Source organism: Streptomyces sp. BV286 (genome assembly GCF_019090165.1).
Lineage (GTDB): Bacteria > Actinomycetota > Actinomycetes > Streptomycetales > Streptomycetaceae > Streptomyces.
The window spans coordinates 1-57,671 of record NZ_JAHRIB010000133.1; the positions used below are offsets into that span (position 1 = coordinate 1).

General features: G+C 68.8%; 49 protein-coding genes, 1 tRNA gene and 2 pseudogenes. 23 read left to right on the forward strand and 29 right to left on the reverse strand.

The annotated features are described in order from the left end of the window. Positions 1-214: 214 nt before the first annotated feature. Together KUF83_RS18470 and KUF83_RS18475 are read right to left on the reverse strand one after the other, a co-directional pair. Entirely contained in the window at positions 215-1,327 is a 1,113-nt protein-coding gene (locus KUF83_RS18470) for an ABC transporter substrate-binding protein (protein WP_217455825.1), read from the reverse strand. 131 nt (positions 1,328-1,458) lie between these two features. Continuing rightward, complete coding sequence (locus tag KUF83_RS18475; RefSeq protein WP_217455826.1) at positions 1,459-1,809, reverse strand: hypothetical protein; 351 nt, start codon at positions 1,807-1,809, stop codon at positions 1,459-1,461. 164 nt (positions 1,810-1,973) lie between these two features. On the opposite strand from KUF83_RS18475, the gene KUF83_RS18480 reads away from it, so the two are divergent. From KUF83_RS18480 to KUF83_RS18490, 3 genes are all read left to right on the forward strand, one after another. Continuing rightward, a complete protein-coding gene (locus KUF83_RS18480; protein ID WP_217455827.1) occupies positions 1,974-2,423 on the forward strand; it encodes a spore-associated protein in 450 nt (149 codons plus the stop codon). A gap of 237 nt (positions 2,424-2,660) precedes the next feature. Continuing rightward, on the forward strand, positions 2,661-2,942 hold the full coding sequence (locus KUF83_RS18485; protein ID WP_374106099.1) for a DUF664 domain-containing protein: 282 nt from the start codon (positions 2,661-2,663) through the stop codon (positions 2,940-2,942). Positions 2,943-3,155: 213 nt separating this feature from the next. Further along, positions 3,156-3,470: a hypothetical protein gene (locus tag KUF83_RS18490; RefSeq protein WP_217455828.1), complete on the forward strand. Its 315-nt coding sequence runs from the start codon at positions 3,156-3,158 to the stop codon at positions 3,468-3,470. 245 nt (positions 3,471-3,715) lie between these two features. Here the strand turns inward: KUF83_RS18490 and KUF83_RS18495 are convergent, their stop codons facing one another. After that, entirely contained in the window at positions 3,716-4,405 is a 690-nt protein-coding gene (locus KUF83_RS18495) for a polysaccharide lyase family 7 protein (RefSeq protein WP_217455829.1), read from the reverse strand. Positions 4,406-4,785: 380 nt separating this feature from the next. Between KUF83_RS18495 and KUF83_RS18500 the strand changes: the two are divergent. After that, positions 4,786-7,048: pseudogene (locus KUF83_RS18500) on the forward strand (Tat pathway signal sequence domain protein). A 365-nt stretch (positions 7,049-7,413) separates the two neighbouring features. After that, complete coding sequence (locus KUF83_RS18505; RefSeq protein ID WP_217455830.1) at positions 7,414-8,688, forward strand: alginate lyase family protein; 1,275 nt, start codon at positions 7,414-7,416, stop codon at positions 8,686-8,688. A 115-nt stretch (positions 8,689-8,803) separates the two neighbouring features. Here KUF83_RS18505 and KUF83_RS18510 read toward each other — a convergent pair whose 3' ends face one another. Then, the gene (locus KUF83_RS18510) at positions 8,804-9,607 is read right to left on the reverse strand and encodes a phosphotransferase family protein (protein WP_217455831.1); all 804 of its coding nucleotides are present in this window, start codon (positions 9,605-9,607) and stop codon (positions 8,804-8,806) included. Positions 9,608-9,688: 81 nt separating this feature from the next. After that, positions 9,689-11,149 carry a PLP-dependent aminotransferase family protein gene (locus KUF83_RS18515; RefSeq protein ID WP_217455832.1) on the reverse strand — a complete coding sequence of 487 codons (1,461 nt, stop codon included), beginning with the start codon at positions 11,147-11,149 and terminating at the stop codon, positions 9,689-9,691. A gap of 46 nt (positions 11,150-11,195) precedes the next feature. Here KUF83_RS18515 and KUF83_RS18520 point away from each other — a divergent pair, with 46 nt between their 5' ends. Then, the gene (locus tag KUF83_RS18520) at positions 11,196-12,134 is read left to right on the forward strand and encodes an aldo/keto reductase (RefSeq protein WP_217455833.1); all 939 of its coding nucleotides are present in this window, start codon (positions 11,196-11,198) and stop codon (positions 12,132-12,134) included. Between the two features lie 658 nt (positions 12,135-12,792). Here the strand turns inward: KUF83_RS18520 and KUF83_RS18525 are convergent. Further along, positions 12,793-13,230, reverse strand: coding sequence for an Lrp/AsnC family transcriptional regulator (locus KUF83_RS18525; RefSeq protein ID WP_030049525.1), 438 nt, complete (start codon positions 13,228-13,230; stop codon positions 12,793-12,795). A 169-nt stretch (positions 13,231-13,399) separates the two neighbouring features. On the opposite strand from KUF83_RS18525, the gene KUF83_RS18530 reads away from it, so the two are divergent. From KUF83_RS18530 to KUF83_RS18545, 5 genes and pseudogenes are all read left to right on the forward strand, one after another. Further along, on the forward strand, positions 13,400-14,674 hold the full coding sequence (locus KUF83_RS18530) for an ArgE/DapE family deacylase (RefSeq protein ID WP_254644050.1): 1,275 nt from the start codon (positions 13,400-13,402) through the stop codon (positions 14,672-14,674). A 53-nt stretch (positions 14,675-14,727) separates the two neighbouring features. Next, positions 14,728-15,072 (forward strand): tetratricopeptide repeat protein, encoded by a 345-nt coding sequence (locus KUF83_RS18535; RefSeq protein WP_217455834.1) that lies wholly within the window; start codon positions 14,728-14,730, stop codon positions 15,070-15,072. A 256-nt stretch (positions 15,073-15,328) separates the two neighbouring features. Further along, the gene (locus KUF83_RS18540; RefSeq protein ID WP_217455835.1) at positions 15,329-16,768 is read left to right on the forward strand and encodes a glycoside hydrolase family 43 protein; all 1,440 of its coding nucleotides are present in this window, start codon (positions 15,329-15,331) and stop codon (positions 16,766-16,768) included. A 263-nt stretch (positions 16,769-17,031) separates the two neighbouring features. Continuing rightward, positions 17,032-17,241 (forward strand): annotated as a pseudogene (locus tag KUF83_RS42805) (Rieske 2Fe-2S domain-containing protein); the annotation flags it as partial. 69 nt (positions 17,242-17,310) lie between these two features. Further along, complete coding sequence (locus KUF83_RS18545) at positions 17,311-18,090, forward strand: hypothetical protein (protein ID WP_308403052.1); 780 nt, start codon at positions 17,311-17,313, stop codon at positions 18,088-18,090. Between the two features lie 51 nt (positions 18,091-18,141). On the opposite strand, the gene KUF83_RS18550 is transcribed toward KUF83_RS18545, so the two are convergent. After that, positions 18,142-18,969 carry an SAM-dependent methyltransferase gene (locus KUF83_RS18550; RefSeq protein ID WP_217455837.1) on the reverse strand — a complete coding sequence of 276 codons (828 nt, stop codon included), beginning with the start codon at positions 18,967-18,969 and terminating at the stop codon, positions 18,142-18,144. Between the two features lie 113 nt (positions 18,970-19,082). Continuing rightward, the gene (locus KUF83_RS18555) at positions 19,083-20,339 is read right to left on the reverse strand and encodes a hypothetical protein (protein ID WP_217455838.1); all 1,257 of its coding nucleotides are present in this window, start codon (positions 20,337-20,339) and stop codon (positions 19,083-19,085) included. Between the two features lie 443 nt (positions 20,340-20,782). Here KUF83_RS18555 and KUF83_RS18560 point away from each other — a divergent pair, with 443 nt between their 5' ends. Next, positions 20,783-21,172, forward strand: a complete 390-nt coding sequence (locus KUF83_RS18560) for a DUF6083 domain-containing protein (RefSeq protein WP_217455839.1) — start codon at positions 20,783-20,785, stop codon at positions 21,170-21,172. Between the two features lie 52 nt (positions 21,173-21,224). Here the strand turns inward: KUF83_RS18560 and KUF83_RS18565 are convergent, their stop codons facing one another. From KUF83_RS18565 to KUF83_RS18580, 4 genes are all read right to left on the reverse strand, one after another. Then, positions 21,225-21,860 (reverse strand): hypothetical protein, encoded by a 636-nt coding sequence (locus KUF83_RS18565; protein ID WP_217455840.1) that lies wholly within the window; start codon positions 21,858-21,860, stop codon positions 21,225-21,227. Between the two features lie 102 nt (positions 21,861-21,962). Then, positions 21,963-22,931 (reverse strand): alpha/beta fold hydrolase, encoded by a 969-nt coding sequence (locus KUF83_RS18570; RefSeq protein WP_217455841.1) that lies wholly within the window; start codon positions 22,929-22,931, stop codon positions 21,963-21,965. Then, entirely contained in the window at positions 22,931-23,164 is a 234-nt protein-coding gene (locus tag KUF83_RS18575) for an acyl carrier protein (RefSeq protein ID WP_217455842.1), read from the reverse strand. The genes KUF83_RS18570 and KUF83_RS18575 overlap by 1 nt, the downstream gene beginning before the upstream one ends. 36 nt (positions 23,165-23,200) lie before the next feature. Next, a complete protein-coding gene (locus tag KUF83_RS18580) occupies positions 23,201-24,241 on the reverse strand; it encodes a beta-ketoacyl-ACP synthase III (RefSeq protein ID WP_217455843.1) in 1,041 nt (346 codons plus the stop codon). Between the two features lie 268 nt (positions 24,242-24,509). Here KUF83_RS18580 and KUF83_RS18585 point away from each other — a divergent pair, with 268 nt between their 5' ends. Continuing rightward, entirely contained in the window at positions 24,510-25,799 is a 1,290-nt protein-coding gene (locus KUF83_RS18585) for a hypothetical protein (protein ID WP_217455844.1), read from the forward strand. A 149-nt stretch (positions 25,800-25,948) separates the two neighbouring features. Here the strand turns inward: KUF83_RS18585 and KUF83_RS18590 are convergent, their stop codons facing one another. Continuing rightward, on the reverse strand, positions 25,949-26,215 hold the full coding sequence (locus tag KUF83_RS18590) for a hypothetical protein (protein WP_217455845.1): 267 nt from the start codon (positions 26,213-26,215) through the stop codon (positions 25,949-25,951). A gap of 395 nt (positions 26,216-26,610) precedes the next feature. On the opposite strand from KUF83_RS18590, the gene KUF83_RS18595 reads away from it, so the two are divergent. Then, positions 26,611-27,990 carry a chloride channel protein gene (locus KUF83_RS18595; RefSeq protein WP_217455846.1) on the forward strand — a complete coding sequence of 460 codons (1,380 nt, stop codon included), beginning with the start codon at positions 26,611-26,613 and terminating at the stop codon, positions 27,988-27,990. Between the two features lie 43 nt (positions 27,991-28,033). Here the strand turns inward: KUF83_RS18595 and KUF83_RS18600 are convergent, their stop codons facing one another. After that, positions 28,034-28,882: a TetR/AcrR family transcriptional regulator gene (locus KUF83_RS18600; RefSeq protein ID WP_217455847.1), complete on the reverse strand. Its 849-nt coding sequence runs from the start codon at positions 28,880-28,882 to the stop codon at positions 28,034-28,036. 241 nt (positions 28,883-29,123) lie between these two features. Between KUF83_RS18600 and KUF83_RS18605 the strand changes: the two genes are divergently transcribed. Then, the gene (locus KUF83_RS18605) at positions 29,124-30,098 is read left to right on the forward strand and encodes an ADP-ribosylglycohydrolase family protein (protein WP_217455848.1); all 975 of its coding nucleotides are present in this window, start codon (positions 29,124-29,126) and stop codon (positions 30,096-30,098) included. Positions 30,099-30,291: 193 nt separating this feature from the next. Here the strand turns inward: KUF83_RS18605 and KUF83_RS18610 are convergent, their stop codons facing one another. Beyond that, the gene (locus KUF83_RS18610) at positions 30,292-30,696 is read right to left on the reverse strand and encodes a nuclear transport factor 2 family protein (RefSeq protein ID WP_217455849.1); all 405 of its coding nucleotides are present in this window, start codon (positions 30,694-30,696) and stop codon (positions 30,292-30,294) included. A gap of 142 nt (positions 30,697-30,838) precedes the next feature. Between KUF83_RS18610 and KUF83_RS18615 the strand changes: the two genes are divergently transcribed. After that, positions 30,839-31,306, forward strand: a complete 468-nt coding sequence (locus tag KUF83_RS18615; RefSeq protein WP_217455850.1) for an SRPBCC family protein — start codon at positions 30,839-30,841, stop codon at positions 31,304-31,306. 397 nt (positions 31,307-31,703) lie between these two features. Here the strand turns inward: KUF83_RS18615 and KUF83_RS18620 are convergent, their stop codons facing one another. Next, positions 31,704-31,997: a hypothetical protein gene (locus tag KUF83_RS18620; RefSeq protein WP_217455851.1), complete on the reverse strand. Its 294-nt coding sequence runs from the start codon at positions 31,995-31,997 to the stop codon at positions 31,704-31,706. Between the two features lie 459 nt (positions 31,998-32,456). Then, a complete protein-coding gene (locus KUF83_RS18625) occupies positions 32,457-33,146 on the reverse strand; it encodes a M15 family metallopeptidase (protein WP_217455852.1) in 690 nt (229 codons plus the stop codon). A 139-nt stretch (positions 33,147-33,285) separates the two neighbouring features. Between KUF83_RS18625 and KUF83_RS18630 the strand changes: the two genes are divergently transcribed. The 3 genes from KUF83_RS18630 (at position 33,286) to KUF83_RS18640 (ending at position 36,358) form a co-directional block, all read left to right on the forward strand. Beyond that, complete coding sequence (locus KUF83_RS18630; protein WP_217455853.1) at positions 33,286-33,741, forward strand: ankyrin repeat domain-containing protein; 456 nt, start codon at positions 33,286-33,288, stop codon at positions 33,739-33,741. Between the two features lie 480 nt (positions 33,742-34,221). After that, positions 34,222-35,652 (forward strand): rifampin monooxygenase, encoded by a 1,431-nt coding sequence (rox, locus tag KUF83_RS18635; protein ID WP_217455900.1) that lies wholly within the window; start codon positions 34,222-34,224, stop codon positions 35,650-35,652. 313 nt (positions 35,653-35,965) lie between these two features. Then, positions 35,966-36,358, forward strand: coding sequence for an SH3 domain-containing protein (locus tag KUF83_RS18640; RefSeq protein WP_217455854.1), 393 nt, complete (start codon positions 35,966-35,968; stop codon positions 36,356-36,358). A gap of 82 nt (positions 36,359-36,440) precedes the next feature. On the opposite strand, the gene KUF83_RS18645 is transcribed toward KUF83_RS18640, so the two are convergent. The 4 genes from KUF83_RS18645 to KUF83_RS18660 form a co-directional block, all read right to left on the reverse strand. Further along, entirely contained in the window at positions 36,441-37,091 is a 651-nt protein-coding gene (locus KUF83_RS18645; protein WP_217455855.1) for an MOSC domain-containing protein, read from the reverse strand. 98 nt (positions 37,092-37,189) lie between these two features. Continuing rightward, entirely contained in the window at positions 37,190-38,953 is a 1,764-nt protein-coding gene (locus KUF83_RS18650; protein WP_217455856.1) for an ABC-F family ATP-binding cassette domain-containing protein, read from the reverse strand. Between the two features lie 491 nt (positions 38,954-39,444). Continuing rightward, entirely contained in the window at positions 39,445-40,032 is a 588-nt protein-coding gene (locus tag KUF83_RS18655) for a carboxymuconolactone decarboxylase family protein (protein ID WP_217455857.1), read from the reverse strand. A 131-nt stretch (positions 40,033-40,163) separates the two neighbouring features. Further along, the gene (locus KUF83_RS18660) at positions 40,164-40,898 is read right to left on the reverse strand and encodes a haloacid dehalogenase type II (RefSeq protein ID WP_217455858.1); all 735 of its coding nucleotides are present in this window, start codon (positions 40,896-40,898) and stop codon (positions 40,164-40,166) included. 386 nt (positions 40,899-41,284) lie between these two features. On the opposite strand from KUF83_RS18660, the gene KUF83_RS18665 reads away from it, so the two are divergent. After that, positions 41,285-41,752 carry a hypothetical protein gene (locus KUF83_RS18665; RefSeq protein ID WP_217455859.1) on the forward strand — a complete coding sequence of 156 codons (468 nt, stop codon included), beginning with the start codon at positions 41,285-41,287 and terminating at the stop codon, positions 41,750-41,752. A 152-nt stretch (positions 41,753-41,904) separates the two neighbouring features. After that, a complete protein-coding gene (gene fxsT, locus KUF83_RS18670) occupies positions 41,905-44,109 on the forward strand; it encodes an FxSxx-COOH system tetratricopeptide repeat protein (RefSeq protein ID WP_217455860.1) in 2,205 nt (734 codons plus the stop codon). A gap of 63 nt (positions 44,110-44,172) precedes the next feature. Here fxsT and KUF83_RS18675 read toward each other — a convergent pair whose 3' ends face one another. The 5 genes from KUF83_RS18675 to KUF83_RS18695 all read right to left on the reverse strand — a co-directional run bounded on the left by KUF83_RS18675 (position 44,173) and on the right by KUF83_RS18695 (position 49,965). Then, positions 44,173-44,601, reverse strand: a complete 429-nt coding sequence (locus KUF83_RS18675) for a cupin domain-containing protein (RefSeq protein ID WP_217455901.1) — start codon at positions 44,599-44,601, stop codon at positions 44,173-44,175. A 332-nt stretch (positions 44,602-44,933) separates the two neighbouring features. Next, positions 44,934-46,295, reverse strand: coding sequence for an NAD(P)/FAD-dependent oxidoreductase (locus tag KUF83_RS18680; protein ID WP_217455861.1), 1,362 nt, complete (start codon positions 46,293-46,295; stop codon positions 44,934-44,936). Positions 46,296-46,579: 284 nt separating this feature from the next. Further along, positions 46,580-47,494, reverse strand: coding sequence for an SGNH/GDSL hydrolase family protein (locus KUF83_RS18685; RefSeq protein WP_217455862.1), 915 nt, complete (start codon positions 47,492-47,494; stop codon positions 46,580-46,582). A 361-nt stretch (positions 47,495-47,855) separates the two neighbouring features. Continuing rightward, positions 47,856-48,443 carry a tellurite resistance TerB family protein gene (locus tag KUF83_RS18690; protein ID WP_217455902.1) on the reverse strand — a complete coding sequence of 196 codons (588 nt, stop codon included), beginning with the start codon at positions 48,441-48,443 and terminating at the stop codon, positions 47,856-47,858. Positions 48,444-48,684: 241 nt separating this feature from the next. Continuing rightward, entirely contained in the window at positions 48,685-49,965 is a 1,281-nt protein-coding gene (locus KUF83_RS18695; protein WP_217455863.1) for an MFS transporter, read from the reverse strand. 1,103 nt (positions 49,966-51,068) lie between these two features. Here KUF83_RS18695 and KUF83_RS18700 point away from each other — a divergent pair. Continuing rightward, positions 51,069-51,722 carry a DNA-binding response regulator gene (locus KUF83_RS18700; RefSeq protein ID WP_308403048.1) on the forward strand — a complete coding sequence of 218 codons (654 nt, stop codon included), beginning with the start codon at positions 51,069-51,071 and terminating at the stop codon, positions 51,720-51,722. A gap of 99 nt (positions 51,723-51,821) precedes the next feature. Here the strand turns inward: KUF83_RS18700 and KUF83_RS18705 are convergent, their stop codons facing one another. The 3 genes from KUF83_RS18705 to KUF83_RS18715 all read right to left on the reverse strand — a co-directional run bounded on the left by KUF83_RS18705 (position 51,822) and on the right by KUF83_RS18715 (position 54,784). Beyond that, a complete protein-coding gene (locus KUF83_RS18705) occupies positions 51,822-53,522 on the reverse strand; it encodes an alpha-amylase family protein (protein WP_217455865.1) in 1,701 nt (566 codons plus the stop codon). Beyond that, the gene (locus tag KUF83_RS18710; RefSeq protein WP_217455866.1) at positions 53,513-54,517 is read right to left on the reverse strand and encodes a TIGR03885 family FMN-dependent LLM class oxidoreductase; all 1,005 of its coding nucleotides are present in this window, start codon (positions 54,515-54,517) and stop codon (positions 53,513-53,515) included. Before KUF83_RS18710 ends, KUF83_RS18705 begins: the two co-directional genes overlap by 10 nt. Positions 54,518-54,710: 193 nt before the next feature. After that, positions 54,711-54,784 (reverse strand) — tRNA-Met (locus tag KUF83_RS18715). 303 nt (positions 54,785-55,087) lie between these two features. On the opposite strand from KUF83_RS18715, the gene KUF83_RS18720 reads away from it, so the two are divergent. Continuing rightward, on the forward strand, positions 55,088-56,977 hold the full coding sequence (locus KUF83_RS18720; protein ID WP_217455867.1) for an ATP-binding cassette domain-containing protein: 1,890 nt from the start codon (positions 55,088-55,090) through the stop codon (positions 56,975-56,977). Positions 56,978-57,671 lie beyond the last annotated feature (694 nt).

Consider the following 57,671-nt stretch of genomic DNA (forward strand, 5'->3'; position numbering starts at 1 on the left):
TCTACCGGGTCATCACCGGAAACCGCCGCCGCAGCCACGCCTGACCCCACACCACCCCATCGGCTCCGCCCCACCCCAGGGCGGAGCCGATTCGCGTACCGCGAGCCATCAGCCCTCCCCGGACCCGCGTCCCGGCAGAGAGCCTCGGCTTCGGACAGATCCGGTTCAGGCGATCCGGTCGGACAGATCCGTTCGGTCGGATCTCCGTGCTGTCTCAGCCGGTGTGAAGGATTCGAAAGCGATCGGGCCGTACCGGATCACGATCAACGACCTGGACCGGCGCCGAGGCCCACTGCCAGACGTTGATGCCCGGCACGCGGGAGAACTGGATCCGGCCGCGGGTCCCCTCGACTGCGACGCGCGGCCAGGATTCGGCGGTGCGCGCCCGGTCCCCGCCGTGAGAACGCAGCACGTCAGCGAGAACGACAACCGTGTCATAGCCCTCGTAGGCGACGAAGGAGGGCGCGTCGGTCAGCCGCTCACGCAGAGCCGTCTCGACTCGTGCACCGAGAGGGCTGAGGCGCTCGGGCAAGTAGCGCAGGAACGGGATCGCGGCGCAGTCGTCGCCCAGCAACTCCGCCCATGTGGCGAACTCCGGTTGCCCCGCCGGCGCACCGATCAGAAGCTCGGCGAGGCGCTGGTCCCGGCGGACGGACCTGACGATGTCCACGGCCGGATCGGGGTGGCCCACCAGAAGGAGGAGGGCTGTCGCCCGATGGTCGACGAGTTCGTCGCACACGGCCGCAGGGGTGAGCTCGCTCATGTCGAGCTCGATGACGGTGCCGCCGCGTGGAATGAGGTGCTCCCGTAGTACGCGGGTCCCGGAAGCCCAGTACACACTCGGCTGGGTAGCTACGGCGATGCGGTTGTGGCCCGAGCCGAGGAGGAAGTCCGCGTAGATCTGCCACCCGTGGGACTGCGGCGGCGCGAGCCGCGCGACCCATTCCGTCGGCTGTTCGGTGAGAGCGTCGAGAACCGCGGACGAGCAGAGGAACGGCAGGCCGAGGGCGTCGGCCCTGCCGGCAGCGGCGCGAGCTACGACGCTGTGGTACTCCCCTGCCAAGGCGGCGACTCCCAGGCGGGCCAGTTCGTCCACCGCCTCAGTGGCCTTCCGCGGATCAGCCGCGGTGTCTCGTACCAGCAGTTCGAGTGGCCTTCCGGCGATGCCGCCGGTGTCGTTCACTTCGCCGACGGCCAGCTCGAGTCCGGCGAGCAGATGTCGGCCTGCCTGGACCCAGCCAGGCCGGGTGAGCGGGACGAGAGCGCCGATCCGGACCGCTGATCCGTCAGTCCGCTGCGTTTCAGGGGCCACTGGTGGCGTGTTCATGCGTGGGTGTCTCCCGTGTCGCGATCTGTCGGTCTCTCCTCCATCGGCCGGTTTCGCTCCGGCCGCGTGATGCCGTTCCCGCGTTCCCGCAGCCGTCGCAGGTGACACAGGATGCGATCGGACAGCGGAACTCAGAGCCAGCGCTGTGCGGCCTCGACGCTGTCCCCGCCACTGGTGTTGAACGCGATGGCGGCCTGGGGCGCATGGCGGCGGATCAGGTTCACGATCTGCTCGAAGAGCAGGAACAGTTGCTCGGCCTTGCGGATCCCGCCGCCGACGACCACGACATCCCATGGCCGTTCGGTCAGCGACGCAACCAGGGTCGGCTCAGCCGTTTCGTCGAACACGACCAGCGTCATGGCCGCGTCGATGCCGTGCTCACCGAACCGGGCCAGCTCCGCATCGAGGGCTCCGCGATGGGCCGCGCTGTCCACGCCGGGTATCGAGTGCGGGTCGTAACCGACCACAAGTGCAGAGGGCATACGGGCAACCTACCGCGCGGCCTCCGCGCAGCGGCGTTCAAATCCCCCTGCACGGACGGACGTTCAGGACTTCGCATCTTCTGCGGACGGTGCACAACCCTTCCGATGGTTCGCGTGTCACACCAAGCAGGAGCAACCAACTCCAAAGATCACAAGGGGGAAAAATGAGATCCAACCGTTCCGTTCTGACCGCCGCCGCCTTCGCCGCTCTGGCGATGGGCGCGACCACGGCCCTCGCGTCGCCCGCGTCAGCCGCACCCAACACCACCCCGCAGAAGGTCTGCGGAAGTGCCTACAAGACCGTGAACTCGGCTCCCATCGGCTCGCTCGGCACCGTCTACCTGACGTACAACTCCTCCAACGGCAAGAACTGTGTCGCGACCATCCGCAAGAACCCGGGCGCGGCCGTGGACATGTCCACCTGGATCTACATCCCGGACACGGGGGACTCCGCTGAGGACTACGGGCACTACACCTCGTACGCAGGTCCGGCCTACGTGTACGGCAAGGCTCTCTGCGTCAACTGGGGTGGCCACATCAACAACATCTACACCCAGGTGTCCGGCTCCAACTGCGCCGCCCTGAAGGAGAACCGGGTCACCTTCACCCGCTGAGCATCTCCTCCTGACCAGCGCACTCCCGCGCTGTGCTCACCCCTCGCCGGGCGCACGGGGCCGGCTGTCGTCGGCAGACCGTCCGCGGGTCCCGGTGACCGTACGGGAGTGCCACCGGTCCGGCTCGCCCTGGCAGACTCACTGAGTTCTGCCAGGGCGAGAGCGCGTGAGAGACCCCACTGCAGGGGAGCGTGAGAGTGCGGCAACTCCCCCGGGGACGAGCACGTCATCCATGGTCTGACGAGCGGCGACGAGGCCTGGAGGGTGGCACCGGAAGTGCCTGCCGTCGATGTACTCGACGGATACCGGCAGGAGACTCAGCTTGCCGACGCCGTCATCCGCAGCACCCCTGCCGGTGCCGGACTGGCCTGGTGGCCGCACGACCTGTTCGGCGAACCTCATCTGCACACCCTGCGCGACGTCCTGCTGCACGTCATCACCGAGACCGCCTGCCATGCCGGTCACCTCGACGCGGCACGAGAACTCATCGACGGACACCGCTGGCTGGTCCTGACCTGACGCTGCGAACCAGCCTCAGGTCGAGGCCGGCAACAGATGCGGCCGTCCCGCGGTCGCCGGGGCCCCACGGACACCTGCAGATCACTCGGCGGCCGCAAGCCACCCATCCAGCGCCGCGTGTACCTCGTTCGGGGGGTCCGTCCGGAGAGGACGGCTGCGACGCCCGGGGTGTCCTGTAGTTGTGGCCTCATGATCCGTACGAATGCTCACGCCATGCGTCCTTTTGCCCGGAAGGGGCGGGCTGCGGCCGCGCTCATCGCGGCTGCCGCGCTCGCCTCGCTCCTCACCGCGTCCACCGACGCCCACGCGTCGCAGGCCCAGGTCATGGGTACCGCACCGTCCTGCGTCAAACGAGACGTCATCAAGCACGAGAAGTACGTGAAGGTCACCAACACGTGCGACGAGGCGATGCACTTGAAGGTCGTCATCGACTGGGGCAACGACTCCCCCTGCCTGACCTACCAAAGGGGAGAATCGTGGGAGTGGAACTGGGGCCGCGGCTCCTACGGCAAGGTCGTCACCTGCTGACCCCGGCCGCCCGCATCGACCCTGCCGACCGGGCATGCGCGCGACGGGGCAACGGGGCCTGGCGCAGCACCCCTTGGCAGCCTTCCGGAAATTCCCTCCGGTGACGGAAGCGGCGGAGTGGACGGGCGACGGCCGGCGGGATGTGAGGAGAATTCGGTCGTGATCCCGCCTTCCGCCATGACCGGCCGAGCGATCGAACCGACCATCAGGCCGGGGCCGGGGCCGGCCGTCAGCGCGCAGTGCGCTCATCTCCTCCAGTAACGGATGTTGCGGAAACGGGCCTCGGCTCGGCCGGAACCATGGTTGTACACGCCGTTCTTGAAGTAGCGGGTGGCGGGACCCCGGTCGTCGACCGTCAGGACGAGGGAGTCGTCGAAGTAGACCCTGACGGTCCCGGTCCCGCTGCTCGCCTGGTGAGCGATCTTCACGTTGAACCAGGTGTCGTACGCACCCGTCTTGAGCACCGTGCCGTCATAGCGCCGCACGGTGCCACCGTTTGCTTTGTAGGCGTTGAGCATGATGTCGGTGGCGGGGGTGCCCGAAGGGTGAATGCCACGCAGGATCTGGACGAAGGACGCGTGGTCCGTGCCCGACGGAAGGTAGACGTCGGCGTCCCACATGCGGTTGCCCGTCGTGTAGTCGACCTTCCACCGCATCTCGGTACGCGGGTCGGTGGAGTTGCCCTCCTCGAACGGCTCGTCGGTGGCGTACACCCACATGCGGTGGACGCCGCCGCTGTAGCTGTGACGGTCGCTGAGGTCGAGGTTCCAGGGCTTCTGCCAGCTGTACGTGAAGGAGGTCTGCGTCCAGCCGTCGGTGGGATCGGCGGCCGGCGCAGTGGCCGCCGCGGAGGCTGACGGAGCCTGCGACAGGGCGAGCGCGGAGCTACCGCCCAGCAGGCCGGCCCCGGCTCGTAAAAGAGCTCTTCTGTTCATCCTGTGGTCCTTTCCGGTGCGGGAGTGGAGCTCGTTCGTGTCGGCCGCCATCTGGGGCCCGGCACCGGCGAAGCGCTGATCCGTCGGCGGTGCCGTAGGCCGGATACGGGTGCGCCCGCGGCGGTCAGGTGTCAGTCACCCGCCGCGCCTGGAGTGCCTGGAGGTGCCGAGCGCGAGTGCAGAGAACCTCAATACATCGGAGGAGTCAAGTGCTTCTGCAGAGCTGTCAATGCAAGGCAAGACGACCAGTCACGCCCGAACATTGGGCGAACAGGGCCCAATAAGACATCAGCCATGCCGTTGACAGGTACACGGAACGTCTTTAGGTTGCCGCGATACACCCGATGTATCCAACAACCCGTCAGGCCTGGAGGACGGCAATGACTTCACAGCAGGAGAAGCACTCGCCGCTGCCCCGCAGAGCCGTACTCGGCACCGCGTTGGGCGGAGCGGCAGCAGCCTTACCAGGGACCGCGTATGCCGACCAGTCGACACAGGATGCGCCGTCAACCAGCACCGCGACGGTGACCGGAGGCGGCAGACGCTCACGCCCCTGGAAGCTCCGCAACACCATGACCACCGACGGTGCCTGGGAACGGTTCCTGCGCGGCCAGGACCTCCTGTGGACCAGGTTGCCCACTCTCTGGTACGAAGCCCCGTTCCTCGGCGACGGACTGCTCGGCAGCATGATCTACAAGGAACCGGATGCCAACCAGATCCGGTTCACCGTCCAGCACGGCCATGTCCAGGACCATCGGCCCCAGTTCGGCAGCGGCTGGGGCACCTGCCGTCTTCCCGTGGGACACCTCACGCTCGAACCGGTCGGCACCATCACCGAGGTCGACTGGCGACTGAGCCTGTGGAACGCCGAACTCACCGGCACCATCACCACCACCGCGGGCACACTCACCCTCAGCGCCCTCGTCCACGACGCGGTCTTCGCCGCCCGCGCGACAGCGGACGGCGACGAACAGGCCACCTGGACGTTCCACCCCGAAGACGCCCTCAGCCCTCGGCACATCAGCGAGGCCCCGCCAGCCGGTTACACCGCGAATCCGCCCTGGACCACCCGCACCACCGACGACGGCACCGAGCAGGTGCTCCAGCCCCTCACCGGCGGCCAGACCGCCACCGCGTACCGTCGCACCGGCGACGAACTCCTGCTCAGCGTCGGGCACAGCCATCCCTCCGACACGGCCGCCGAGACCGCCTCGCTGCGCAGCCTCAAGCGCGCGACGTCATACCGCGCGCTCAGACGAAGGCACACCCGCTGGTGGCACGACTTCTACCGGAAGAGCTTCGTCTCCTTCCCCGACCAACGGCTGCAAAGCTTCCACTGGATCCAGCTCTACAAGGTCGCCTCCGCCAGCCGCGCGGGCGGCCCTGTCATGGCAACCTGCGGGCCATGGCTGGAGCGCACCCCCTGGCCCGCGCGCCACCACGCTGCGGCAGAACCAGGAACAGCTCATCGCCAACGTACCGGCCGCCTACCGCGCGGACAGCTCCGGTGTCGGCCGCAGCTCCGACATGTTCGCCAACCGCGGTGTCGGCAGGCCGGGTACCGGCCCCGAGGCCGGCAACCTCACCTGGGCCCTGCACAACGTGTGGTTGTCCTACCGGCACTCGATGGACGAGGCACTCCTGCGCGACACGCTCTTCCCGGTTCTGCGCCGGGCGATCAACTACTACCTGCACTTCCTCACCCCCGGCAGCGACGGCAGACTCCACCTTCCGAGCACGCTTTCGCCCGAATACCCAGTCGTGCCGCCGCAGGACACCAACTACGACCTGGCCCTGATCCGCTGGGGCTGCCAGACGCTCATCGACTCCGCCGCACGGCTCGGCATCGAAGACCAACTCATCCCACGCTGGCAGGAAGTACTGGCCAAACTGGCGCCGTATCCGGTTGACGACAACGGCTTCATGATCGGCGCCGACACCCCGTACGCACAGTCCCACCGGCACTACTCGCATCTGCTGATGGTGTACCCGCTGTACCTCGTCAACTGGGAGCAGCATGAACATCGCGAGCTGATCGCGAAGTCGGTGGCCCGCTGGCAGGCGCTGCCAAGTGCCCACCGGGGATACAGCTATACCGGGGCGGCTTCCATGTACGCGATGACCGGCGACGGCGACACCGCGATCACGTACCTGCGGAAACTCTTCGACCCCACCACCCGGTATCCATGCCGCCCCAACACGCACTACACGGAAGCCGGGCCCGTCATCGAGACCCCGCTGTCCGCCTCGCAGTCCCTGCACGACATGTTCTGTCAGAGCTGGGGCGGCGTGATCCGCGTCTTCCCAGCCGTGCCGTCGGCCTGGGCCGACCTCACCCTGCACGACTTCCGCACCCAGGGCGCCTTCCTGGTGAGCGCCGTGCGAAAGGCGGGGACGACCCGGTTCATCCGGATCAGGAGCCTGGCGGGCGAGCCGCTCGCACTCCGTCACGGACTCAGCGGACCCCTCACGGTGCTGCTGGACGACGGCACCCCTGCCCGCACCCGCGACCGGGGTGACGGCACCCTCGAGATCGACCTGCCTCGGGGCCGTGAGGTACTCGTCCACTCCGGCTCGCGCCCCGACCTCGGCATCGCACCCGTCGCGATCAGCGAGCCGGGCGGGGCCTGGGGCCTGCCGTAACGGCCGACCGTTCGCGCCCCCTCCCTCCGAGCCCGGGCCCACCACCACGGTGGCCCGGGCCTCGCCATCTTCAGCTCCCACAGCGACGCTGCAGCACCTCTTCTGCGCCCGGGACCGCGAGCCTCTTGTCAGTGCCCACGGGACGCTCGCCGTCGAGTTTGGCCATGCACGCCTCTTCCCGCTCCAGGATGGACGTGGCATGCTCACGGCCGACGCATTCATGAACCCTGTTCATCTACATGAATTCCAGTGTAGGAGCGAGTGCCGATGAGCCAAGCACTCCGCTAGTGGCAGCGACGGGCGGCTATCCCTGCCCGTCGCAAGGATCTCAACTCCGTGATTCACGTACATGATTGGAGTGCCCGATGAGTACTCGCTCGCGCCTGGGTGTCCTCCTGGCGGCCTTGGCCGTGATCACCGCCGCAGCAGTACCCCATGCCTCGGCGGAGGTGACGTACCCCGTGCCCGACGCTCCGCACACCACCGTCCTCGAAGGCAACCGTCTGCAGCAGGCGAAGCAGCGCCTCGACCGCGGCGACCCACAACTGCGCCGGGCCGCAAAGGTGTTGACCGCCCGCGCCGACCGATGGTTGAGCCAGGGCCCCTGGACGGTCGTCGACAAACCCAGGCCGGCACCGAGCGGCGACGTCCACGACTACCTGAGTCAAGCCCCGTACTGGTGGCCATCACAACCGCCGACGTCCGGCAATCCGTGGGGTTGCCCGTACGTCCAACGTGACGGACAGCGCAACCCCGAGGTCGACTCCGGTACCGATCGCCGGGACGTCGAGAAGGTCTTCGATTCCACGTACGACCTCTCCCTCGCCTGGTACTACACCGGCGACGAGCGGTACGCCGGAAAGGCCGGACAGATACTGCGCACCTGGTTCCTCGACCCCGCCACGAGGATGAACCCGCACCTGAACCACGCACAGTTCATCCCCTGCAAGTACGACGGCCGCGCCATCGGCATCATCGACTTCTCCCAGTCGTACACCGCCGTCCTCGACGCGCTCGCCATCCTGAACTCCGGCGCCCCCGGCTGGACCAGGACGGACCGCACCCGCATGGCGAAGTGGAACAAGGACTTTCTCAGCTGGCTCAGGTACAGCGACTTCGGCAAGCAGGAGGCCGCCGCCACCAACAACCACGGCACCTTCCACGACATGCACGTCGCAGCTCTCGCCTACGCGACCGGCGACAGGCATCTCACCCGCCGGACAGTCCTCGACGCACGGAGCCTTCGCATCGCCCCGCAGATCGCCGCCGACGGCAGCCAGCCCCAGGAGCTGACCCGGACACGCAGTTGGCACTACTCGACCTTCGACCTGGTCGCCTACACACGCCTGGCAGCCATCGGCAAGCACGTCGGCGTGAACCTGTGGAAGTACCGGGGCCCCGACGGACAGAGCCTGTTCAAAGCGGTGAACTACCTTCTGCCCGCGGCGACGGCGGCCGCCGCCTGGCCGCATCCGGAGCTGGAGTTCCACCGGTACGCGGCCACCGACGTGGTGCATGCGGCCGCCGACGCAGGTGACAGGCAGGCGCAGAAGGCCGTGCCCTCCCTGGAGGAGCCCCCGGGCGGAGATCTGTGGCTCTTGCGCCCGGCAGCGGAGCAACTGGACTCCATCACGGGCTGAGGCTGACCATCGACCGCTCGCATGGCATGCCAACTGTTCGCCCTGACCTGTGTCCTGGACGGCGTGGACGGCAGGACGGCAGGACGGCTGGAGAGCGCACGTCATCGCGAGGAGATCATGCCGTCATGCGCCGGATGTCGTCGGTGATGCCCTCCAGCGGAGGCGTGTTGCCGATGGAGGCGTACCAGTCCCACAGCTCCAGAGCGTGGTAGAGGCGGTACAGGTCGACCCGCTCGCTCCAGTCGGCGGGCAGCTTGCCGTATCCGTCGCAGAGCGCCCCGCGTTTGTCCTGGTCGTCGTGGACGGAGTAGTAGTCGGTCTTGGCAAAGTCCATCAGGGGATCCGCAGCGATCGCGTTCTCCACGTCGATGAAGCCGCTGACCTGCCATCCGCCGCCGTCCTCGGCTACCAGGACGTTGCCCTCGTGGAAGTCGTTGTGACACAGCACGGCGTGCCGGCACGCGCCGAGCAGCTCGGTCTGCCGAGCGACCTTCGCTTCGATGCCCGTCGTGAGCGCCGCATCGCGCCCGTGATCGGCGTACTCCCTGAGCTTGTTGTGGAACTGCCGTGTCATATAAGCGGTGTTCGTCGGCTCGGGATCCAGGACCTGCGTGGTGAGGTATCCGTAGCTGTCCTGCGGGATCTGGTGGACCGCAGCCATGCAGCCCCCGATCTGACGGTAGATCTCCCGCAGCGATGCCCTGTCCAGGGCGTGGCTCACAGCGGACAACGGCCGGCCCCTGAGCATCGTCATCACCGTGTAGCAGCGCTCGAGCGCGTTGTCGGTGTCCCCACGGTGCAACACGGCGGGCACCGGCCCGACAGCGTGCTGCTGAAGCAGTTGGTAGACGTAGATCTCCTTCTCCTGTTTCCACCGCCATTGATCGTCATAGATCTTGATGACGACCGGCTCGGTCACCCCGCCGAATCGGACCTCGAAGATCGTGCTCAGCTCCCCACCAGTACGCAGGACGGTCTCCGTGAGTGGATAGGTGAAGCGTCAGAGACCGTCATCACCCGACTGTGCTGTACCAGGCGGCCCCGAGGTCGACGGTGAACTCAGTGCTTCACGCAGGAGCGCGACGGCTGGGGCGATGTCCGTGTCGCTGATGTTGCCGTACCCGAGTACGAGCGCGCGCTCGGCCGACCGGTGCACCCGGTAGTCGTCGAGGTCCGTCAGGCGCAGTCCGGTGGCGGCCGCGGCCCGGACCGTCCCGCGGGTGTCGGTGTCGTCCGGTAGGTGCAGCAGGACGTGGAGCCCGGCGGCGGTGCCGGCGACCCGGCCTTGCGGTACCTGGGCGGCGAGCGTGCGGATCAGCAGGTCGCGCCGTGAGCGGAACCGGCGCCGTGCCGCCCGCAGATGGGCGTCGTACCATCCGCGTTCGATGAAGGTGGCGAGTGCGAGTTGGTCAAGCACCGGCGGCGCGGCGGCGACCGGGTTCGCGCTCCGGAGTGCCTGGGCCATCGCGGTGGGCGCGACCAGCCAGCCCAGGCCGAGGGCCGGTGACAGCGTCTTGCTGACCGAGCCAAGGAGGAAGACCCGGCTCGGCTCCATGCCCTGTATGACGGCGACCGGATGACGGTCGTAGCGGAACTCGGCGTCGTAGTCGTCTTCGATGACGAAGCCGTCCGTCTCGCGCGCCCAGCGCACCAGGCGGGCCCGGCGCCGCGGCGACAGAACCGTGCCGGTGGGAAACTGGTGGGCCGCGCCGACGACGACCACCCTGGCCGACGTACGTACGAGGTCCTCGACCCGGAGGCCGTCGCCGTCCACAGGCACCGGATGCACACGCAGTCCCGTACTGGTGGCGGCGTCCCGCAGTCTCCTCCAGCCCGGGTGTTCCATTGCCAGGTCGGTGATCCCCCGGGCGTGCAGCGCGCGGCATGTGCGGACCAACCCGTCGGTGACACCGGCGCACACGGACACCGATGTGGTGTCGGCGTCCGCGCCGCGCGAGCGCCGCAGGTACTGGGCGACGGTGGTACGCAGCTCCGCGTGCCCGGCGGGGTCGGGCAGGCCGAGGTCGTAGTGGACCGCCGAGCCGGTGACCGCCCGGACGGCCTCCGCCCAGCGTCGCCGCGGAAACGCCCGCAGGTCAGGGAGACCGGGCGCGAGGTCGTACCGGATCGCTGTCTGCGCCGGAACGCGCCGCGCACGAGGCCGTGTCGGCGAGGCGTCCGGTGACCACGAGACCCGGGTGGCGGAACCCACCCGCGCGGAAAGGAACCCCTCCGCGATGAGTTGCCCGTAAGCCTCCGTCACGACCCAGCGGGAGCAGCCGAGTTCCTCGGCGAGCGCCCGGCTCGGTGGCACGGCGGCACCCTCCGTCAGCCGGCCGTCCCGGATCGTGGTGCGCAGCGCGAGCGCCAGACGATCGTGCAGGCGGAGGGCGCCACCGTGCTCCGAAGGACCGATGTCCAGCAGCGTCGCCCACGCGAGATTGGTCTGGGAAATGGCCACAAGATTGGAGCGTACCGCCGATCCGAATCGGCCTACCGTGAGGGACATGACTACCAACCTGGCTCTGGGCGCCATGCTGTTCGGCACGGTTCAGGACGAGCGCCGATCGTTCGAGATCCTTGATCACTTCGTGGACGCCGGGGGCGTCTGGATCGACACTGCCAACTGTTACGCGTTCTGGGCGGATCCGACTGGCTTCGGCGGCCAGAGTGAGGAGTTGCTCGGCCGCTGGCTGGCAAGCCGACCGGGCGTCCGCGACCGTGTGAGGATCAGTACCAAGGTGGGCTGTGAGCCGACCGTGGCCGGGCGGTTCCCGGAGACGGCCGAGGGCCTCTCGGCCGGAGCCGTGAAGAACGGGATCGAGGGCAGCCTGCGGCGACTCGGTACGGACCACATCGACCTGTACTGGGCTCACAAACCCGATCCGGTCACGCCGCTGGAGGAGACGGTTGCGGCGTTCGACGAGCTCGTCTCCGCGGGTACGGTCGGCCGCCTCGGCTGCTCCAACTACCCCGTCTGGCAGGTCGAGCGGGCCCGGCAGATCGCGCGGGCCCATGGCGGTACCGGCTTCACCGCGGTGCAGCAGCACCACACCTACCTGCAGCCGCGGCCCGCGACCCGGCCCACCGTGGTGCACCGGTTCGGTGCGGTCACCGACGAGGTGGTCCACTATCTCGAGCACCATCCGGACATGGCGCTGTGGGCGTACACCCCGCTGCTGAGCGGCCGTTACACCCGTACGGACAGGCGGCTGCCGGCCGAGTACGACCATCCGGGCACCGCCCGCCGTCTCGCGGTGCTCGACGAGGTCGCCGCCGAGACCGGCACGGACCGCAACAGGGTGGTGCTGGCATGGCTGACCGGAGGCCCGGCCGTCACGCCGATCGTCGGCGTCAGCACGGTCGAGCAGGTGGACGAGGCCATCGCTGGAGTGTCCCTCGAGTTGACCGTCGAGCAACGCGAACGTCTGGACTCCGCCCTCTGAATCCAGCACATGACGCCTGGTCAGCCGCGATGGCGAGCGCTGCTCCCTGACTTCCTGGGGAGGCGCTCGTCGACGTCGCCACTGTCGGAGTACCACGGCGGTGTCCTCGCCGCGGCCGGGCGCGAGCGGGGCTGCGGATCACGGACCACGCCCAGGCACTCGCGTGGTTCACCGCTGAGCACCCGGTTCTCCTCGCGGCCCTGCGCCAGACCGCCCGACGCAGGGCTGCACACCCATACCTGGCAGCCGGCCCGGACCCTGACCACCTAGGGACTTCCTCGGGGTGTTGTCGGGGGCGGCGACAGGTGGTGATCCCTGCGGTAGGCCGGTGGTATGCGGTACGCGCAGGGTGGCGGGCTGACCGCCGAGAGGCGACGGCTTCGTCGTGTCTGGTCGCTGTTACGGCGCGGACTGCTAGCCAACACCGCCTTCGCCTACGACGAGCACCTCGAATGCACCCGCCGCCGGGGCTTACGTCATATCCAGCTCCGGCCCGGCCTCATCGACGCCTGCCTGGCCTGCACCAGACTGACCCTCACCCAGCTGCCGAGAACAACCCGAGGAAGTCAGTAGCCACCGAGGCGACCACCGGTCTGCTGCGTCGGCCCGAGGTCGGCGGACGCCAGCCTCGGCACTCGCAGTGGTCCCACGGTGTCGATCACACGCGAGGCCGGTTCAACAGCCGGGAGAGCACGATGGCGCTCTCGGTCCGTTCCACAGGAGCGGTGGCGCGCACGCGTTGGATGGCCTGTTCCAGGTGGGGGATGTCTCTGGCGAGCATGTGGACGACTGCGTCGGCGGCGCCCGAGACGGTACAGGCTTCGACAACCTCGGGGATGGCCTCCAGGGCTTGGCGCAGTTCGGCGGGGGTGGGATTGCCTGTGCAGTAGACCTCGACGAAAGCCTCGGTGTGCCAGGCCAACGCCTGAGGATCGACGAGAGCGGTGAAACCGCGGATTGCTCCGGTAGCCACGAGGCGGTCGAGACGCCGCTTGGCGGCGGGCGCGGACAGCCCGGACGCTTTGCCGATCTGGGCGTATGTGGCCCGCGCGTCGTGCAGCACGTACCGGATGATCGCTTGATCGATGGCGTCCATGACCTCACTCCAGACGTCAGAACCTGCGGACCAACGCAAGAAATGACCACAGGCCCGCTGACATTGCAAGAAAGTGATAGTAAACAGCAGCAAATGGCGATTGCTTGCGTTGTCCGTCGAACATAGTCTCCGGCTTGTCCTGATGTCACGTGCTGGGAGCAGTGTTGAGATGACAGCAAGCCTGAGCGGTGTGGAAGCCTCGGCCCTGGCCGCGGTGGACGAGGCAGCCATCGCCCGGTTGCTGCTGGAACTTCTCGCTGTTCCGAGCGTGACGGGGAGCGCCGCGGAGTCCGAGGTTCAGCACGTCCTTGCCCGGCATCTGAAGCGGATGGACCTCGATGTCGATCTGTGGTCCATGAACCTGCCCGAGCTACGTGACCATCCCCGTTTTCCCGGCAGCGAGGCCCCGCGCACCGAGGCGTGGGGCCTGGTGGGCGGCACGGTGCCCCAGGGCGACGGGCCGACCCTGATCCTCCAGGGGCACGTCGACGTCGTCCCTTCCGGAGACCTGGCGCGTTGGGAGGGTGACCCCTTCCGCCCTCGGGTTACCGGGGACGTGGTGCACGCAAGAGGAGCGTGCGACATGAAGGCGGGGGTGGTGGCGATACTCGCCGCCCTAGCCGCGATACGGGAGGCGGGCGCAAGGTTGCGCGGCCAGGTGTCCGCGCATTTCGTAGTCAGCGAAGAGGACGGCGGACTCGGGGCGTTCGGCACCCTCCAACGCGGCCACACCGGCGACGCCTGCATCATCACCGAACCGACCAGCGGCGCGGTCATGACTGCGAACGCCGGCGCCCTGACCTTTCGCATCCAAGTGCCCGGCCGGGCCACCCACGGCAGCACCAGATACGTGGGAGTGAGCGCCATCGACGCATACCTGCCCATCCACCGCGCGCTCGCCCATCTGGAAGCCCGCCGCAACGTCGGCGCCGACCCGCTCATGTCCGAGTACCCCATCCCCTACCCGCTGTCCGTCGGTACCGTTCATTCCGGCGACTGGGCCAGCAGCGTGCCCGACCTGCTGGTGGCCGAGGGAAGACTGGGCGTCCGGCTGGGCGAGGATCCGGCCCAGGCACGCACCGAACTGGAGGCGTGCGTGGCCGAAGCCTGCGCGGCCGACCCCTGGCTGCGCTCCCACCCCGCCACGGTGACGTGGCCCGGCGGGCAGTTCGCCAGCGGACGGCTGCCAGTCGGGCATCCGCTTGCGGCCCAGGTCGCCGACGCGCACGCCGACGTCACCGGCGGCCCGCGACCTTCTGAGCGAGGCGCCCCCTACGGCAGCGACCTGCGGCTGTACTCCGGGGCGGGCATCCCCACACTGCAGTACGGCCCCGGCGACGTACGCCTCGCACACGGTCCACAGGAACAGGTCCGCGTGAGCGACATCGTCACCGTGACCCGGGCACTGGTGCTCGCCACACTGCGCACGGTCGGCACCAAGTAGTAGCCCCCGGCCTCACCCCCTACCGGCTGCTTGTGACCCGGTGGAAGTGACTGTTGCGGCGAGCCGGAGGCGGTCGCAGTCAAGCCCTGGACCTGCTGAAGAACACCACGGACCGCGCGATCAAGGCAGCCACCTGGGACACCTACGGCTACGCCCACCACCAGCTCGGCCGACACGACCAGGCCAGGGACTGCTACCGCCAGGCCCTGGAGCTGTACCGGGACCTCGGCGACCACTTCGGCGAAGCCGCTGTTCTCACCCACTTCGGCGACACTCATCACGCTGTCGAGAAGTCCGCCGAGTCCCGCACGTCATGGCAGCAGGCCCTGACCATTCTCGACGATCTCGACCACCCCGAAGCCGCGCAACTCCGCGCCAAGCTGGGCAACTTGGCGTGATCACCACTCGCTGAACGGCTGGGTTCCACGTCGCATCCGTCAGGACAGGCGCGATCCATCTGGAACCGTACCGGCCAGTTCCATTGACGCCCTCGGGCCTGAAATCTATCTTCTGGCCGAAGCTTCGCACATCGTTCGAAGTTTCGAACCTACTGGTGCCCTGGAGCCGGCACGCCCCTCGATACGGAGACCGCCCCCCACCCTCCGCACTCCCTGCCGCCCAGAGGCGGCACTCGCAGAACGACAGGAGACATACATGTCCGCGGTTCTCGCCCGGCTGTCGGCGATACTGGTCGCCGCCTGCCTCCTCCTCACCGGCCAGGCCGGGATCTCACCGGACCGGGCCTCGGCCGCCGACCCGGGCTACCTGATGACGCACTTCATCGGAGAGGGGGCGACGGGCCAGCAAATGTACTTCTCCTACAGCACGGACGGTCTGAACTGGAACGATCTCAACGGTGGCGGAATGACCCTCCGTTCCACCGTGGGTACGCGCGGAGTGCGTGACCCGGCACTCGTCCGCTCACCCGACGGCAGCAAGTACTGGATCATCGCGACCGACCTGTGCATCGGCTGCGGCCAGTCCTGGGGCGACGCCATCAACAACGGCAGCCGCAACCTCGTGGTGTGGGAGTCCACGGACCTGGTGACCTGGTCCAAGCCGTGGCTGCTGAACGTGGCGGGCGCGATTCCCGAAGGACGCAACGCGTGGGCGCCGGAGGCCATCTGGGACTCCGCCACCAACAGCTACGTCCTGTACTGGGCGACGAACGGGAGCCGGAACGGCATACAGAAGCACCGCATCTACTACGCCCGCACGACCGACTTCCGCACGACCACCACTCCGCAGATCTACATCGACCGTCCCGGCACGCAGGAGATCATCGACACCCAGATCGTCGAGATACCGTCGGGTGTCGGCAACTACCGTTATGTGCGGGCCTCCGGCGACGGCCAGATCACGATCGAAGGCAGCAACTCGATCCTCGGCACCTGGACCAGCCTCGGCAACCTCTCCGGAATCGGTCTCACCGGTTCACAGGTCGAGGGCCCGATGTGGCTGAAGTTCAAGAACCGTGACGAGTGGGCCCTGTACCTCGACCAGTACGCGGCAGGCAAGGGCTACATGCCGGTGCTGACGACCAGCCCGTCCACCCCGTCCGCCTCCGGCTCCTACCGGCTTCCGGCCGCCGGCACCTTCAACCTGGGCGGAACGAAGAAGCGCCACGGTTCGATCCTGAACCTGACGGCCGCCGAGGACGCCCGGATCCAGGCGCGCTGGGCCAATGTCCCGGGCAGGAGGCTGCAGTCCTTCAACTTCCAGGACCGCTACGTGCGGCACAGCAACTTCGACGTGCGCATCGACCAGAACGTCACCAACGAGGACGCGCAGTTCCGGCAGCGGCCCGGCCTGGCCGGCTCCGGCACCGTCTCCTTCGAGTCGGTGAACTTCCCCGGCCACTACCTGCGGCACGACGGAGCCGACTTCCAACTGGCCTATAACGACGGCACCACCGGCTTCGCCGGGGACGCCACCTTCCGCCAGGTCGCCGGACTCGCCGACCCGGCCTGGTCCTCGTTCCAGTCCTACAACCACCCCGACCGCTACATCCGCCACTACGCCTTCCAGTTGAAGCTCGAACCGATCACCACAGCCACAGGACGAAGCGACGCCACCTTCCGTCTGACGAGCTGACCGGAAGGGTCCTACCGGCGCCCTCTCGCCGATCCCTACCCCACGAGAGGGCGCCCGGCCGTACTCGCGCGAGCAACAAGCATGATGGGAAAGGGCCCTGGAGGGACTACCGCCTCGGGCGACGCGACGCGCCTCCTGCTCGGCAGTGATCGCCTTCGGCAGTGCGCGGCTCCCGCTGCCGCTAGCATCAGCGCATGCGTCTCCGTCGCAGTCATGACAAGTTGGCGGGCTTGCCCCGCGATCCGCGAGCCGACCGGTATCCGATGCCGACAGTTCCACACGGGTGGTACGCCGTCCTCCGCAGCAGCGAACTGCGACAGAACCGTGTGGTCAGCCTGCACTACTTCGGACGGGCGCTGATCGCCTTCCGCGGGAGCGACGGACAAGCAGCCGTGAGAGACGCACATTGCCCCCACTACGGTGCACATCTGGGCGTCGGCGGAAAGGTCGTGGACGGGACAGTCGAATGCCCCTTCCACGGATGGCGATTCGGTGCGGACGGCCGGTGCGTGAGCGCCCCGTTCTCGGTCCGGACCCCCAAAGTGTCCCTCGAAGGCTTCCCGGTCCGCGAGCACAGCGGCCTCATCTTCGTCTACACAGGCCCTGGCGCGCCCTCCTGGGAAGTACCGGAAATTCCCGAGACGCAATCCAAAAACTTCGCCCAGCCGATCGACGACACCTGCAAGGCGCGCATCCATGTCCAGGAGATGCGCGAGAACATCGTCGACGAGTCCCACTTCCACTTCATCCACGGCCAGAGCGAACCGCCCGTCCAGGACTGGAGGACGGACGGTCCCTTCGCCGAGGTCCGCGGCCGGATCAGCCGGCGCGTATTCGGCTGGGACATCGACAACACCTTCGACGCCTTCATGTACGGACCCGGTGTGATGGTGGTCCGCACCCATGGACCGGTCCTGTCGGTGACCGCCGTCGCGCTCTCCACTCCCATCGACGACCACACCAGCGAGCTGCGGATGCTCTACTACCTCCGCAAACCGGCCCGGGCGCCGTTCCTGACGCCCGTCCTCAAACTCGTCTTCCGCTCGGAAGCCCTGGACGAGGTACGCGAAGAGGTCAGGATCTGGGATCACAAGATCCACCAGCCTCGCCCGGTTCTGCTTCCGCACGAGAAGGGCATCAAGGCCCTGCGCCGCTGGTACGCCCAGTTCTACCCGTCCGGCCTTCCTCTCCCGCAGCCACGCGATGTCAGCCCGCCCGTCACCGAAGCTCAAACCACTGCCGGAGCCGATGGAAGTGATCACCGCCGGCCGACGCTGCCGATCGATGGTGACCTCACTTCGTCCCGGGCACTCCGTGGGTGAGCTGTGTCCCAGCTGACAGGTGCAGGCCGGTGTGCCGGTAACTCTCTGCCGTCAGACCTTGCGAGCGACCCCGGCGTACAGAGGTATCCGCTCCTCATGACTGTCCGGTTCGCCGAGCTCCGGGTGCCAGAGCATGGCGAGTTCCACGCCCGGGTCGACGAGTTCAAGTCCATCGAAGAACGTGGCGAATTCGGTGCGTGAGCGCACTTGGGCAGACGTACCGCCACTGCGGTATATCTGGACGATGCGCTCCCAGGTCTCGGGGTCGAAGTCCCCGGTCGCGTGGGACAGCGCCAGATAGCTACCGGGTGCGAGTGGCCTGAGCAGTTCGGTCACGATGCGGTGGGGGTCGTCCTCGTCCCCGACCAGGTGGAGGAGCGCTACCAACGACAACGCGATCGGCTGGTCGAAGTCGAGGGTCTCCCTGGCTGCTTCGATGATCTTTTCCGGCTCTCGCACGTCCGCGTGGACGTAGTTCGTACTGCCTTCCCGTGTGCTGTGGAGAAGCGCCTCGGCGTGCCGCAGCACGATCGGGTCGTTGTCCGCGTACACGACGCGTGCGTCAGGGGTGATCTTCTGGACGACCTGATGCAGGTTCGGCTGGGTGGGAATTCCCGTTCCTATGTCGAGGAACTGCCGGACACCTCGCTCGGCCAGCAGGCGTGTGGCACGGTGCATGAACCTGCGGTTGGTCCGCGCCATCTCCGACACATGAGGGAATACGGAAATGACCTTCTCGGCGGCCTCCTGGTCGACTTCGTAATTGTCCTTCCCACCGAGGAAGTAGTCGTACATGCGCGCCGAATGAGGCTTGCTGGTGTCGATACCACTCGCGCCACTGCGGGTGTCTGTCGTTTCGCCCTTGACATGATCGGTCATGGGGCCATCCTCTCCCGCGAGGTCACGCCCTGAGTGGGGTTTCGTTCAGGCTGTTCGAACAACTGCACCCGCCGTCGCGGCGGCCCGACAAACTCGGGCTCGACTCCGCGAGGTCAGAGCTTCTGGAAGAGGACGGGTATCAGGGCAGGCACCGCGGGGACCAGCAGGTAGAGGATGATGCCGGTCATGGCCTTGCGGGTCGTGACCGGAAGCACGGGATCGGCCCAGACCCGCGCGATGGCCGCGTCGCACTCCTCGCTCGGAAGGTTCATCTCGTACAACGACTTGACGTGATCCTGCTTGACCGTCAGCGCGGAGTGATAGCCGATCGACGACGGGTAGACGATCACCAGCATGTCGACCAGCATGACTCCCAGCACGATGAACACCATCCATGGTTCGGCCGGCAGCCAGACCGTGAAGAGGACCAGCAAGCCGATCAGGTGGGCCAGCGCGGAGCCGTAGGTCCACAGCATGAACTGACGCAGTGGCCGCAGTCCCTGATATCCGTCGCTGTCGAACCGCATGTTCGGCGTGACCCCGAAGTCGAGTGCCTCCGACCGATGCAGGTAGGCGGTGAAGACCACCCCCATGACCAGTTGCTTGGCCAGGAAGTAGAAGGCGTACGTGCCCGCCAGGCACAAGGCCACTGCGAGTTCACGGTGGGCGTGCCAATTGGCCCACCAGCCCGCGTAGACCTCCGAGCGCCAGACCTGATCGGGCAGCGAGGTCGGGTTCCACGTCTCCATGAGGCCGTGGGCATTGACGAAGCCGTACAGCGCGGCCGTGCCGATCCCCATGGCCACCGCGATGGCCGCGGACACCTCGCGACCCCCCAACACCCGGAACCACCAGTTGGTCTTGCGGACCAGATCGTTGAGTTGTCGAATCTCATCCTCGGTACGCTCCACATCGGCAGCGTTGCGCTCGTTCATCTGGACGAAGTCCGAGATGGCCAGCACTTGCTGACAGCAGAAGACGGGCGTGATGAAGACGACCGCCAGCACGATCAGTCCGGCCGGGTCCTGGAGCAGCGACAGGCTCACGCCGCCCAGGTCCGCGTTGTCCGAGAACACGTAGTCCAGAGCCCACCGTCGGTCGGGCCCGGCCGGCGGTCCGAGCACGCCACCGGCGTGGGCCAGGATCAGCAGCGTCACCGAGAAGACGAAACTGACCAGCAGAACCTTGGTCTTTGCCCTCAACGGCCAGTACGACAGGTGGATCCACAGGCGCCACAGCGGGCGTACCACTTTCCGCACCAACCTCGGCATCCTGCGCAGCCGGCACATCGAGGCGCGGATATCGGCGGGTTCTGATGCACGGAACACCCGTCCGATCAACTGCGGTTCCAGGGCTTTCAGTTGCTCCATCTCCGCCCCCGATGGTCACACCACGCGATGGTCTTCACAGCCGGCACGGGACCCAGCGCCCGGCAGGCCATCCCCCTGAGAGTTCCGCGGGCCCCACCACCGATCGCCGGCCTCCACCGCTTCCGGACACCTGGGCATCAGCGGTTCCCTCCGCCGGAACCGGCGCGCGGCACATGACAGTTCAATGCCCCCGCGCCCCTACGGATATCCCGACGTCCGACCACCCGATCTGCCGATGCCCACCGCGTCCTTCGCAGGACGATGGCTGTCAACCCCGGGCAGCGTCCTGTTGTCTACGGCACCTGTCCGGCCGCAGCAGACGGGGCGTATGAGCAAGGAGCGTCCAGGAGTTGCCTCGCCTGTCGTTGCCTGTCCGTGTGGGCGCGTGGGTCCCGTCCGATTGGCGCCGTGTGGCGTGCCCTGCCAGGCCGCACGCTCAGAGTATGGGGGTTGTCGACAAGGAGTCACGGCGATGGGGTGACGGACAGGCATCTGCCTGCCCGTACTGCGATCTGCCGCAGGACCGGGTGCCGACACTGGACCACGACTGGGTGCTCCTCGAACCGGGGCTCGATGTGCTGGCGCATCTGGTACCGGCGGAGCGTCGGTGGATCACATTGTCGGACGGACGGGTGACGGTGTATGCCGTGTGTCCGCCGGATCCGCTGCAACGATGCCGGATCGAGCACCGTCTGGCCTGCTCCGGGCAGCAACTACCGGACCTGTGGCCGTGGTTGACGGCGGTGCGACAGGAGAACGCGCGCCAGGCCGAGCGACGTGCGGCCGCGGAACCACCACTGTGGCCCGACATCGAGCTTCCGGACACCGGGTAGGCAGGCCGAAGTGACGCTCCTCGTTGGTTGCGCCCCGCAGGTGTTCACAGCGTCACGTGTCGAGTGGGCTCGCGGCCAGGCGTACGACTGCGTCGACCAGCGTGTCCACCGCCGTGGGCGACTGCGGCCAGCCCTCGAACCGTACGCGTAGCTCGTGGCCGTCCGTCTCCACCGAATCCACGCCCTGTGGCAGGTCCAGTCGGCGTATGTCCCGGCGGCGACGCAGCCGTGCGGTCGGCCGCTGTTCCGGCAGACGGAGCAGGACGGCCGTGATCGACGTGCCCGCCTCGCCCACGTCCTCGATGGAGCAGGCGACGCCCACCTCGATGCCCTGGCAGCGGCCCACGGCGAGCAGCTCACCACGAAATCGAGGGCTCGTCGGCAACTCCCATCCCTGCACGTCGCTGGCCAACGCCGCCGGATTGGTACCGAAGGTCCCGCCGTTGCGGCCGGCCCAGGTGTCCAGGGCCCCTTGCGTCATAGCTTTCCGTTGCGCGGCGCTGCGCACGTAGCCCAGCGTCATGACAGTGATCAGGCCACTGACCGCGACCGACGCAACAACGAACAACACGGTCACCTGCCAGGGAACATCCCAGACAAGGCCGATCACCACGAGCAGCACCGTGGAGAACGCCGCGAGATGGACCCCGGTCGTCAGCGCTTCCCGTTCATCGTCCGTGGACGGCATGTAAAGCAGTACACCACCGACCGGGACGTACGGACCCGCCCTTGCACCCGGCTCCGCCCGAGAACATCCATGAATCTCCGTGGACGAGAAGCGCCGACAGTGTCAGCTACGCCCGAGGCGTTCCGGTGTGGTCGTGTAATGAAGGCCTTCGAGTGGGATATCGGTGAGGAAGCGCAGGACCAGGTCGGCGTACTCGGCTTCCCGCTCCAGATGCACCATGTGGTCGGCGTCCCGGACGAGTACGAAGGTCGAGCCGGCGATGGCGGCTGCCACGGCACGGTTCTCGTCCGGCGTGCTGACGTCGTCGTGCTCACCGGTGAACACCAGGGCGCGCACCGCGTCGATGTCCTCGGAGGGCAGCGGGTCCGAGCCGAGCAGCCGCTGGTGACAGACGGCATGGCGGCGGGCCTCGGCCGGGGTGATGCGGGCGAACTGCCGGTGCAGCAGCCTTGCCACGGTGGGTGCCTGGCAGACCTGATCGCCGAGGGCGGTGTTCAACAGCGTCGTGACGGCGCGGGCCGCGATCTCCTGCGACCCGGAGTCCGACAGCGTCCCGTCGATGTCGTCCGCGAGTGCGGCGCGGGCGCGCCACACCTGCTCGCACTCGGACACCAGAGCCGGGTTCATCCGGTGCGTGGCGCCGGCCAGGACGAGCCGGGCGATCCGCGCCGGTCTGCTGAGGGCGGCACGGTAGGCGATCGGCGCACCGTAGGAGGCGCCCAGCAGATTGATCCGGTCGAACCCGAGCCGCTCGGGGACGAGCAGAGCGGCCTCGGCGAGCGCGTCGAAACCGTGCTCGGAGGACAGGTCGTCGGCTGTGCCGACCCCGGGCAGGTCGACGAGCACCAGCGTCATGTGGGCGCTGAGTCTGCGTTCCAGCCGGGGCCAGGCGTACATGTCCTGCAGTGCGCCGCCGAGCAGGAGAAGGGGTTCGGTGACCGGCGGCCGACCCGAGGTGATGACACGGCACGTGTAGCGCAGGCCGCGCCATTCCAGTGGGACGAGTTCCTCCTTCGTCTGCTCGGGCGCGTTCCATTCGGGCGGGTTCCACGCGATAGGGGCGGTCGGCATCACGGTTTCCCGGCGGCTCGGCTCGCGATGAGGTCGGCCAGGGCGTTGACGGTGGGGGCGCGCGAGAGTTCGTCCTCGGTGAGGAACAGGCCCATGCGGTCCTCCAGTTGCATGGACAGCACCGTCACGGCCATGGAGTCGACACCGGCGTCGGCCAGGGTCGCGTCGGCGGTGATGGGCGCGGCGGGCAGTCCGGCCTGTGTCGTGAGGATGCCCTTGAGTTCTTCCAGCACGTGCTTTGTTCCTTACGTTCCTGGGCAGGTGGATCTCTACAGCTCAGCGGTGACGCCCGGCGGCCACACGAGGGTGGTGGCGGCCCAGGCGAGCCCGCTGCCGAAAGCGACAACGAGCACGCGGTGCCCGGGTTTCAGTTGACCCTCGTCCGCGGCGTGGGCGAGCAGCAGCGGCACGGACGCCGCCGCGGTGTTGCCGACGTGGGCGATGTTGGACGGCGTGCGCTCGGGCGGGATGCCGAGTGCGTCGGCGACGGAGGCGCCGATGCGTCCGTTGGCCTGGTGGACGATCAGCCGGTCGACCTCGTCGAGGGTCCACCCCGCGGCTTTCACCGCGTCCCGGGCGGCCTGGCTCATGCGACGCACCGCGTGACGGAAGACCTCGTTCCCGCGCATGTGAACGAAGAAGTCACCCGCGGGCGCGCTGTCCCGCCGGTCACGCTCACGGGCTCCGCCGGCCGGGATGACGATGGCGTCGGCGAGCGAACCGTCGCTGCCCCAGACGAAGGGTCCGAGGCTGCCGTCCTGTTTCCCGGATCCGGCTTCCAGGACCACCGCTCCGGCGCCGTCGCCGAAGAGAGGGGCTGTGGAGCGGTCGTCGGAGTCGATGATGGCCGACATCGTCTCCGCACCCACGACCAGCACCTTCCGGGCGCTGCCCGCGCTGATGAGCCCGGCGGCGACAGCCGAGGCGTGTACGAAGCCCGCACACCCGGCGGTCACGTCGAAGGCGACCGCGTCGCGCAGCCCGAGCCGGTGGGCGACCGCGGGTGCGGTGGCCGGGCAGTGGTGGTCCGGGGTGGTCGTGGCCAGGACCAGGGTGTCGACGTCCGTCACGTCCGCAGAGCGCATCGCCCTCCGCGCGGCTTCCAGGGCCAGATCTCCCGTGGACATCGCCGCGTCCGCCCGGCGGCGCTCCTCAATGCCGATTCTCTCGCGGATCCACGCGTCGCTGCTGTCCAGCCGGGAGCACAGCTCGTCATTGGTCACGCGGCGGGGAGGAAGATAGGAACCCACGCCCGTCACCACGGCGGTCGGCCCCGGCGCTGCACGGAGTTCCGCGCTCGAAACGTTCATTGACTAAGCGTACTTGAGTGAAGTCGGAGAGTTATCGATGCGCCGGGAGCCTCGTGGGCCCGAGTTCACCTCGGTGCGCGGCGTTTCCCTTCACAAGTCGCCGAACGCGCCGGGAGGATCGGACCGCCCGCGGCCGCGGCAAGGCACTCCGAGAAGGCCGCGACCCACGCCCCAGAGGGCACTCAAACCATTGCGAACAGGTTCATATAGGCTGCCTGCGCTGCCCTTTGACGCCTCGTTCTTCCTCAGGCCCCAGGAGAGTCTCCCAGTGACCGTAGTGACCGCTCAGCCCGAACCGGCCGTCCCTCCCGTCGACCAGGTGCCCGGACAGGCGACAACTGAAGCCGAGGAGTTCTGGGTCGAGCCCGGAACATCCGCCGCCCCGGTTCCGACGGCCGAGGCGCACGACCCGGCCCCCGCGGACGAGGCGCACGACGCGCAGACCCAGCACGCTGAGACCCAGGACGCCGAGGCCCAGGACGCCGAGGCCCAGGACGCCGAGGCCCAGAGCGGCGCTGAGACCCAGGACGACGCTGAGGCCCAGGGCGACACTGAGGCCCAGGGCGATGTGCACCCTGATATCGCGCAGGACGCCGGCGACTTCGGGGCGTACGTGCGGGCCGGCGGCTGGGCGTTCGCACTCAAGGTGGCGCGCAGCGTGCGGCCCGGCGGAGAGCTGGCGGGGGAAACACCGAAGGTCTCCGCGAAGGGCTTCGCCGCACTGGCCGGGTGCTCACCCGAGCGGGTCATGCGCTACTACAAGGCGTGGGACAAGGCGGCCGACGACGGCCTCGTCCCGTACTTCGAGGCGCTGACCCCGGGCCAGGACGTGGAACTGCCGGACTCGGACGTGTGGCACTCCTACTACACCTCCCGTTCCAGCGCCGCCTCCGAGCGGGGCACGGCGATCGCCGCGGCGGCCGAGGCCGAGGGCATCCGGCCGACCAAGGCCCTGGAGGTCGCCGAGAATCCCACCGCGCTGCGGGCCGCCATCCTCGCCGACCCCTCCACGGCCCAGGCGGCCCGGACGGCACTCCTCGACCGGCTCCAGGAGGACCCGGCGCTGCAGACGGAACTGGCCCGTGACATCGCCCGCACCGACGACCTGAAGAAGGCGGTCGCCTCCGAGACGCAGGCCGCCAGCCGCATCGGCTACGTCCGCCAGATCGTGGAGAACGGCCAGGTCAAAACCCCTGCCGGACAGACCATCGACGCCCCTGCGGAGCTTCGCGCCGAGGCCGAGCGCCACCTTTCCCTCATCGACGAACTCGACGAGGGTGAAGAGACCAGCGAGTGGGCCTCCGAGGCGTACGACTCCGTGAAGGACCTCGTGGCCCAGACCATCCAGGCCAACCCCGAACTCCGCCTCCAGGAACGCCGCACGAAGTTCTACAGCAGCCTGCAGAAGGCGACCAAGGTCTTCGAGGAGCTGACCTTCGACGACGTCGACGACCTCGACACCATCTACGAGGACGACATGCTCCAGCGCCTGGAGGAACTCCAGGACGCCATCACCACCTGCATCACCGCCCTGCGCAAGGCGGCACCGGGAGAGTGAACGCCGGCGCGCGGTCCGTCCACCACCTGCCCGGGAGGCGGGCCGCGCGCCTCAGCAACGGTCGCGGGCCGTCCTCACATGCAGAGGATCCGAACTCCTCGCCAGCGGTTACCGGGCGTCGTAATGGCGGGATGCCACTCAGTGTGACGTCACCGCGAGTGCCGATGATGCCGGTGTGAGCGTCGACGCACGGTGAAGAGGCAGGCGAGCATGCCGAGTCCCCAGGCGATCAGGAGGGCACCCCACAGGGGCATGGTCACCTCCGGGACGAGCAGACGGATCTTGACGCTCGAGCGGTTCTCGAAGATGAAGACCAGAGCGATCGCGCTGATCAGAAAGAACGGTGCGAGTCGGCGGACGCCAGGGCGGGAAAAGAACGGCGTGTGCGCCTTGTGGTCCGTCCTGGTCTGAGTCATGGCGTGTCTCTCCCAACGTTGTCCCCACATCCAGCGTCCTCTCCCAGCGCACGACGCGCGACCGATGACCGTTCCTGGGCCGGTCCTGGCCGCTGAAGACAGCGCCGCAGGCGTATAGGGGGGTCCGCTGTCCATGCTCTGATCCGATCACGGACGCGCTGCCTCGTTCATACGGCCGGAGCAGGAGCACCGCACGTCAGTGCACGTATGTCTGTGTTGCGCTGGGCGGAAAGCACGGGTAGCGATGGACCTGAGCGGCTGTGACACCTGTCCCGGGCCCGGCCCTCGCTCTGCCCACTCAGGCTCCCGTTTCAGTGGCCGACAGCACCGCACTCACCGCAGGTCCGCAGCGGGCTGCGCCCGGGGCACCGGGCCGATGGGGAAGGAAGGCACCGATGGCGGAGCCCAGCCCACGATCCGATCCGGCGGTCAGCGGGGCACAGCCTCAGGAGGCGGACCGCCTGCGGGATCTACTGCTCGCTCCCGGCTATCTGAAGTTGCTCGTCTTCTGCGCGCTCCTCGGCATCCCGGTTTCCCTCGCGGCGTTCTGGTTCTTGGTGGGGCTGCACGAACTGGAACACGTGTTGTGGGCGGATCTCCCGCAGAGCCTGGGGTGGGGCACTCCCCCGTGGTGGTGGCCGCTGCCGCTCTTCCTCGTTTCGGGCCTGGTCGTCGGCCTGGCCGCCGCGCACTTTCCCGGTGGGGCCGGTCACGCACCGGTCTCCGGCCTGCACACCGAGGGCACAGCACCGAACGCGCTGCCGGGCGTGGTCCTCGCCGCGACAGCGAGCCTTCCGTTCGGCGCCGTCCTGGGTCCGGAAGCACCACTCATCGCCCTGGGAGGTGGTCTGGCCCTGCTCTTCCGTGACCTCGCACGCGCACCTGCGACCGTGCAGAGCACGGCACTGCTGGGTGCGGCCGGAGCCGGGGCGGCCATCGCGGCGATCTTCGGAAGCCCACTGGTCGCCGCCGTGCTCCTCATCGAGGTCGCGGGCGTCGGCGGACCCCGACTGTTCGCGGTCATGCTGCCCGCCCTGCTGTCCAGTGGTGTGGGAGCCCTGGTGTTCACCGGCTTCGGCCGCTGGACCGGGCTGGATACGGGAAGTCTTCGCCTGAAGCTGTCCTCGCCGTTCCCCCGTCTGGACGTCGGAGACGTGTTCTGGTCCCTGCTCCTGGCCGTCGCGATCGCCTTCATGATGCACCTGGCGCGGGGCGCGGGACGGCTGGTGGTGGCGTTCGTCCAGACGGGCGTACGTGTGCGCACAGTCCTCTGCGCGCTGGGCGCCGCGTCCTGCGCCGCCCTCTACGCGCTGTTCACCGGCCGCTCACCTGCTGAGGTCGCCTCGTCCGGTCAGGCCACCCTGAGCGCGCTGGCTGCCGACCCGCATTCCTGGGGTGTCGGTGCGCTGCTCGCCGTCCTGCTGTTCAAGGGCATCGCGTACGCCCTGTGCCTGGGCAGCCTGCGGGGCGGCCCCATCTTCCCCGCCCTCTTCCTGGGAGCCGCCACTGGTGCGCTGCTGGCTCCTCTGCCGTATCTGGGGCTCGTCCCCGCGATGGCAGCCTGTATGGCAGCGGCCATCGCGGCCACCCTACGGCTCCCCGTGAGCAGCGCGGTGCTCGTGGCCCTGCTACTGGGCAGCCCCGACATGATGCCCGTGGTGATCCTGGCGGCGGTGGTCGCCTTCGTCACCACCGAGCTCCTGCCCCCAACTCTGCGCCGGCGCACCGGCCGGCGCCCCCGCCCCATGGACAAGCCTGCTGAGGCCACCGGTTGAAGAGCCGGCGGCCGACTGCGACCTCTGACCGACTCCCCCTCCCTCACAGGGCCCGTTCCTCGTCATCACGTCCTCCGGCGGCCGAACCGCAGGGCCAAGCGTGAACACTGTCGTCCGTACGGCGATGACTCCTTCCCGGCCCGTTGTCCCCCTCCCCCGCCCCCGCGACGGGAATCCGGCGGTGGATGTCCTCCACCAAGTTCCGCATCGCCATGCGGAAGATCTCGGCCTGGTGGTCGCCGAGGAACGAGGTGTGCCCGAACACCTCCAGAACGACGAGTCCATGCATGTGTCCCCACGCGCTCATGACGAGAGCGGTCGCGGGAGGCGGTAGCTCTCGCCGACCGGTGGGCGGCAACTGACCCAGATACGCCAAAAGCTCGGGCGAGAGACCAGGGGTGTCGGCAGCGGCAAGCTGTGCCGGGGCGAAACCACCGAAGATCTCCCGCTCGAAGATCGCACTCATCCTGCGCAACGCCTGAGTGGTCGGCCCGTCGACAGGAGCCTCGTAGTGCCGCAACGGCGCTCCGTACAGGAGCTGGAATCGCCCGGGATGAGCGAGGGCCCACTGGCGGTACCCCTCGGCCGCGATCACCACGCGCTCCAGGGGCGAGCCGTCCTCCGCGGCGTCGACAGCGGCCCCGACGGCCTCGGCCAGGGCTTCGTACGCCTTGGCGATGAGCGCCGTCACAAGATCGTCTCGGCTGGGAAAGTAGTGGTAGAGCGCCTGCACGGTCATCCCCAGACTCCGGGCCACCGCACGCAGGGACAGGGCCGCGGGGCCGTTCTCGGCGATATGACGCTCGGCGGCGTCCAGGATCTCCTGGGTGGCGGCTGCTCGACGCCGTTGACGCAGGGAGAGCGGGGCAGCTATGTGCTCTTCGACGGGCATGGAACGACCGTACGACGACAAGTCACCTGGTGCACCAAGAAGTTGCTGACGGTCAGAGAAATCTGACGGTGCCAGATCTTCCGCCGGCACACCAACGTGGTCCTGATGGAGCAGTCGCGCCGTCCCACCGCACCTGCTCCATCAGGGACAGGGACTCCTGGCGGAGCACCGTCACATGAACCGCTGGGGCCGGTGACGGTTGCGTACCCGTCTCGCACACGGGGTCTCGTACTCTGACGCGATGAATGCCCTCTTCGCCGACGCCTGTGTCCGCACACGACGAGCCGTCGCCACCATCCTGGGCTCCGCCGTCGGGGACGCGCTCGGCGCGCCTTTCGAGTTCGGCCCGGAGGGCGCCTTCTCCGAGCGTTTCCCAAGGACGGGCAGCGGGGGTGAGATGTGCGGAGGAGGCGGGTGGGAGCCGGGCGAGGCCACCGACGACACACAGATGGCAGTGCTCGTCGGAGAGTCGTTGCTGGAACGGGGCGAACTCGAACTTCCGGACGTCTTCGCCAGGTTCAGGCGCTGGGCAACCGCCGAGCCGAAGGACATCGGCCTACAGACCGAAGCGGTGCTCTTCAGTGGCAATCCCTGGGACCTGGCCGCGTCCCTGCACTCCCAGGTCAGCCAACGCGCCGCGGGCAACGGCGCCTTGATGCGCGCAGCCACCTCCAGCGTGTACTTCGCACCCTACGGCCGGGCTGTCACCATGGACGCCGCCAGACGCCTCGCCGCACTGACCCACGGCGATCGAGCTGCCTGGGAAGGCACCGCGATCTTCCACGAGTTGATCCGCGTCGCACTCACCGGAGACGACCCTCTATCCGCCCTACAGGACACACTCGCAGAGGTGCACCCCGACCACCGCGTCCGGTACGCCGCCGTACTCGCCCCCGACTGGCACCCGGACCTCGCCACCGAGTTCAACGGCGCGGTCTGGCCCTGTCTCGGCTCCGCCGTCTGGGCAGTGCGGACGACGTCGTCCTACGAGGAAGCCGTGCGCGCAGCGATCGACCTGGGCGGCGACACGGACACCGTGGCCGCGGTGTGCGGAGGGCTGGCCGGGGCAGTGCACGGACTCGACGCCATCCCTCGGCGGTGGGTCGAGGCGCTGCATGTCCCCCTCCCCGGCTTCGGCGACCGTGTCCTGCACGCTCCCGAACTCACCGAGCTGGCACGGAAACTGGCCGCTTCCGGCGTCTCCACGGGACGCTGATCCGGACGGGCACGGGTGCCGCGAGCACCGCTCGAACGACGGGAGCCGCGGTCGGCTCCGCGCGCCGACCGGGGTACCGTCCGGCGTGCCTCGTCCAGGGCGCGACAACGTCCTCGTGGCCGAGCAAAGTGGGTGGTCCCGGGCGGATTGTCACGTCCATGTGGCCCGGCTGAGCCCCAGGCCCGCCGGGCGATCAGTCGCCGAAGTAGGCCTTGGCGACCGCGTGGGTGTCCTCGTAGAGGTGGTAGCGGGTGATCAGCCCGTCCCGGACCGTGGCGTGCAGGGCGAACGCGGTGTCGATGTCCCGGCCCGTCTTCTTGACCTCGGAGACCATGCGGCCGAGGAGGACCACGTCGTCGCCCTCGGCAATGACCTGACGGAGGTCGAACTCCTTGGCCTGCACATGGCTCTGCAGCAGTTCGAAGAACGTCCGCATGCCCTCGGCCGAGTCAACCTCCGGTACCCACGGAATGCCCGGCGGGTGCGGGATCGAGAAGGACACCGAGTCGGCGAACAACGCCGCCGCCTCCGCGCTCTTCCCCTCGGCCAGCAGCGGGAACAAGCGTTGCACAGTCTGCACCGGTGACTCTGCTGTCATGTGCGTCGACCTTACCGGTCGGGTGTCGCCATGCAAGCCCCTTCAAACCCTGCGGGTTGGCTGAGGCGGAGCAGCCGATTCGCCGGGCCCTGCCATCGATGGCAACGCGCGCGGGAATCCTCCTCGGCCGTAGACTCGGGCCATGGACAGGACCGACCGCGCCAGGCGAAGGATCGCGGCGCCCCCGGCGGTTGTGTACGGCGCTCTGCTCGACCCGGAATCGCTCGAGACGTGGTTGCCGCCGGACGGTATGAGTGGGCGGGTCGAGCGCTGGGATCCGCGACCTGGTGGCGGGTTCCGGATGGTTCTCACCTATCTCGATCCGACCGACAGCCCCGGCAAATCGTCGGACGCGACGGATGTCGTCGACGTCCAGTTCGCCGATCTAGTGCCACCGGAGCGCGTGGTGCAGCGAGCGGAGTTCGAGGCCGACGACCCCTCTTTTGCGGGAACCATGACGATGACCTGGCATCTCGCCGCTGCGGGTTCCGGGACCGAGGTGACGGTCACGGCCACGGACGTGCCACCCGGCATCGAGCAGGCAGCCCACGAAGCCGGAATCGCCTCATCACTGGCCAACCTGGCGTCGTACGTCGAGAGGGCCGTCTGACGCTCGGTCCCGCTCCCCCGGCCCTGCCACGCCGTCTCCACGCAACCCACGACGCGCCCCCGCGGCACGGCGGCGCCAGGAAGGCGACTCCCATCACGTTTCGTGATTCCTGCGCCGCGCGGACCGGTTGGCGAGCAGAAGGCCGCCCCACAAGAGCACCTGACAAGCTGCCACCGCGACTCTTGTCGCGCTGTCCCCGTCGATGATCCGCCATCCCAAGAGCCCGATGCTCATGCAGAGCATCGGCCAGTACAGCCACGGCCCCCAGCGATTTCCCGCCTTGGCCCATGACGGCGGGGACTGCGAACGGGAACGCTCCTGCATTTACCTCACTCTCCCTCGGCAGCGCCAGGACTCAACGCCCCAGTCGGCCGGGCCGCCGGTCACATTCCGGATTTCAGGCGTTCACGTGCCGGCGAGCAGGCACCCTTCGAGGAGCGGCGTGATGCGCGGGCTTGTCCGCGCCGCTGTCCTGAAGGCGCCGCAGCCACAGGGACGTCACGGACAGCAGGCCGGCGAAGACCAGCAGAAAGAGCGCGGACACCCACATCTGCCGACTCCCCGGGTGCGCCCATCCCGTCCAGGCAGCTGACGCCGCCCACAGCAGGACGGCCGCCGCGTAGAAGGCGCGCATCCGGTGCAGCTGCCGCACGGCCCGCAAGGACATGGAGTGATCATTCTTCGGTGCCATGCCGACCCGTGTACCCCCAACGCTCCCGCATTCACCCGACATGCACGGTCCATATCCGAATCGGGCTGGAGCGGACGTCACCCGTACGGCCTGCCGCCGCGCGCCGCCACACCGATCGCTTTCCAGCGTAGGGATACACGTCGCCCAGCCAGGAGGAGGCGCTCATGTCACGTCGTGCGACTTTCGCGGGCATAGCCGGGGCTTTCGTGTCCATCAGCCTCGCCACCGGCAGGACACTCGCCCTTCGAGTTACACGGTGCTGCGCCGCCGCCGACGCTGAACCCAGGCCCGAGTGGTCGCTGTCGGCTATCCGCTTCGCTGACGGCCCGCGCAGAGCGTGAGCTCAATACCGCACCCTGCGAACGCCGGCAAAGCAGTCGTTGCTCCTGCTGAAGCTGCCCTGAAGTGGCGGAGCGGCCGAAGACGCCACGCGGGCAGCCGCCAAGAGCGGCCGCGCGATCACCTCGGTGTCGGCCGAGGACCATAGCCACCGCTCAGGGAAGTTGTCGGTCCGTAGAAGGCGGCGTCCTCTCCTGCTACCAGAGCCCAATAGCGGTCTCCGTACGACCAATGCCACCACTCTGTGGGGTAGTTGACCAGGCCGGCGGCAGTGAGAGCTGTGCTCAGGATGCCGCGAAGGGAGCTAGCCTCGTCGCTGATGTTGCGAGCATGCGTGTAACAGGCGCCCGCGCTCTCTTCCGGCGTCGCATTCATGCGGGTACCCATGTCGAGTTCACAGCCGTCGTCATCGGCAAGCGTCACGTCAACGGCTGCTCCGGCGCTGTGCGGTGCGATCTCGGGCGGGGACACGTAACGGCTGGCTGCCGAGCGGAGCTGCCCGGCAGACCATTGCGGATGATCCGCATGCAGCCGAGCTGCGTATTCGTCGAAGTAGCGCCGTTGCAGGGACGGCGGGCGATAGCCCTCGACGAACAGCAGCCGCGTACCTTGAGGTAGCTGTTCCTGGGCACGGAGGAGGCGGCCGAGCACTCCTATACGCAGGTGGGCGAACGCACCGGCAGGATCCTGCTTCTTCCGCTCATCGACCAGAAGGCGGCCCTCACTTCGTACATCCACAAGCCGTTCGCCGCACTCCTGAACAGGGACGGCTGCGACCCTCGGGTCAGACATCAAGACAATTTCGGTCATGATGCGATTTTCCCTCGGACGTCCGCGGACATGACTAAAAGCGGCCTCGTGCCCTGTGGGTTCTCAACGACCCCACTGTCGCTGCCAGTTCCTATATCCGATGGCTGCGCCGCACGCCCAGTCGTTAGCCTCGGCAGTCATGAAGCAGCGGCAGCGCAAGAAGCTTGGCCGGCGCCTGTTCGTAGCAGCTCTCACAGGCGACACCGCCCGGGTGAAGGAGCTCCTCAGGGCCGGAGCCGATCCGGAGTGGTCGGACAGCGATGGGACCACGCCGCTCTATGTCGCGTCCGTGAGCGGGAATGCAGAGATCGCCCCCATGCTCCTGGCGGCTGGGGCCCTGCCGAACGCCGAGAGCAGCGGGCTCGGATCAGAAGGCACACCCTTGTGCGCAGCCGCATGTTGGGGTTACACCGAAACGGTGCGCGAACTGTTGGCGCACGGCGCTGATCCGAACCTCAATGAGGATCACGGCACGGGCTGGTCGCCCTTGATGTGGGCCGTCCACGGCTCCCATTCCGAAACGGCCGAACTGCTCATCGAGGCGGGAGCCACCCCCACAGAGAGCACTGCTCAGCATCAGCCTTCGAGAGGCTGATGCAACAGACAGCGGGTGCAGCAGTCCAGCACCGCCCCCGGGACTCGGTAGTCCAACGGCCCGGTGTGCCTACCGTGGCCGCAGTCCGCGGTCCGCAGTCCGGGCACCCCGCGGAGGGAAGCCCGGATCCTCGACCGCACGCGGCGCACCACTGCATCGGAAGGTGCTCGTCCGTCCGTGCAGGATGCCGAAAACAACAAAGGCAAGGAGGTTACGCGCTCCTTGCCACTCCTAAGGTATAGCGCACCCGAGGGCTTGCGGCAAGGCCGGGGGCATGCCGCAGAATGACCGGCCAAGGCCAGGACCTGCGCAAATGACTGCTGTACGAGGGATGGGGATGTTGTCGACCCACGGGCTGCGCGGGGCTGCCGGGAGCTCGCGGCGCCGCTGGGTCGGCCCGACCCGAGCGTGCGGGTTGTGCGTGTCGTCGGGCTCCTCTGTGCTGCTGGCCGAAATCCAAACTCTTGAATGGGCGTTGTGATGATGGACGTGATCGTGGTCGGTGGTGGACCGACCGGTGTGATGCTTGCCTGCGAGTTGCGGCTGCACGGCGTGCATGTGGTCGTGCTGGAGAGGTTGACCGAGCCGACCGATCAGTCCCGCGGGCAGGGCCTGCATGCGCGCAGTGTGGAGATCATGGACCAGCGGGGCCTACTGGACCGCTTCCTCGCGGTCAACGAGAAGTTCCAGGTCGGCGGGCTTTTCGGTGGCATCGTCAAGCCGTGGCCGGCGGGCTTGGACACGGCTCACCCGTACGGCATCGCGACCCCGCAGCCGGTCACCGAGCAGTTGCTCAACGAGCGTGCGGTCGAGCTCGGTACCGAGATCCGGCGCGGCTGCGAAGTGGTCGGGCTGCAGCAGGACGAGGACGGGGTGACCGTCGAGCTGGCCGACGGGTCACACCTCCGCTCGCGTTACGCCGTTGGCTGCGACGGTGGCCGCAGTGTGGTGCGCAAGCTCCTCGGTGTCGGTTTCCCCGGTGAGCCCGCCAAGGTCGAAACGCTGTTGGGTGAGCTGGAGATGACCGCGGATCCGACGACGATCGCCGCCGCGGTCGAGGAAGTCCGCAAGACCCAACTGCGGTTCGGGATCGCCCCTCTTGAGAACGGGGTGTACCGCGTCGTCGCGCCTGCCGACGGCGTCGCCGAGGACCGGGCGACGGCGCCGACGCTGGAGGAGTTCCAGCAGCAGCTGCGGGCGTTCGCGGGGACCGACTTCGGCGCTCACTCACCGCGTTGGCTGTCCCGGTTCGGCGACGCCACCCGGCAGGCCGAGAGTTATCGGGTCGACCGGGTCCTGCTGGCCGGCGACGCGGCACACATTCATCCCCCGACCGGCGGGCAGGGCCTCAATCTCGGAGTCCAGGACGCGTTCAACCTCGGTTGGAAACTGGCTGCCGAAGTCAAGGGCTGGGCGCCGCAAGGGCTGTTGGACAGCTACCACACCGAGCGGTATCCGGTGGGCGCCCGCGTACTCGACAACACGCGTGCGCAGATCACACTGCTGGGAGCCGATCCGGGCGCGACGGCGTTGCGGGAGCTGTTCTCGAAGCTGATGGACTTCGAGGAGGTCAACCGGTACGTGACGGAGATGATCACTGCCGTCGGGGTTCGCTACGACTTCGGTGAGGGTCACGAACTGCTCGGTCGGCGGATGCGGGACGTGCAGCTGAAGACGGGGCGTCTCTACGAGCTGATGCATGGCGGCCGCGGACTACTGCTCGATCGGACCGGCCGGCTCTCGGTGGCGGGCTGGGCAGACCGGGTCGACCATGTCGTCGACCCCAGCGACGAACTCGACGCCCCTGCTGTGCTGTTGCGGCCCGACGGGCACGTGGCGTGGGTGGGCGAGGACCAGCAAGGTCTGCTCAACCGGCTGCCGACGTGGTTCGGCACCGCTGCCGTCGACTGAACCTACAGACACGGCACGAATTGAAGTGACCCTGCTACGACCGAGTCCGGTGCCGTACCGCCCCCTCCCCCTGAGCCCTGCCTCTCGTGCCGAGCCGGCGGAGGCCCTAGGTGAGGGCCGTCGCAACCGCCGACGGTTCGCCGCAGGTCCGCGTACCGGAATGCGGCCTGTGGCCGGTACTGCACGTCGGACGTCATCCGCGACGTTTCGAAGGAATTTGAAGAGCTGGAGTGGTGTCCCGCGAGAGGCAACGCTGGTCCCACAGGGAAGCCGCCACCTCGGGGGGACTCCCGGAACGCAGGGAGAGACGGATATGCACGGAATCAGCTCGCACTCGATGACCAAGCTCATGATCACGGCAGCTGTGGGCGTCATGGCAGCGGCCGGTATGGCCGCTCCGGCTGCCGCAGCGGAGCACCGGTCGGCCGACCGGTCCGCCTCCCAGAGCGCGGGCGTCCAGGCTCAGACCGTCACGACCTGGATCAACGGCAACGTGCGGATCGGACCTGACACGGGCTACAGCATCGCCTACACCGTCGCGGCCAACCAGAACCTCTCCGCTGAATGCTGGCTCGAGGGAGGCTTCGTCAACGCCAACGGCGTCTACCACGACAAGTGGGTTCTCCTCTCCGACGGGAACTACATCTGGGGCGGCCTGCTGAAGGGCAACGAGGTCGGCAACGTGTCCCGTTACTGCTTGGCCTGACACACCGCCCGGAGGTCATAACGCGTGAGCCGCCACGTCCTGCCTGGACGTGGCGGCTCACGCGTACGCCCTGGATCGGTCACTACGCGGTGGTGCGCCTGCGCACCAGGTTCTTGTCCTCCTCCGGCAGGGCGTCGGCGATCAGAAGCCGCGGCAGCAGCTCCGGTTCACGTGTCATCGCGCGGAAGACCAGTGCGACCGTCACGTCGTGGTCGGGCCGGTGGACGATCTCGACCGGGTCGTCAGCTTTGATGTCCCCCGGCTCGATCACGCGAAGATACGCGCCCGGCCGGGCGGCCTGCATGAAACGCCTCATCCAGCCGTCACGTTCCAGCCAGCCTTCAAACGTCGCGCACGGGATCCGAGAGCATGAGATCTCCAGAACGACTTCGGGCCCGATACGCCAACGCTCACCGATCAGGGCGCCGTTGACATCGAGGCCTGCAGTCGTCAGATTCTCCCCGAAGACACCGTTCGCCAGCGGCCTGCCCAACTCGGCCTCCCACCCGTCGAGATCCTCGCGGGCGTAGGCGTAGACGGCCTGGTCGGTGCCGCCGTGGTGCTTCACGTCGTACACCCGGTCCCCGGCAAGACCGACCGCGCCGGTTCCCTTGGGGCCGGGGGCGGCGACGGCGACCGGGCCGTCGACCGGCCGCTTGTCGATGCCTGTGGCGCTGAGGCCCTTCCAAGGGTTGGGACGAGGCTTGCCGACATTGACGGAGAGCAGCTTCATGGGGCGACGGTACGTTTCCGCCGTACCCGGTGGCGACACATTTTCCCTCCGGTGCCGCAAGTCCGACCGCACGTCAATGGTGTTCGACCGGCGGCCGGTCAGGGGGCCACCGGGCAGCCCGCCACCAGATGCAGGCGATCGCCGGAGAAGGCATCCCGTAGTACCTGGTCATGGGTCACCAGGACGATCGCCCCGGAGTAGCGGGTCAGAGCCTCCTGGAACTCGTCCGTGAGCGCCGGGGAGATGTGGTTGGTGGGTTCGTCCAGGACGAGCAGCTCGGCGGGACGGGACACCAGCCGGGCCAGTTCGATCCGTCGGCGTTGGCCGGCCGACAACCCTGCGGCGGGGATCAGCAGGTCCTCCGCGCGGAACAGCCCCATGGCAAGAAGTTCCTCCGCGTACTCCTCCGACGGGCCGAGCCGGCCGGCCGCATAGGCGGAGAGCAGGGTGGCTCCTGGGGCGGTGGGCAGCGGCGCCGGTTCCTGTGGGAGGTAGCCGATTCGGGCCCGCACCCGGACGTCGCCCTTGTCGGCCCGTCGTACACGCGCGAGCAGCCGCAGAAGTGTCGACTTGCCGGCCCCGTTGGGTCCGGAGACCAGGAGACGGCCACCGGCCGGGACCCGTAGCTCCGGCACCCGGAGCCGGTCTCCGACCACCACGTCGTCGACCTCGACCAGCGACGGAGCCGTCCCGGGCGGCACTGGCGAAGGTGAGTCCTCCGGTGCCGAGGACCGGTCCACGAGCGGCTTTGCCCTGCCTGTCCGCAACGCGACGGTGAAGCGGAGCGGTTCCGGGGGCGGCGGCACCGGGTGGGTTCGCAGGTGTTCCAGTCGGACGCGAGCCGCCCGGACCCTGCCGGACAGTTTGGCTTCCGAAGACCGCCGATGTTTGCCGAAGCCCTGCTGGGGGTCCTTTCCGGTGCTCGCGAGGCGGGTACCGGCCATGTCGACAAGGGTTTCGGCTCGAGCCGTCTCCTCCCGCCACTCACGGTGTTCCTGGGCCAGTCGGCGCCGTTCGGTCTCGCGGGCGGCCCGGTAGCCGTCCCAGCCGTCGCCGTAGCGGCGCACGGTCCGTGTGTCCGCGTCGACCTCCAGGATCGTCGTGGCGTACTGCCGCAGGAACGCGCGGTCGTGGGTGACGACCACGACCGTTCCCTGGTGGGTGGTGAGGCGCCGTCGCAGCCATGTGACGGCATCGGCGTCGAGGTGGTTCGTCGGTTCGTCGAGGAGGAGGAGTTCGGCTCCCGCACACAGTGTGCCGACGAGGGCCAGCCGGGAGCGTTCGCCGCCGGACAGGGTGCCCAGGGTCCGCTCCCGGTCGAGTCCGCCGATTCCCAGCCCGTCGAGGGCGGCGGCGACCCGCGCGTCCGCCTCGTATCCGCCGCGTTCGGCGAAGGTCTCCAACAGCTCGCCGTAGCGGGTGAGTTCGTCGGCTGAGGCGTCTGCGAGGGTTCCCTCGGCTCGGCGCAGCTCGCGCTCGAGTGCGCGCAGTTCAGTGAGGTCGGCGTCGATGGCGTCTCGGACGGTGGAGGTGGCCGCCAGGGCGGAGGTCTGGGCAAGGTGAGCGACCCCGCCCGGGGCATGAAGCGTGATCTCTCCTTCGTCGGGGGTGTCGAGCCCGACGAGGAGACGGACCAGGGTTGATTTACCGGATCCGTTCTCGCCCACGACCGCGACCCGCTCGCCGGGGCGGACGGTGAACGAGACCCGGTCGAGGACACGGCGAGGTCCGTAGTCCTTGCAGAGATCACGGACCGCGAGCTGGAACCGGTCGGCGCCGGCCGGGCGTGGACCATCCGCCGGAACGGAGGCGGTCGCGGCGCCGCCGAGTACGGACGAGGGGTGATGGGCGCGTTCGCGCATGGTGGTACTTCCCTGACATGGGGCGGCCGGTCCGGCTGGAGAGGCATCGGCCGTGATGGGTACGGGACATGTCGGGGGAACTTGGAGAGCCCCGGTGCGCATCACCTGAACCTGACGCGCGAGCGCCGCCCGGCAGGTCGCCGCGGGAGCGGGCCTGGCACACGACGCGAGGGAGCGCACGGAACGGCGTTGCGCAGCGCGGTACGCGGCCCTCTGGTCAGGTGGCCGGTACGTCGGTATGTCGGTGCGCGGCCGGGGGTCGGTGTGTTCCCGGACCCGGGAATCAGAGGAAGAAGTAGAAGCTACCCATACGCCCACCCTAGCCGACGGCCGCGAAGCCCGGCATTCGATATTCCGGCGGCCGCTCCCTCACGCCCCGCGTCCGCGTCACTGGCGCATGGGGCCTTCGGCCATGCCGCTGGCCAGGCGCTGGGGCGCCGATCGTCGTCCGCGTGCGGCGCAGGCTACGTGCCGGACCGTATGCGGGGAGGTCAGAGCATGGGAGGCAGGCCCGGCTCCGGCAGCACCTGCAGGGAGTTCAGCGTGAAAGCCAGCAGGTGATAGTGGCCCACCAGCATCGGCAACTCGATCAGTTGGCGTTCCGTCAGGTGCCCTCTCAGCCCCTCCCACGTCGAGCCGCTGATCCGTGCCTCGGAGCGCAACTCGTCGGTCGCCCGCAGCAGCAGCGACTGCCTTTCGGTCCAACCCGGTGCGTCAGGACCTACCGCCACCCGGTTCATGTCGTCCGGCGTCAGCCCGGCCTTCGCAGCGATCCCCACATGCTGCCCCCACTCGTAGGGCGAACCGCAGTTGCGCGCCACCCGGAGGATGACCAACTCGCGGTCGGCGAAGGGAAGTTCGCCCGCGAGCAGCAGCTGGCTGCTGAACGGCAGCCAGGCTGCGAACAGTTCCGGGTGACGAGCGAGCGTGGTGAAGACGTGTGCCTCGCCGAGTGAGGACACACCGAGTCCGAGCGAGGCGATGTCCGCGGACAGCGTCTCCCGCACGGATTCTGCCCATTCCTCGGCAGGCTGCGGAGGAATCCTGGGCTCGGCGGAAGACATCGGCGAGTCGGGCACGCGGCCACGCTACGCCACACGCCGGTTGGAGGATACGTCGGCGACAAGCCGCATCGGCGGCGCCGGCTGGTCCGGCTGAGGGCAGCCCGGTCCGCGGGCAGGAGTCGTAGGACTGCGGCGTTCGAGGCTGCCTACCCGTCGGGATCGAGGGTGCCCACTGCCGGAGCGTCACTCCGTGCGACCGCCAGCGCGTCGGCCAGCTCGTACAAACTGTTCGCCCGCCAATCGAACGAGTCGGACTCCTGGGGAGGGTCCCCAACCGGTCTTTGCACGTACGCAGTTCGCATGCCGAGCGCTTGGGCCCCGCGAAGGTCCCAGGCGTGCGCTGCGACCATCAGCACGCGCCTTGGCGGGCATCCCGCCGCGTCGATCGCGAGCCGGTAGACCTCCGGGGCGGGCTTGTAGGCCCGCGCGTCCTCGGCGGACAGAGCCTGATGCCAGCGCAGCCCGGCGTGGGCGTTGAGACGCAACAGGGCCGCGCGACTTGCGTTGGAGAGACCCATGAGCGGAAACCGCCGCGCGAGCCGCGTCAGTGCGGCGAGAGAGTCGCCCCAGGGTTTCAGCCGCTGGCCCGCGGTAGCCAGTCGCTCGATGCGCGCGAGGTCGGTGAGCCCGGCACGGTCGGCCACCCGCTGAGCTGCCTCGCGGTCGATGATCTCGGTGTTTGCGTATGCCCTGTTGCCCTCTCCGATGCGTCGCTGCTCGCGTTCGACGTGTTTTCGCCACTCGGTGAGCAACTGGTCGACGGTTGATTCGTCGGACACGGGAACCGCGTCGCGAAGGGCGGCCCGGAGTCCGCCTGTCTCGTCGACCATGGTCCCCAGGACGTCGAAGAGGACGACCTCGATGTCGCGCGATGGGACCATCCGGCCTCCTTTGTCGCGGGCGGTCACGACGTGGCGGGGTGGCACATGGGCCGGACGGCCAGGAGGACATCCTTCCTTCGCGCCTGTTCGGCACTTGCGTGCACGGGTGGGCAATCCGGCCCGCCACCACAACCGTGTCACCGGTCCAGCAGGTAACGATTGTCGCCCAGTGTTAATCACCTGTCAAGGCGGTGACGCGCACTCTCCATAAGTCCGGAGTATCAGGCGCGGCACCGTGGGCAGCGGGGCCCGAACACGTTTCCGGCGCCCGGTGAAGCACACACTCCCGCTGACTACCTGTATTCCGGGGAACACGCTACGTCCACACCGTCGGGCCGCTACGGTCTCAAGCCAATCAGTACGGAACGGGCGAAGAGGTGTGGGGCATGCTTCCTGAGGTCTTGGTGTCGTTGGCTGCGGCCGGTGGTGGCGCAGTCGTGCAAGCGGCGGGAACGGACGCGTGGTCCCGGTTCAGCAGTCAGGTCGCACGCTGGCTCGGACGAGGAGACGCGCAGTCGGAACAGGGTGAGCTGGAGCGGCTGCGTGACAGCGCCTCGGAACTCGTGTCGGCGGGGCAGGCCGAGCACGTGAGGCTTCACCACGAAGCCCTGTGGCAGGAGCGCATCGAACGGTTGTTAGAGACACTGGGTGACCTCGAACGCCGGCAGGCCGCCGAGGAACTGAGGGTTCTCCTCCACGGGTACGCCCGGCCCGCCGACGACAGCGGCCACGCCGGGCCCGCCGTCGGCCGGGACGTGAACGTGCGGGCGGACAACGGATCGATCGCCGCCAATGTGCTGAACGGAGGGGCGCACATCGGTCGCCCTTCGATGCCGGACCCCTCCCAGGGCTGAGCGGTACGGCACCGGGAGGGTCCCGCCCCGGGCAAGTGCCGTACCCCCGAAGCGAACCGGGAGGCATCAGCGCCAACACCGGTGGCGTGGCGATCGGCAACTACCACGCCCCGCCTTGCCACGGAGTGGCCGCGCCCGGCCTGCCGGGAAGCATGCCGCGTCAGATCGGAACCATCCCGCGCCAGGCCGAGTGCTTCCAGTACCGCAGCATTGCCGAGGCCATGAGGGGTGCCTCGGACGTCGAGGACGCCGCCGCCTACGTCCTGTCGGGGATGGGCGGGGTGGGCAAGACCCAACTCGCGGCCGCCTATGCCCGCGATGCGTGGAAGGACGGCCGGCTGGACCTGGTCGTGTGGATCAACGCCAACACCCGCGCGGGCATCGTGACCGTCTACGCGGAGGCGGCAGCGGAACTGCTCGGCGCCGATGCCGGCAGTCCGGAACATGCCGCCGACGCCTTCCTGGCCTGGCTCGAACCCAAGTCCCAGCCGTATCCCTCACGGTGGCTCGTCGTCCTGGACGATGTCTCACATCCGGACGACCTGCGTCATCTGTGGCCCCCGAGCAGTCCGCACGGCACCACTGTGGTGACCACCCGGCGGCGTGACGCGGCGCTGAGCGGCGACGGCCGACGCATGGTGGGCATCGGACTGTTCCAGCCGGACGAGGCCCTCACCTACCTGTCGCGGGCACTGGCAGCGCATGGTCGTACCGAGCCCGCCGAGCAGCTCGCACATCTCGCCGGGGATCTCGGGCGGCTGCCGCTTGCGCTGTCGCAGGGCGCCGCGTTCATGGTCGATTCCGGCCTCGACGCGGCCGGCTACCGCGATCTCCTGGCGGACGGGGCCCGCAACCTCACCGAACTGCTGCCCGAACCCGGCACTCTCCCGGACGACCAGCATGCCCCCGTCGCCGCAGCATGGGCGCTGTCCATCGACCAGGCCAGCGCTCTTCGCCCCGACGGTCTCGCGCGGCCGATGCTGCAACTCACCGCGATGCTCGACGCGAACGGCATCCCCACCTCCGTCCTGACCAGCGCACCGGCTCTCGACTACCTCGCCCACCAACGGTCCAACCGTGGACGTCACCGCCGCAGCCAGCGTCGGCACGAGTGCACGACCGAGGAAGCAGTCGGAGCACTGCGGGCACTGCACCGGCTCAGCCTGATCGATCACACTCCCGGCAACCCCGGGCAGACCGTGCGAGTACACCAGCTCATCCAGCGCGCGGTCCGCGATGCGCTGGGACCGGCCCGGTACGAACCGCTGGTGCGTGCCGCCGCCGACGCCGTCATGGCCGCGTGGCCCGACATCGAACGGGACACCACCCTCGCCCAGGTCCTGCGAGCCAACGCCACGGCGTTGATACGGCACGGACACGGGGCGCTGCACCGGACACGCACACATCCGGTGCTGTTCCGGGTGGGCCGCAGTCTCGGCAAGACCGGGCAGGTCACCGCGGCCCGGGAGTACTTCGAGGACCTCATCGGAACGGTGGCTCTCCACCGGGGACCTGACCACCCGGACGCCCTGGCCGTACGCAGCGCCTACGCCCGGTGGCGAGGCGAGGCAGGGGACCCTTCCGGCGCAGCCGCGGCAACCTCCGAACTGCTCAAGGACCTGCTGCGGGTCCTCGGACCGGATCACGGCCAGACCTTCACAGCCCGCAGCAATCTCGCACGCTGGCGTGGCGAGTCGGGGGATCTCTCGGGCGCCGTACGGGAAACGGGCGAACTGCTGGAGGACCGATTACGGCTGCTCGGTCCGGAGCACCCGCGCACTCTCTCCACGCGCAGCAACCTGGAGTACTGGCGCGGCAGGACGGGTGACCCCCGGGCCGCAGCCTCAGCGACTGAGGAAGTACTGGCGGACATGCTGCGCCGGTTGGGCCCGGACCACCCCCATACCCTCACCGCACGCAGTCACCTGGCGCATCTGCGCGGCCAGGCCGGTGATCCCCTCGCCGCGGTCACGGCCACGGCGGAGCTGTTGGAAGACCGGCTGCGCGTGCTGGGACCGGATCACCCCGACACGCTCACCACCCGCCATGAACTGGCCCGTTGGCGGGGTGAGGCGGGTGATCCCGAAGGGGCCGCCGATGCTCTGGCCGACCTGCTCAAGGACCGGTCACGTGTGCTGGGACCGGATCACCCTCGCACACTCGCCACCCGAAGCAATCTCGCCTGCTGGCGGAGCGAGGCCGGAGACCGCCGGGGCGCGGCGGAGATGACCGCCGAACTGCTGGAGGACCTGATCCGGGTGCTGGGACCGGACCACCCCTACACCCGCACGGCGCAGACCAATCTGGCGCGATGGCAGGCGCGGCCCGGACAGGACGGGCTGCCCATCCCCTACTGACCGCACGCTCCAGGTTCCAGCGGCCACGCGTCTCCCTCGGCTCGGCGGGCCTGCGCTGTGGTCCTACTCCCCGGCGCAGGCCGGGGCGTCCGCGTCGATGGACAGCGGGCTGCCTTCGGGCACGAGATAGGTGACGTACAACTCGACGGGCTCGGTGCCGAGGTTGCGGCCGATGTGCACGTGCCGTGCTCCGGCCGGTTCTATGAACGACGCGCCCGTGGGTGTGGTCTCCACGGAGCAGTCCCGCAGCGTACGGGTGAGCGTGCCCGACTTGACGACAGCGATGAGCTGACCCGGGTGGTGGTGCCAGCCTGTCGAACCGCCGGGTGCGATGGTGATGGACCGCACGATGACGTCCGTACGCCCCTTGGCCTTGATTTTCAGCGTGCCGGACGATGTGCCCTTGGCGAGGACCGTGCCGGTGACCCCGCTGCCGGGGGTGGCGAGCGCGGACGTCGACCCGAAGGCCAGCGCGACCGCGCAGCCTGTCATGACGAACGCTCTGCGGACCTTCCCTGTCCGAGACGTACTGCTCACGGAAATCCCCCTCCGGATCGGCCAACTGGTCTGCTCATGTGGTGACTTGAGCCCGACAGACTCACTGCCCCTGCTCGCCGCCGTCCACACCCCGGTTGTCCTGATCGCTCCCAGCCGCTCGCAAGGAACCGGGTCTCCCCGCTACTCGAACGCCTGCCGTCCGGCGGCACGCCTCCGTGTGTCGACCCGGTCGGAGGGGCAGCCGCTCGGACGGCGGGCTCGGCGGAGCCGCGTCGCACCCGCCGTCCGCCGGGCGGGCACGTCGCCGTCCCTCCACGCCCTCGCCGTCACTCGGCCTCGGTGCGCTCCCGGATCTGCTCCGGAGTCAGATACGCGTTCGTGTATTCGAAGTCCCGCAGTGTGGCGGGCGTACGGGACAGGAACCCGGTGCGCACGAAGTCGTCGCCGGCCACGGTGTTCAGCGCCCAGTTGGTCGCCACGCGGGCCTTCGCCACATTGGTGCGCAGCGCCGACCAGTGGTAGCCACGGGCGACGACCAGGGCGGGCAGGCCACGCAGTTCGACACCGAGCGGCTTGGACACGGCGTCGCGGCCTCCGAGGTCGACGACGAGTCCCAGGTCCTTGTGGACGTACGGCGTCATCCGCCGACCGCGCAGGGACGCGATGACGTTGTCGGCGACGTGCTTGCCCTGGCGCATCGCGTGCTGGGCGGTCGGCGGACAGACCGCGCCCTCCACGTCCTTGGCCTCGTCCGGTACGGCGGCGGCGTCTCCGAGCGCGAAGACGCCGTCGTGCCCGCGCAGGGACATCTCCGAGCTGACCGCCAGCCGCCCCTTGACCGTCTCGGCGCCCAGGGTGGCGATGAGCGGGCTCGCCGCGACTCCGGCTGTCCAGATGAGGGTGTGCGTCGGGATCACCCGGCCGTCGGTGAAGGTGACCTCCTCGGGGCCTGCCTTCGCGATGGACACACCCAGCGAGACGTCGATGCCCCGCCTGCGCAGGATGCCCAGAGCGCTGGTGCCGAGTTTGTCGCCCAGCTCGGGCATCAGCTTCGGCGCGATGTCGATCAGGTGCCACTTGATCAGCTTCGGGTCGAGCCTCGGGTAACGCTTCACAGCGTTGTGCGTCAGGCGCTGCAGGCACGCGGCGGTCTCGGTGCCTGCGTAACCTCCGCCCACCACCACGAACTGGAGCCGTGCCGCACGCTCGGCCTCGTCCTGGCTGGCGTCGGCGATGTCGAGCTGCGAGATGACGTGGTCACGGACGTACGCCGCCTCGGCGAGCGTCTTCATTCCGCGGGCGTTGTCGGCGAGGCCCGGGATGTCGAAGGTCCGGGTGACACTGCCCGGTGCCAGGACGATCTGGTCGTACCGCTCGTTCACGATCTCGCCCGTGATCTTGCGGACGACGCAGACCTTGGCCTTCAGATCCACGCCGATGGCACCGCCGGGAATGATGCGGGTGCGGTACTTGCGGCTGCGGCGCAGTGACACGGCGATCGACTGCGGGGTCAGGACCCCGGAGGCGACCTGCGGCAGCAGTGGCAGGTAGAGCTGGTAGGAGAACGGCGTCACCAGTGCGAGGTCGGCCTCGTCGGGTCCCAGCTTGCGCTCCAGGCGGCGGACGCACGCCACTCCCGCGAAGCCCGCTCCCACCACCAAGATCTTCGGTCGTCCCACGATGTCCATCCCTTCACCGGCCGCGCACGTTCTGGCTTCCCCCAGTCCCCTGCCCCCTGATTCCCCTCCTCGCACATGGTGATCCCCTGATGAGACGAGCCGACGCACCCCGACCGGCGCGTCGGGCCCCGGACCTGTGCAGATTCGGGTCGCAGGGTGGGATCCAGGGCGAAATCAGGGGGATTTCGTATACGTCACGGCCCGGCGACGGCGTCCTGGACACCGTCTTCCGGGCCGGCGTCGGAGGATGCTCCTCGTGTTGCTCCGGGCCTGCAGGCGCGGCAAGCCGCCCTTCAGCGTCCGTGCCCCTTACCCAGACGCTTCAGCACGGCCCGTGCCATGGCCTCCTCGCCCTTGGCGTTGGGGTGGGCCGGGGCCGCGGGCGAGGCCGGTCGCAGCGGTTCGACCCAGCGGATTGCCGGGTCCTTGCACATGTCGTGGCCGATCGTGGGCCCGTACGTGTCGACGTATTCGGCCCGGTTCAGCCGCGCCACGACCCGCATCATCAGGTTGAGGCGCTTTCCGGTGTCGCGCAGATAGGGGAAGTCCTTCGCGGCGAACGGCACCGAGGGGTAGCAGCCGCTGCCGTCCTCCGGCAGCAGATCCGGATAGCCGACGACGAGCACACGAGCGTGCGGCGCTTTGGCGTGAACGGCCCGCAGCACGCGGGCGATCTTGGGTGCCGTCTCGAGGATCTTCAGCGTCAGCTGATCGACCCCGGACGACGAGTAGTGACGCTGGCACGGATTTCCGGCCAGGTCCTGCGAGCTCAGCTGGGCGCAGGTGCCGATGATGGAGCTGAACCCGATGTCGTTGCCGCCTATCTGCACCGTCACCAGATCGGTGTCACGCTTCACGGCGTTGAGCTGCGGAGGGTTCGTCCCCTGCGCCTTCCACATCTCCACGGTCGTAGCGCCGCCGCAGCTCATGTCCTTGAACGTGGACGTCCTGCGCTCCGCAGCCACGAGTGAGGGGTAGTTGTGGTCGGAGCGGGCGCAGTTCACGTCGACCTGCTTCGGGATGCCGGGTCCCGAGGTGTAGGAGTCGCCCAGGGCGACGTAGTCCGTGCCCCTGCCCTGGCCGTTGCCGTGTGCCGCGACGGGCCCCGCGGACGCGACGACGAGGGCGCAGCCGGTGAGCGCGGCTCCGACGGCGGTCGCCCGTCGGCGGTTCGATGCTGTCCAGCCGTACTGGGTGCGACGGTTCATCGATGTTCCCCCTGAGTCCGGAACGGCGCGTTGAGGTCGCTGGAAGCGCCCTCGTACGGTGACTGAACTTGTATACCGGCCAGTTCGTTCTCGGGACCAGAGGCGCGGAGCATGGGGCTGCGTCGCCGCACCGCGAATCCGCCGCACCACGGGCTCCCTCTCGGCACCCCGCCCGCGGTGCCTTCCGCACGCACGCGACGGCGCGCGGTCAACTTCCGCTCCGCCTCCCGCCGCCCTGCTCGCCGCAGCGGGGGCACGGAACACGGAAGCGGAGCAAGGCATGGTGATGGCATGCCAGTCGAGCGGCAGCATCCGGGCCGTCGACTCCGCGGAGGGACAGAGCCGACGGCGACGGCATCCGTCAGATGCCGAACTCCGCGGGCGACAGACCGAGAGCGGCGCAGGCGTCGCGGATGGCCTGCTGCTCGGACAGCTCGAAGTGTCCGTCCGCACCCGCGACCACGATGCCCGTCTGGACGACCGCGCGGGCCTCCTGCGGCTTCTTGGCCGCCTTGGCGATCTCCCGCAGCGCTTCGGCCTTGCCCTGTTCGAAGTTGGCGACGAGCCGGTCCACATGGCGGTTGAAGCCCTGGCGAAGCTGGTCCGCCGGGAAGTTCTGCAGGACTTCGTTGGTGACGATCAGCTCCTCCACGCGCTGCCGCTCAGCCTGCTCCACATATCCGTCGGCCGCGGCCACCAGGGCGCACATCGCCATGCTGGCGTCGCGGTAGGCACCGCTCTTCAACTCGGTCTTGACCGACGCGAGCTGGGACTTGAGCAGCCCGACCAGCTGGGCCTTGGAACCACCTGAGCCCGAGGACGAACCGGGTGCGTGGCCACCGCGCTGTCCCTGTCCGTGAGGGGCGTGCCCCTGTCCGCCCCCTCCCCTGCCGCTCTGGGACTGCTGGAGATTCTTGGCCTGGTCCTTGAGCCGGTCCCACATCGCCACTACTGCCACCTCGGCTTCTGCTGTTGCCTGTCCGGTCTTGATCATCGGTCACGCTTCTTCGCGGTCCGCCAGATGAACGGCTCTCGAGGCCACGGAGGTTCCCGAATGGCAAAGGTAACGTAAAAGAGATCCAGATCAGGCTGGTGAATCACCGCCCTCACGCTCGTAAGGAAAAGGCCTCGGTGACAGCTCACCGTCCGGCCTGCTCCGCGCCTCGCGCTATCTCGAAGCCCTCTCGCCGTCAGGCGGCCGCCTGGGACAGGTTTCCGGAACCGCGGAGCACCGGATCGCCCCGCAACCGCAGGAAGGCGAGCCCGAGGGCGACGGCCTGCAGTACGCCGCACACGAGGATCGCGTGACCGAGGGCCGGCACCGGCGTCAAGGCGACCACGACGCCCGCCACCGGGAAGGGCAGCAGCAGAAGCAGGATGGTCAGCGAGAGAGTGCTGCCGAACGCGGCCGGCGGTATGAGGAGTGAACGAAGCGTGCGCAGCACAACGGTCAGGCCACCGTCCGCGGCCATGAAGAGCGCCATGACCAGGACGTACGAGATGTAGGTGGGAGCCTGGGACAGGGCGAGACAAGCCGCGGCCGCGACCGTGGAACAGACCACGCCGACTCCCCACAGGCCGAGCCTGTTGAGCGCGATCCGGCAGGCGGCCACCGCGAGGAGGGTGGAAGCCGCCGCCGCCGACCACAGCGTCCCCACCGCTGCCGAGGTCAGCCCGAACCGCTCGACCACGATGATCGGGCTGGCGGCGTGCAACAGCCCGAGCGCGAGGTTGGAGACGACCAGCCCCGCCACGAGCCAACTCAGCACGGGGAGCGAACGGAGCGTGTTCCAGCCCACCTTGAGCCCCGCCTCCAGGCGCGCGCTGTTCTTCGACGAGGCGCGCAACGGCGTCGGCGGGGTCTGCAGGGCGAGACAGGCCGCGAGGACGGACAACACCCCCAGGACGGCGAGCATGTGGGTCGGCCCGAGGAGCAGGAGTACACCTCCCAGGGCGGGCCCGGTGAGGGTGGCGGTCTGGTCTATCCCGATCAGAACGGCCTGCACCTTGTGCGCCTGACCTGCGGTACGCCGGCTGACGATCGCACCCACGGCCTCGTTGGCGATGAAACTGAACTGCGTGAGGGCTCCAGTGCCGGCGGCCAGCGCCATCACCGTGACCGTCTCTGCCGTCCCGCCCGGAAGCACGAACAGTGCGACTCCTCCCGCCCCCACGAGCAGGGCCCGCGCCAGGGAGGCGAGGAAGAAGACGATCGCTGCCCCGCACCGGTCGACCAGATCCCCCGCCAGGCCGAAGGCCGCCACGCGCGGAATCCATTCGAGCGCGAAGGCCAGCCCTGTCAGAGACGCGGAGTTGGTGGTGGCCAGCACCAGGAGCGGCATCGCGTAGGTGCACATGGAGAAGGCGAGCGCGTCGAAGGCGCGGGGTGCGTAGACCCGGCGGAGCAGGCCGCCTTGGGGAACGGCTGCATGCCGACCGGCCGGTCGGCCCTCATGGAGGGAGATGGTCACGGAATGGGGTGCTTTCAGTCAGCGGTGGCGCGACAGAGGAAAGGGCGACCGGGCGGCAGGTCACCTGAAGGGGCCCGTCGATGGTTCTTCGGCCGTGCGCCGGGCATGCCACGCCGAAGTCGTCGAGGAAAGGACGGCGACCGCGAGGCTCAGCGAGCTTCGGTCATCGGTCGCGTCGGACGGATGGCGCCGCGTCCGATCAACAGGGCATCAAACGTTGCCCGTACGCGGTGCGCGGCCGTCACACCGCCGGCCGCGCATCCCCTGCGCGAGCTCTCGCACAGCGGCGTGGTTTCGTCGCGCCTGCCCATGGGGTTCTCGCCACCGCACGCTGCGGGAATGCCGGTTGCCCCACTCGTGCCGCTCCGCCCGACGGTGGGCACTGCTGTGGCGGGGACGCAGTCCGACCACGCCAGGGTGCGAGCTCTTGGGCACGCGGACTCCACTCAAGTGGGGGGCAAGAGGGAAATCGGGCCTGCGGTGTGAAGCGGCACGCCCGACGGTGGTGAAGTGACCTTGCCACACGCCTTGTTGCGTAATCAACCACTGCGTGTACCAAGTTTGCCGCGCCGATCCCGCGCCGGAACCCGCCCGCAGACGTCGGCTCCACCAGCGAGATTTCACCGGCCCGCGCCACGCACACCACCGCGCGGATCAGCCCGAAGAGAGCGCTTGCGCGAGAGTATGGCAGGCCCGGCCGCCGGATGGTCGGCGGCCCTCCTGCAACGTACGCGGGGGACCCACGCGAGGCCGTCCCGGATGCGGCCTGGGCACGGAGGGCGGTACTGATCCCGTCACCGCCCGCCCCTGGCGTCGCCGCCAAGTCGCCTGCTTCCCTTCCCGCATACCCCGAGACTCGGCGCGCCCCGACCCGGCCCGACTGCCTGCCTGCCTGCCTGCCTGCCTGCCTGCCTGCCTGCCTGCCTGCCTGCCTGCCTGCTGCGCATCGTGGCCGGCGCCGCCGGCCGCGGATACAAGTCGGCCGCAGCCTCGCCCGTCACGCCGGGCAGGCCGGTCTGACCGTCAAGACAGTGACCGCCCCGACACCGGTGTCCTTGCGCTGTCCATCCGGACAGGACGCCGCCATGGGGCACAATGGCGGAGTGGCAGAGATCGTGACGATCCGCGGTGACCTGGAGCTCCTCACGCGTACCGCCGAGCTCTTCTCCTCCGTCCAGGAAGAGTTCGTCTGTGTCGCCCGCGATCTCAGCACCTGGTCCCACACCGGAGCCCGGCAGACAGCCCGCGACCGGCTGCGAAGCAGTGGCACGCACCGGATCCGCAAGCTGTACAGCCAGGCTGTGCTCGCTGACGAGCACAGCCGCGAGCACCTCGACGACCTCCTCGGCAGGGGCGCCACGGTGCGGATCGCCGCCACGACACTTCCGCACGAGACGATCATCATCGACCGCCGGTTCGCGATCCTCGCCGGCCCGCACACCCCCGGCGGCCGTGAGTACACCATGGCTTCCGCGCCCGCCCTGGTCGGCGGGATACACGCACTGTTCGAAGCCGCCTGGGAGACGGCCACCGACCTCAGGACCTTCGTACGCGGCGAACAGCCCGATCTCGACGCCGAAAGCCGTACGGTCCTGCGCGCGTTGGGGTCCGGCGCCACCGACGAGACCGCCGCACGCCAACTCGGCCTGTCCGTGCGCACCTACCGCCGCAGGGTCGCCGAACTGCTCACCGCCCTGGACGCGGGTTCGCGATTCCAGGCCGGGATGCGCGCGGGCGAACTGGGCCTGAGCGGCTGACGAGCGGCAGACCGCCGGGCCGGAGCAGGACCTGACCGGCGCCGGACCGTGGCGAGTTGGCGCCGACCGCTGGTCGGTGCACTGCCGACGGAACCTGTGTCAGTCGGCCGCGACCCTTTCGGGATCGTCGGCCGGAGTACCGACGCGCAGCCACCGGTAGCCGTAGGCGGGCAGTTCGACACGGACCAGGCCGTCGTCGGGCACCGTGAGACCTTTGTGCTCCTCGTCGAGCAGATCCGTCAGCCTGCCACCGGGTCCGGCCTCGGACAGGCGCAGCCGTACGGTGGCCGGTCCGCCGGCGAAGTTGTGCACCGCCAGGACCGTTCCGTCGGTGGTGCAGCCGACGTGCGCCAGCACAGCGCTGTCCCCGGTGTCCACCAACCGGTAGTCGCCCCACGCCAGTTCAGGCGCCTCCCGGTATCGCTCGATGAACAGCCGCATACGGCCAAGGAGCGAGCCGGGGTCGCGACTCTGCTCGTACACGTTGACGTTCTGGCATCCGAAGGCGCCCTCGGCCGGTGGATTGGGCAACGCGTCCGGGCCGGCGGTGGAGAAGCCCGCACCTGCCTCCGGTGTCCACTGCATGGGTGTGCGGACGGCCTGGCGTCCCGCGGCGGCCAGGTTCTCGCCCATTCCGATCTCCTCGCCGTAGAAGAGCACAGGGGTGCCCGGCAGCGTGAAGAGCAAGCTGTACGCGAGCTCGATGCGGCGCCGGTCGCCGTCGACCATCGGCGGCAGCCTGCGGCGCAGTCCCCGGCCGTACAACTGCATGTCCTCGTCCGGGCCGAAGGCCTCGAAGACCTCGGCCCGTTCGTCGTCACTCAGTTTGTCGAGGGTGAGTTCGTCGTGGTTGCGGACGACCGTGGCCCAGTGGGCGTCCCGTGGGGCGGCCGGGCGCTGCCGCAGCGCGGTGGCCAGCGGCCCGGCGTCCTCGCGCGCCATGGAGAGGTACATCTGCTGCATCGCGACGAAGTCGAAGCACATGGTGAGCTCGTCCCCGCGGCCCGAGGCGGGGTCGCCGAAGAAGCGCGCGGTGTCGTCGTAGGGGAGGTTGACCTCTCCCAGCAGGATCGACTCGCCGTTGCGGCGGCCGAGGAAGGCGCGCAGATCGGCGAGGTACTCGTGCGGATCGGGCAACGCTCCGGCGTCACTCTGCCCGTCCGTCTCCAGCAGGAAGGGCACGGCGTCGACCCGGAATCCGGACAGGCCGAGCTGCGTCCAGAACCCCATGACGCGGGCTATCTCGTCGCGGACCTCGGGGTTGGCGATGTTGAGGTCGGGCTGCTGCTTGTAGAACCGGTGGAGGTAGTACTGGCCACTGCCCTTGTCGTACTCCCACAGGCTGTCCTCCGCATCGGGGAAGACCACGCCCTCGGGGCCGTCCTCGGGTGGCTCGTCGGCCCAGACGTACCAGTCACGGTGGGAGGAGTCCCGGCCGGACCGGGCGTCCCGGAACCACGGGTGTTCCTCGGAGGTGTGGTTGACGACCAGGTCGGCGATCACCCGGATGCCGCGGTCCCGAGCGGTGCGGACGAACTCGGTGAAGTCCCCGAGAGTGCCCAGGCGGGGGTCGACTCCGTAGAAGTCCGTGATGTCGTATCCGTCGTCACGCTCCCGCGTCGGATAGAACGGCATCAGCCACACGCATGTCACACCGAGACGCACGAGATGGTCGATGCGCTGCGTGAGGCCCGCGAAGTCACCGGTCCCGTCGCCGTTCCCGTCCTGGTACGTCTCGACGTCCAGGCAGTACACCACCGCGTTCTTCCACCACAGGTCGGACGTACGGGTCAGACGCATCGGTACTCCTTCGCCGTGGCGGGCACAGGACGGGTGACGTCGAGGCGCGGCAGTACCTCGGCCCCGAACGCATCGATGAACGGGCCCTGTTCGCGGCCCACGTGGTGGAGCATCACAGCGTCGAAGCCGAGTTCGGCGTACTCCTGCAGCCAGGCCGTGTGCCGGCCCAGGTCGGACGAGATGTTGACCGTACGCGCCACCTGATCGAGGCTGACGTGCTCACTGACGATGTCGAACAGGTCCGCCGAGTCCAGATCCCAACTGACGGGCGGAGCATGCACGTTGGTGCGCCACTGGTCGTGCGCCAGCGCACCGGCCTCGGCCTCGTCGGGGGCCCAGCTCAAGTGGACCTGGAGGTGCAGCGGACCGCGGCCGCCCGCGTCACGGTACGCGTCGATGATCTCACGCAGGCGTTCCCGAGGGGCGTTGACCGTGATCAGGCCGTCCGCCCACTCGGCACACCAGGCCGCGGTCGCCGTGCTGCAGGCGGCTCCGATCAGCGGCGGCATGTCGGGCGGCAGCGTCCACAGTCGAGCCCGGTCCACGGTCACCAGTCCGTCGTGGCTGACCTCCTCGCCCTGCAGCAGGGCGCGGATGACGTCGACGCACTCGCCCAGCCGCGCGGTGCGGACGTCCTTGCGGGGCCAGGCCGCTCCCGTGATGTGCTCGTTAGAGGCCTCACCGCTGCCCAGGGCCACCCAGAACCTGCCGGGATACATGGCGGCGAGGCTGGCGACGGCCTGGGCGATGATCGCGGGGTGGTAGCGCTGACCGGGCGCGTTCACGACGCCGAACGGCGTTTCGTCGGTGGCCTGGAGGGCGGCTCCGAGCCACGACCAGGCGAACCCGGACTCCCCCTGTCGTACGCTCCACGGCGAGAAGTGGTCCGAGCACATGGCGGCGGTGAATCCCGCACGCTCCGCGTGCACCACGGCGTCGAGCAGGTCCGCGGGCGGGACCTGTTCGTGCGAGGCGTGTAATCCATAGACAGTCATGCCGGGCGAGTACCCCCAGGGTGGCCCTCATGCGGAGAACCGCTCGCAACTCCCCCAGACGCCGTACACAGCGGTGCAGTTACTCACGCACAGAAGTACCGACGCCGGAGCCTGACCGCCCCGCCCAACGCGACGTCGTGGGGCCGGACGGAAGAGGGCCCGGATCCAAAAGGATCCGGGCCCTCTCACGCAGTAGCGGGGACAGGATTTGAACCTGCGACCTCTGGGTTATGAGCCCAGCGAGCTACCGAGCTGCTCCACCCCGCGGCGATGTCCTCCACCGTACGCCATCCCGGACGCCCCGGAGACCACCCTCTCGTGCGTCGGGGTTCTCCCCATCGGCACGAGGGAGTCGGCTGGTCGTCGGCAAAGGGACGAACGGGCCCTTTCGGCCAAACCCTGTATGGAGGCCAGCGCCGTGCGCCAAGGGTGGATGCATCAGGCACTCGGCATGCGCCGGGACCCGGCACGGAATCCGATCCGGCTCAAACACGTGTGTTCGATCCCGCTTCCCTCGCCGTTGACTCCGGTGACCCATCCGATGGCATCCACCGTGCAGGAGATACGCCGTTGACTTCAGCCGACACCCAGGGCACGCAGGCCGTGCCGCCTCACCCACCACTGCCCGCCGAGATCACCTACTCAGGACAGTTCTCCGTGAACCCGCTGGGTGAGGTCTCCTTCCGCAGACTCTGCGCGCAGCTTCCTGCGGTACTGCGCCGCATCACCAGGCTGTCCTGGGCCATCGACCGCCGGGCCGTCCTGCTGCTCCTGACCTGTCAGCTGGTCACCGGGGTGGCCGCCGCGGTGCTGCTGACCGCGACCGCGCAGGCCATGCACCCCGTTCTCGGCGACGGCCCCGTCGCCGAGAGACTCCGTCATGCCCTGCCCGCCCTCCTCGTCGTGGCGGGTGCGAGCGCCGCAGCGCGCGGTGCGAGTGCCCTGGCCGCCTACGCGGAGCGGCTGATCACTCCGAAGCTCACGACCGCGACGGATACCGCACTGGTGGAAGCGGTCTGCCGCGTCGAGGCAGCCGCCCACGCCGTGGATGGTTTCGCCGACCGGCAAGAGGCAGCCGAGATGGGCGTGCTGCGGACACACGTCATGGTCTCCGACGCTCAGCGTTTTCTGTCGGCCCTGGTCAAGATGCTCACGGCCAGCGGTGTCCTGTCGGTCCTCAACCCGTTGCTACTCCCCCTGCTTCTCCTCGCTGTGCTTCCGGCCGGCGTCGGCGCTGTGCTCACCGCGCGCGTCGACTACGAGATCCACTACGCCAACGTTGCGGACCGCAACGTCCGCGGCATGATGCGGTGGTGGACGACAACGCCCAAGTACGGCGACGAGGTCCGCGCCAACGGCATGACCGGTTACCTGCTGTACTGGTACCGGTCCCTGTCCGAGCGGGTCGACCGACGCACGCTGGCCGCCGCTCCGAGAACGCTGCGCATCGCGTTGGCGTCCTCACTCGTGGGTGGGCTGTTCCTGGTCGTCACCTGGTCGGTCCTCGCCTGGCTGACCGTCACGGGCCGTGTCCCGCTCGCCATCGCCGCGACAGCGGTCGTCGCCGTGCAGACCACACTGGCGGCCCTGTCACAGGTCATCATCAACGGTGCCGCGGTGTTCCACACCAGCCTCTACCTGAGCGACATGCAGGCGTTCCTCGACGACGCGGCACGACGTGCTCCCCGGCGCGGCGACCTGGCCGTGAGCGTCCCGGTGGAGGAAATCAGGCTGGAGGAGGTCACGTACCGCTACCCGGGCAAGGACAAGGCAGCCGTCGACAGCGTCTCCCTGACCCTGCGACGCGGGAAGATCCTCGCCATCGTCGGAGTGAACGGCTCTGGCAAGAGCACCCTGACCCGCCTACTCACGGGGATCTATCTGGCGGACAAGGGGCGGGTGACCTGGAACGGCTCGGATCTCACCACCGTCGATCCGGCAACGGTCTGGGACTGCACCGGGCTGGTCCCCCAGATCTTCGCGCAGTGGCCGCTGCGCGTGCGCGAGAACGTGACCCTGGGGCAGCCCCGGACCTGCGACGACGGGCCGGTGTGGGACGCCGTCGACGCGGTCGGCATGCGGGACGCGGTCGAGGATCTGACGCTCGGCCTCGACACCCTCCTGGCTCGGGAGGTGTTCGGCGGGGCGGAACTGTCCGGTGGGCAGTGGCAGCGCCTGGCCTGCTCGCGGGCTCTGTACCGCCGTCCACCCTTGCTGATCCTGGACGAACCCACCTCGCAGATGGACCCCCGCGGTGAGCACCAGATCTTCGAGAAGATCAAAGCCATCGCCGGAGACCGCATCACGATCGTCGTCACGCACCGGCTCGAGAACACGAAGGTGGCGGACGACATCATCGTCATGGAGCAGGGCCGCATCACCGAACAGGGCGACTACGACAGCCTCGTGCACGCGGGCGGTACCTTCGCCGAGCTCCTCCAGCTCTCCCAGGACCGTTAGCCACGCGCCACCGCAGGTGAGCGTGCCGCACGGGACGGCCCGCCGCCGGTGGAACACCTGTACCGGCGGCAGGCCGTCGACGGCGGGGACCGCGCGGGCTCCCCCTCCGCGCGCGGTCCCCGCACCGCGCCCCTCACCTGCAGCGGGGCAGCAAGCACATCGCCCCGGTCGCGCCTGCGGGTGAAGGGTGGAACGGGTGAGGCCGTGCACCCGGCCCGGCGGCTCCAGCTACTGGGAGCGACCTCGGGGCGTGTCGAGCGACCTCACTCCATGGCACGGCTCTCCGCCGGTGTTCTCCGACGCGACGGGACGGCCGTACGACGACGGCCACCGTGTCCTCGCGGAGAGGACCGGCACGGGTCATCGGGAGAGTCATGAACGGCTCCAGGGCGGCCTGCGGATTCCAGGGCGGCCGCTGCCTGACCGTTTCTCAGGCCACAGAGTAGCCGTACGGCGCCGGAGAGTGAAGGCCCTCTCTGGCGGCTCTTGAGCTTCGCCGCAGCGGACAAGCCCGCAGTGGACGAGGAGGCGAAGGATGTACTTGCCCTACGCCTGTCCCACGAGAGCGGCACCCATGGGCATCGCGGCGCCACAGCGGTGGACGACTTCCCCGGGCGGTGCCATCTCGTGCGCTCCGGGTTTTCGGTGAGCCGCGCCACAAGGGACCCCGGGCGGCATGGTCCGTCGCCGCGCC

Coding starts and splice junctions, on each gene's coding strand:
- KUF83_RS18660 (WP_217455858.1), bottom strand. CDS start 40,898: ATGGTCCCATCGCGCGACATCGAGGTCGTCCTCTTCGACGTCCTGGGG.
- KUF83_RS18675 (WP_217455901.1), bottom strand. CDS start 44,601: ATGACAGGCTGCGCGGTCGCGCTGGCCTTCGGGTCGACGTCCGCGCTC.
- KUF83_RS18550 (WP_217455837.1), bottom strand. CDS start 18,969: ATGACCGATCATGTCAAGGGCGAAACGACAGACACCCGCAGTGGCGCG.
- KUF83_RS18560 (WP_217455839.1), top strand. CDS start 20,783: ATGGGGGTTGTCGACAAGGAGTCACGGCGATGGGGTGACGGACAGGCA.
- KUF83_RS18600 (WP_217455847.1), bottom strand. CDS start 28,882: ATGCCCGTCGAAGAGCACATAGCTGCCCCGCTCTCCCTGCGTCAACGG.
- KUF83_RS18650 (WP_217455856.1), bottom strand. CDS start 38,953: ATGCGCGAACGCGCCCATCACCCCTCGTCCGTACTCGGCGGCGCCGCG.
- KUF83_RS18630 (WP_217455853.1), top strand. CDS start 33,286: ATGAAGCAGCGGCAGCGCAAGAAGCTTGGCCGGCGCCTGTTCGTAGCA.
- KUF83_RS18570 (WP_217455841.1), bottom strand. CDS start 22,931: ATGCCGACCGCCCCTATCGCGTGGAACCCGCCCGAATGGAACGCGCCC.
- KUF83_RS18645 (WP_217455855.1), bottom strand. CDS start 37,091: ATGAAGCTGCTCTCCGTCAATGTCGGCAAGCCTCGTCCCAACCCTTGG.
- rox (WP_217455900.1), top strand. CDS start 34,222: ATGATGGACGTGATCGTGGTCGGTGGTGGACCGACCGGTGTGATGCTT.
- KUF83_RS18640 (WP_217455854.1), top strand. CDS start 35,966: ATGCACGGAATCAGCTCGCACTCGATGACCAAGCTCATGATCACGGCA.
- KUF83_RS18590 (WP_217455845.1), bottom strand. CDS start 26,215: ATGACTCAGACCAGGACGGACCACAAGGCGCACACGCCGTTCTTTTCC.
- KUF83_RS18625 (WP_217455852.1), bottom strand. CDS start 33,146: ATGACCGAAATTGTCTTGATGTCTGACCCGAGGGTCGCAGCCGTCCCT.
- KUF83_RS18490 (WP_217455828.1), top strand. CDS start 3,156: ATGCGTCCTTTTGCCCGGAAGGGGCGGGCTGCGGCCGCGCTCATCGCG.
- KUF83_RS18665 (WP_217455859.1), top strand. CDS start 41,285: ATGCTTCCTGAGGTCTTGGTGTCGTTGGCTGCGGCCGGTGGTGGCGCA.
- KUF83_RS18480 (WP_217455827.1), top strand. CDS start 1,974: ATGAGATCCAACCGTTCCGTTCTGACCGCCGCCGCCTTCGCCGCTCTG.
- KUF83_RS18685 (WP_217455862.1), bottom strand. CDS start 47,494: ATGAACCGTCGCACCCAGTACGGCTGGACAGCATCGAACCGCCGACGG.
- KUF83_RS18605 (WP_217455848.1), top strand. CDS start 29,124: ATGAATGCCCTCTTCGCCGACGCCTGTGTCCGCACACGACGAGCCGTC.
- KUF83_RS18530 (WP_254644050.1), top strand. CDS start 13,400: ATGACAGCAAGCCTGAGCGGTGTGGAAGCCTCGGCCCTGGCCGCGGTG.
- KUF83_RS18710 (WP_217455866.1), bottom strand. CDS start 54,517: ATGACTGTCTATGGATTACACGCCTCGCACGAACAGGTCCCGCCCGCG.
- KUF83_RS18680 (WP_217455861.1), bottom strand. CDS start 46,295: ATGGACATCGTGGGACGACCGAAGATCTTGGTGGTGGGAGCGGGCTTC.
- KUF83_RS18495 (WP_217455829.1), bottom strand. CDS start 4,405: ATGAACAGAAGAGCTCTTTTACGAGCCGGGGCCGGCCTGCTGGGCGGT.
- KUF83_RS18555 (WP_217455838.1), bottom strand. CDS start 20,339: ATGGAGCAACTGAAAGCCCTGGAACCGCAGTTGATCGGACGGGTGTTC.
- KUF83_RS18580 (WP_217455843.1), bottom strand. CDS start 24,241: ATGAACGTTTCGAGCGCGGAACTCCGTGCAGCGCCGGGGCCGACCGCC.
- KUF83_RS18470 (WP_217455825.1), bottom strand. CDS start 1,327: ATGAACACGCCACCAGTGGCCCCTGAAACGCAGCGGACTGACGGATCA.
- KUF83_RS18540 (WP_217455835.1), top strand. CDS start 15,329: ATGTCCGCGGTTCTCGCCCGGCTGTCGGCGATACTGGTCGCCGCCTGC.
- KUF83_RS18520 (WP_217455833.1), top strand. CDS start 11,196: ATGACTACCAACCTGGCTCTGGGCGCCATGCTGTTCGGCACGGTTCAG.
- KUF83_RS18595 (WP_217455846.1), top strand. CDS start 26,611: ATGGCGGAGCCCAGCCCACGATCCGATCCGGCGGTCAGCGGGGCACAG.
- KUF83_RS18705 (WP_217455865.1), bottom strand. CDS start 53,522: ATGCGTCTGACCCGTACGTCCGACCTGTGGTGGAAGAACGCGGTGGTG.
- fxsT (WP_217455860.1), top strand. CDS start 41,905: ATGCCGCGTCAGATCGGAACCATCCCGCGCCAGGCCGAGTGCTTCCAG.
- KUF83_RS18620 (WP_217455851.1), bottom strand. CDS start 31,997: ATGGCACCGAAGAATGATCACTCCATGTCCTTGCGGGCCGTGCGGCAG.
- KUF83_RS18475 (WP_217455826.1), bottom strand. CDS start 1,809: ATGCCCTCTGCACTTGTGGTCGGTTACGACCCGCACTCGATACCCGGC.
- KUF83_RS18525 (WP_030049525.1), bottom strand. CDS start 13,230: ATGGACGCCATCGATCAAGCGATCATCCGGTACGTGCTGCACGACGCG.
- KUF83_RS18565 (WP_217455840.1), bottom strand. CDS start 21,860: ATGCCGTCCACGGACGATGAACGGGAAGCGCTGACGACCGGGGTCCAT.
- KUF83_RS18615 (WP_217455850.1), top strand. CDS start 30,839: ATGGACAGGACCGACCGCGCCAGGCGAAGGATCGCGGCGCCCCCGGCG.
- KUF83_RS18505 (WP_217455830.1), top strand. CDS start 7,414: ATGAGTACTCGCTCGCGCCTGGGTGTCCTCCTGGCGGCCTTGGCCGTG.
- KUF83_RS18610 (WP_217455849.1), bottom strand. CDS start 30,696: ATGACAGCAGAGTCACCGGTGCAGACTGTGCAACGCTTGTTCCCGCTG.